At 39.8% G+C, this 57671-nt stretch carries 52 protein-coding genes and 2 pseudogenes (2 of these 54 cut by a window edge); 23 read left to right on the top strand and 31 right to left on the bottom strand.

Annotated elements, in window-relative coordinates; genetic code table 11:
- The 8 genes from CH377_RS15665 to recN form a co-directional block, all read right to left on the bottom strand.
- Positions 1-532: the start of a glycosyltransferase family 4 protein gene (locus CH377_RS15665; protein ID WP_100724700.1), read on the bottom strand. 605 nt of this gene lie to the left of the window's left edge; only the first 532 of its 1137 coding nucleotides appear in the window; it begins with the start codon at positions 530-532; the stop codon falls past the left edge of the window.
- Positions 533-560: 28 nt separating this feature from the next.
- On the bottom strand, positions 561-1412 hold the full coding sequence (locus tag CH377_RS15670; RefSeq protein WP_100724701.1) for a 3'(2'),5'-bisphosphate nucleotidase CysQ: 852 nt from the start codon (positions 1410-1412) through the stop codon (positions 561-563).
- A 9-nt stretch (positions 1413-1421) separates the two neighbouring features.
- The gene (locus CH377_RS15675; RefSeq protein ID WP_100724702.1) at positions 1422-1862 is read right to left on the bottom strand and encodes an LIC11625 family surface-exposed protein; all 441 of its coding nucleotides are present in this window, start codon (positions 1860-1862) and stop codon (positions 1422-1424) included.
- A 60-nt stretch (positions 1863-1922) separates the two neighbouring features.
- Positions 1923-4124 carry an ATP-dependent helicase gene (locus CH377_RS15680; RefSeq protein ID WP_100724703.1) on the bottom strand — a complete coding sequence of 734 codons (2202 nt, stop codon included), beginning with the start codon at positions 4122-4124 and terminating at the stop codon, positions 1923-1925.
- Positions 4125-4136: 12 nt separating this feature from the next.
- Positions 4137-7034, bottom strand: coding sequence for a BamA/OMP85 family outer membrane protein (locus CH377_RS15685; RefSeq protein WP_100724704.1), 2898 nt, complete (start codon positions 7032-7034; stop codon positions 4137-4139).
- An 87-nt stretch (positions 7035-7121) separates the two neighbouring features.
- Positions 7122-7589: an ExbD/TolR family protein gene (locus CH377_RS15690; RefSeq protein ID WP_100724705.1), complete on the bottom strand. Its 468-nt coding sequence runs from the start codon at positions 7587-7589 to the stop codon at positions 7122-7124.
- Between the two features lies 1 nt (position 7590).
- A complete protein-coding gene (locus tag CH377_RS15695; protein WP_008592180.1) occupies positions 7591-8196 on the bottom strand; it encodes a MotA/TolQ/ExbB proton channel family protein in 606 nt (201 codons plus the stop codon).
- A gap of 131 nt (positions 8197-8327) precedes the next feature.
- Positions 8328-10034, bottom strand: coding sequence for a DNA repair protein RecN (gene recN / locus CH377_RS15700; protein WP_100724706.1), 1707 nt, complete (start codon positions 10032-10034; stop codon positions 8328-8330).
- 811 nt (positions 10035-10845) lie between these two features.
- On the opposite strand from recN, the gene CH377_RS15705 reads away from it, so the two are divergent.
- The 3 genes from CH377_RS15705 (at position 10846) to CH377_RS15715 (ending at position 13061) form a co-directional block, all read left to right on the top strand.
- Entirely contained in the window at positions 10846-11550 is a 705-nt protein-coding gene (locus CH377_RS15705; RefSeq protein ID WP_100724707.1) for a histidine kinase, read from the top strand.
- Complete coding sequence (locus tag CH377_RS15710) at positions 11534-12304, top strand: SDR family NAD(P)-dependent oxidoreductase (RefSeq protein WP_100724708.1); 771 nt, start codon at positions 11534-11536, stop codon at positions 12302-12304. Before CH377_RS15705 ends, CH377_RS15710 begins: the two co-directional genes overlap by 17 nt.
- Before the next feature lie 454 nt (positions 12305-12758).
- Positions 12759-13061 carry an ArsR/SmtB family transcription factor gene (locus CH377_RS15715; protein ID WP_008592190.1) on the top strand — a complete coding sequence of 101 codons (303 nt, stop codon included), beginning with the start codon at positions 12759-12761 and terminating at the stop codon, positions 13059-13061.
- A gap of 35 nt (positions 13062-13096) precedes the next feature.
- On the opposite strand, the gene rfaD is transcribed toward CH377_RS15715, so the two are convergent.
- The 4 genes and pseudogenes from rfaD to CH377_RS15735 all read right to left on the bottom strand — a co-directional run bounded on the left by rfaD (position 13097) and on the right by CH377_RS15735 (position 17986).
- Positions 13097-14065, bottom strand: a complete 969-nt coding sequence (gene rfaD, locus CH377_RS15720) for an ADP-glyceromanno-heptose 6-epimerase (protein ID WP_165780496.1) — start codon at positions 14063-14065, stop codon at positions 13097-13099.
- A gap of 12 nt (positions 14066-14077) precedes the next feature.
- Positions 14078-15835 carry a UbiD family decarboxylase gene (locus tag CH377_RS15725; RefSeq protein ID WP_100724709.1) on the bottom strand — a complete coding sequence of 586 codons (1758 nt, stop codon included), beginning with the start codon at positions 15833-15835 and terminating at the stop codon, positions 14078-14080.
- 22 nt (positions 15836-15857) lie between these two features.
- Positions 15858-16989: pseudogene (locus CH377_RS15730) on the bottom strand (A/G-specific adenine glycosylase).
- A 244-nt stretch (positions 16990-17233) separates the two neighbouring features.
- Positions 17234-17986, bottom strand: coding sequence for an SDR family NAD(P)-dependent oxidoreductase (locus CH377_RS15735; RefSeq protein ID WP_100724710.1), 753 nt, complete (start codon positions 17984-17986; stop codon positions 17234-17236).
- 156 nt (positions 17987-18142) lie between these two features.
- Between CH377_RS15735 and CH377_RS15740 the strand changes: the two genes are divergently transcribed.
- The 4 genes from CH377_RS15740 to CH377_RS15755 all read left to right on the top strand — a co-directional run bounded on the left by CH377_RS15740 (position 18143) and on the right by CH377_RS15755 (position 23040).
- On the top strand, positions 18143-19033 hold the full coding sequence (locus CH377_RS15740; RefSeq protein WP_100724754.1) for an AraC family transcriptional regulator: 891 nt from the start codon (positions 18143-18145) through the stop codon (positions 19031-19033).
- A gap of 49 nt (positions 19034-19082) precedes the next feature.
- On the top strand, positions 19083-19778 hold the full coding sequence (locus CH377_RS15745; RefSeq protein WP_100724711.1) for a Pr6Pr family membrane protein: 696 nt from the start codon (positions 19083-19085) through the stop codon (positions 19776-19778).
- Between the two features lie 138 nt (positions 19779-19916).
- The gene (locus CH377_RS15750) at positions 19917-21989 is read left to right on the top strand and encodes a carboxy terminal-processing peptidase (RefSeq protein WP_100724712.1); all 2073 of its coding nucleotides are present in this window, start codon (positions 19917-19919) and stop codon (positions 21987-21989) included.
- A 1-nt stretch (position 21990) separates the two neighbouring features.
- Complete coding sequence (locus CH377_RS15755; protein ID WP_100724713.1) at positions 21991-23040, top strand: LIC11966 family surface protein; 1050 nt, start codon at positions 21991-21993, stop codon at positions 23038-23040.
- Between the two features lie 43 nt (positions 23041-23083).
- On the opposite strand, the gene queG is transcribed toward CH377_RS15755, so the two are convergent.
- Entirely contained in the window at positions 23084-24013 is a 930-nt protein-coding gene (queG, locus tag CH377_RS15760) for a tRNA epoxyqueuosine(34) reductase QueG (protein WP_100724714.1), read from the bottom strand.
- Positions 24014-24029: 16 nt separating this feature from the next.
- On the opposite strand from queG, the gene CH377_RS15765 reads away from it, so the two are divergent.
- Positions 24030-24392 carry an LIC_11502 family protein gene (locus tag CH377_RS15765; protein WP_100724715.1) on the top strand — a complete coding sequence of 121 codons (363 nt, stop codon included), beginning with the start codon at positions 24030-24032 and terminating at the stop codon, positions 24390-24392.
- A 2-nt stretch (positions 24393-24394) separates the two neighbouring features.
- On the opposite strand, the gene CH377_RS15770 is transcribed toward CH377_RS15765, so the two are convergent.
- From CH377_RS15770 to CH377_RS19985, 5 genes and pseudogenes are all read right to left on the bottom strand, one after another.
- Positions 24395-25318 carry a DUF350 domain-containing protein gene (locus CH377_RS15770; RefSeq protein WP_100724716.1) on the bottom strand — a complete coding sequence of 308 codons (924 nt, stop codon included), beginning with the start codon at positions 25316-25318 and terminating at the stop codon, positions 24395-24397.
- Positions 25319-25331: 13 nt separating this feature from the next.
- The gene (gene map / locus CH377_RS15775) at positions 25332-26087 is read right to left on the bottom strand and encodes a type I methionyl aminopeptidase (protein WP_100709689.1); all 756 of its coding nucleotides are present in this window, start codon (positions 26085-26087) and stop codon (positions 25332-25334) included.
- Positions 26088-26094: 7 nt separating this feature from the next.
- On the bottom strand, positions 26095-26328 hold the full coding sequence (locus tag CH377_RS15780; protein ID WP_010515511.1) for a hypothetical protein: 234 nt from the start codon (positions 26326-26328) through the stop codon (positions 26095-26097).
- A gap of 237 nt (positions 26329-26565) precedes the next feature.
- On the bottom strand, positions 26566-28734 hold the full coding sequence (locus CH377_RS19980; RefSeq protein ID WP_425268733.1) for a SpiroCoCo family coiled-coil protein: 2169 nt from the start codon (positions 28732-28734) through the stop codon (positions 26566-26568).
- Positions 28735-28773: 39 nt separating this feature from the next.
- Positions 28774-30147 (bottom strand): annotated as a pseudogene (locus CH377_RS19985) (SpiroCoCo family coiled-coil protein); the annotation flags it as partial.
- A gap of 59 nt (positions 30148-30206) precedes the next feature.
- Here CH377_RS19985 and CH377_RS15790 point away from each other — a divergent pair.
- From CH377_RS15790 to lmtA, 7 genes are all read left to right on the top strand, one after another.
- Positions 30207-30992 carry a class I SAM-dependent DNA methyltransferase gene (locus CH377_RS15790; protein WP_100724755.1) on the top strand — a complete coding sequence of 262 codons (786 nt, stop codon included), beginning with the start codon at positions 30207-30209 and terminating at the stop codon, positions 30990-30992.
- A gap of 98 nt (positions 30993-31090) precedes the next feature.
- Entirely contained in the window at positions 31091-31393 is a 303-nt protein-coding gene (locus tag CH377_RS15795) for an STAS domain-containing protein (RefSeq protein WP_100707228.1), read from the top strand.
- Between the two features lie 51 nt (positions 31394-31444).
- Complete coding sequence (locus tag CH377_RS15800; RefSeq protein ID WP_100724718.1) at positions 31445-32356, top strand: ABC transporter ATP-binding protein; 912 nt, start codon at positions 31445-31447, stop codon at positions 32354-32356.
- Between the two features lie 3 nt (positions 32357-32359).
- Positions 32360-33106, top strand: coding sequence for an ABC transporter permease subunit (locus CH377_RS15805; protein ID WP_100724719.1), 747 nt, complete (start codon positions 32360-32362; stop codon positions 33104-33106).
- Positions 33103-34773 carry a GldG family protein gene (locus tag CH377_RS15810; protein WP_100724720.1) on the top strand — a complete coding sequence of 557 codons (1671 nt, stop codon included), beginning with the start codon at positions 33103-33105 and terminating at the stop codon, positions 34771-34773. The genes CH377_RS15805 and CH377_RS15810 overlap by 4 nt, the downstream gene beginning before the upstream one ends.
- On the top strand, positions 34773-35774 hold the full coding sequence (locus CH377_RS15815) for a DUF4340 domain-containing protein (protein ID WP_100724721.1): 1002 nt from the start codon (positions 34773-34775) through the stop codon (positions 35772-35774). Before CH377_RS15810 ends, CH377_RS15815 begins: the two co-directional genes overlap by 1 nt.
- A 78-nt stretch (positions 35775-35852) precedes the next feature.
- A complete protein-coding gene (gene lmtA / locus CH377_RS15820) occupies positions 35853-36611 on the top strand; it encodes a lipid A Kdo2 1-phosphate O-methyltransferase (RefSeq protein WP_100724722.1) in 759 nt (252 codons plus the stop codon).
- A gap of 23 nt (positions 36612-36634) precedes the next feature.
- On the opposite strand, the gene CH377_RS15825 is transcribed toward lmtA, so the two are convergent.
- A complete protein-coding gene (locus tag CH377_RS15825) occupies positions 36635-37345 on the bottom strand; it encodes an LIC_11490 family protein (RefSeq protein WP_100724723.1) in 711 nt (236 codons plus the stop codon).
- A 104-nt stretch (positions 37346-37449) separates the two neighbouring features.
- Between CH377_RS15825 and CH377_RS15830 the strand changes: the two genes are divergently transcribed.
- Positions 37450-38667 (top strand): hypothetical protein, encoded by a 1218-nt coding sequence (locus CH377_RS15830; RefSeq protein WP_100724724.1) that lies wholly within the window; start codon positions 37450-37452, stop codon positions 38665-38667.
- Complete coding sequence (locus tag CH377_RS15835) at positions 38667-39131, top strand: chemotaxis protein CheX (protein WP_086446434.1); 465 nt, start codon at positions 38667-38669, stop codon at positions 39129-39131. The genes CH377_RS15830 and CH377_RS15835 overlap by 1 nt, the downstream gene beginning before the upstream one ends.
- Here the strand turns inward: CH377_RS15835 and CH377_RS15840 are convergent.
- Positions 39128-40105 carry a tetratricopeptide repeat protein gene (locus CH377_RS15840; RefSeq protein WP_100724725.1) on the bottom strand — a complete coding sequence of 326 codons (978 nt, stop codon included), beginning with the start codon at positions 40103-40105 and terminating at the stop codon, positions 39128-39130. The genes CH377_RS15835 and CH377_RS15840 overlap by 4 nt on opposite strands.
- 1 nt (position 40106) lies before the next feature.
- A complete protein-coding gene (locus CH377_RS15845; protein WP_100724726.1) occupies positions 40107-40712 on the bottom strand; it encodes an LIC_11485 family protein in 606 nt (201 codons plus the stop codon).
- A 211-nt stretch (positions 40713-40923) separates the two neighbouring features.
- Between CH377_RS15845 and CH377_RS15855 the strand changes: the two genes are divergently transcribed.
- Complete coding sequence (locus CH377_RS15855) at positions 40924-42642, top strand: DUF342 domain-containing protein (protein ID WP_100724728.1); 1719 nt, start codon at positions 40924-40926, stop codon at positions 42640-42642.
- A gap of 52 nt (positions 42643-42694) precedes the next feature.
- Here CH377_RS15855 and CH377_RS15860 read toward each other — a convergent pair whose 3' ends face one another.
- The 3 genes from CH377_RS15860 to xerD are packed head-to-tail and all read right to left on the bottom strand — an operon-like array spanning position 42695 to position 44500.
- Entirely contained in the window at positions 42695-43099 is a 405-nt protein-coding gene (locus tag CH377_RS15860; protein ID WP_100724729.1) for an LA_2478/LA_2722/LA_4182 family protein, read from the bottom strand.
- Positions 43100-43159: 60 nt separating this feature from the next.
- Positions 43160-43585: an ATP-binding protein gene (locus CH377_RS15865; RefSeq protein ID WP_100724730.1), complete on the bottom strand. Its 426-nt coding sequence runs from the start codon at positions 43583-43585 to the stop codon at positions 43160-43162.
- Positions 43586-43603: 18 nt separating this feature from the next.
- Positions 43604-44500, bottom strand: coding sequence for a site-specific tyrosine recombinase XerD (gene xerD / locus CH377_RS15870; RefSeq protein WP_100724756.1), 897 nt, complete (start codon positions 44498-44500; stop codon positions 43604-43606).
- A 173-nt stretch (positions 44501-44673) separates the two neighbouring features.
- Between xerD and CH377_RS15875 the strand changes: the two genes are divergently transcribed.
- On the top strand, positions 44674-45222 hold the full coding sequence (locus CH377_RS15875; protein ID WP_100724731.1) for a tetratricopeptide repeat protein: 549 nt from the start codon (positions 44674-44676) through the stop codon (positions 45220-45222).
- Complete coding sequence (locus tag CH377_RS15880) at positions 45219-46274, top strand: LA_2486 family SGNH/GDSL-type esterase (protein ID WP_100724732.1); 1056 nt, start codon at positions 45219-45221, stop codon at positions 46272-46274. Before CH377_RS15875 ends, CH377_RS15880 begins: the two co-directional genes overlap by 4 nt.
- A 105-nt stretch (positions 46275-46379) precedes the next feature.
- Here CH377_RS15880 and CH377_RS15885 read toward each other — a convergent pair whose 3' ends face one another.
- Both CH377_RS15885 and CH377_RS15890 read right to left on the bottom strand, forming a co-directional pair.
- Positions 46380-47810 carry an MBOAT family O-acyltransferase gene (locus CH377_RS15885; protein ID WP_100724733.1) on the bottom strand — a complete coding sequence of 477 codons (1431 nt, stop codon included), beginning with the start codon at positions 47808-47810 and terminating at the stop codon, positions 46380-46382.
- The gene (locus tag CH377_RS15890; RefSeq protein WP_100724734.1) at positions 47800-49110 is read right to left on the bottom strand and encodes an LA_2490 family SGNH/GDSL-type esterase; all 1311 of its coding nucleotides are present in this window, start codon (positions 49108-49110) and stop codon (positions 47800-47802) included. Before CH377_RS15890 ends, CH377_RS15885 begins: the two co-directional genes overlap by 11 nt.
- Before the next feature lie 170 nt (positions 49111-49280).
- Here CH377_RS15890 and trxB point away from each other — a divergent pair, with 170 nt between their 5' ends.
- Positions 49281-50228, top strand: a complete 948-nt coding sequence (trxB, locus tag CH377_RS15895) for a thioredoxin-disulfide reductase (protein WP_100724735.1) — start codon at positions 49281-49283, stop codon at positions 50226-50228.
- A 42-nt stretch (positions 50229-50270) separates the two neighbouring features.
- Here trxB and CH377_RS15900 read toward each other — a convergent pair whose 3' ends face one another.
- The gene (locus CH377_RS15900; RefSeq protein WP_100724736.1) at positions 50271-50993 is read right to left on the bottom strand and encodes a hypothetical protein; all 723 of its coding nucleotides are present in this window, start codon (positions 50991-50993) and stop codon (positions 50271-50273) included.
- Positions 50994-51024: 31 nt separating this feature from the next.
- Complete coding sequence (locus CH377_RS15905; RefSeq protein ID WP_100724737.1) at positions 51025-51903, bottom strand: early set domain-containing protein; 879 nt, start codon at positions 51901-51903, stop codon at positions 51025-51027.
- Between the two features lie 122 nt (positions 51904-52025).
- Between CH377_RS15905 and CH377_RS15910 the strand changes: the two genes are divergently transcribed.
- A complete protein-coding gene (locus tag CH377_RS15910; protein ID WP_100724738.1) occupies positions 52026-55754 on the top strand; it encodes a tetratricopeptide repeat protein in 3729 nt (1242 codons plus the stop codon).
- A 1-nt stretch (position 55755) separates the two neighbouring features.
- On the opposite strand, the gene CH377_RS15915 is transcribed toward CH377_RS15910, so the two are convergent.
- The 3 genes from CH377_RS15915 to thiS all read right to left on the bottom strand — a co-directional run bounded on the left by CH377_RS15915 (position 55756) and on the right by thiS (position 57560).
- Positions 55756-56586, bottom strand: a complete 831-nt coding sequence (locus CH377_RS15915; RefSeq protein ID WP_020771613.1) for a WecB/TagA/CpsF family glycosyltransferase — start codon at positions 56584-56586, stop codon at positions 55756-55758.
- Between the two features lie 97 nt (positions 56587-56683).
- The gene (locus tag CH377_RS15920; RefSeq protein WP_100724739.1) at positions 56684-57352 is read right to left on the bottom strand and encodes a thiamine phosphate synthase; all 669 of its coding nucleotides are present in this window, start codon (positions 57350-57352) and stop codon (positions 56684-56686) included.
- A 7-nt stretch (positions 57353-57359) separates the two neighbouring features.
- Positions 57360-57560: a sulfur carrier protein ThiS gene (thiS, locus tag CH377_RS15925; RefSeq protein ID WP_100724740.1), complete on the bottom strand. Its 201-nt coding sequence runs from the start codon at positions 57558-57560 to the stop codon at positions 57360-57362.
- 102 nt (positions 57561-57662) lie between these two features.
- On the opposite strand from thiS, the gene CH377_RS15930 reads away from it, so the two are divergent.
- Positions 57663-57671, top strand: partial view of a hypothetical protein gene (locus CH377_RS15930; RefSeq protein ID WP_100724741.1) — the 5' end (the start) only. The gene runs 330 nt beyond the window's last position; only the first 9 of its 339 coding nucleotides appear in the window; the start codon lies at positions 57663-57665; its stop codon lies beyond the right edge, outside the window.

Genomic DNA, 57671 nt, shown 5'->3' on the forward strand with positions numbered 1-57671 from the left:
TGATATCTATTTTTTCCTTCGAAAAAGAAGAGTATTTTAAGATTTCAGAAGAAGTGAATTCAGAGTTTGCCAGAATAAAATCAGCTCTTTGGATACTTCTTCTTAAATAAAAAAGCTGCTGGAATCTTGCAATAGGCCTCATTGTTTCCGGAAAACGATAAGCCACAAAATCGTGATAAGTCAAAACTCCCGGAATACTTTTGGATAAAAAAAGAGGAAATACCTGCTGTGTTCCCCAAAATAGATCGATCTCATATTTTCTCAATTGTAAAGGGAGATAAAATGCAAAGTATATTCCTCCTTTTTTAGAGAATAGCCCTTGACCGATCACAGGTTTTATATTCTGATTTTTGAATAGATCCTGATAACCTTCATGAATTGGCCTATGAGAAAAAAGATAAAATTCGAAATCGGGATCTTTTTCAAAACCTTTCAAGACTGATTCGATCAATCTTCCAACTCCCGAAACGGGTGTGGATAGAGGCCTTGCATCCAAGGCGATCTTGTATTTTTTTTTGTTTGGTTTGGACAAAAGTAAAATAACCTTTTCTAAGATTGACTTACCAACGATCTCGAACTGAACCTTGTAGGGAAGTTTTAAACTTTTCCCAGAATAGAGTCACAAGATCCGATTCTCCTGCTAGTAATCCTATTCCCAATTTGGAAGTTAAAAACGGATAATCTTTACCGGAACGGATTTCCAAATCCTTTCCTAAAGAAGCTCGTAGTATCGCAATCCCACCTGCCACATCCCAATCGTTTTTAGGTCGGAGAGAAAGTGTTAACGGATATTTTCCGACTGCAACCAAGGCAAGTTTATATGCAATGGAGCCTTTTGGCTCTAATATAAAATCACTCCCATAATCTAATTTTTTGAAAAGCCCGGCCTTCGTTTCAGAAATGGAAACTAAAATTTTAGGAAGTTCGGAAGATTCAAGTTTAGGAAGATAGAAAGTATTCTCCCAATCGATCTGATTTTTATAATACGGAGACTTTAAGATTGTATAATATGCACCCTTACCTTCCGCTCCCCAAAAAAATTCTCCTGTGGCAGGATTCATTACTATCCCAAAAATAGGTCTACCTTCTTCCAAAAGACCGAGACTAATCGCAAATTCTGGATTTTTAGCAACAAATTCCCTGGTCCCATCGATCGGATCCAAGATCCAAACTCTTTCTCCTTGGAGAGAAGAATGAGAAAAATCTGAATCTTCTTCGGAGTATACTTTGTCTTTTAGGATTTTGCGAATGCCGCCCGCAATGATCTCGTTTGCTTGCAAGTCGGCTTCGGTGAGAGGATCACCTTTGGATTTTTCCATCACATGGAAATTTGTTCCATAGATGGAAAAGATCCGATCTGCGGCTTCCAGAACAAGTTTAGAAACTAATTCCGCTTCTTCCGGAAATCGCATGAAATGAGATTATTTTCCGGTAGTTGGCTGAGCCGGTTGTTTATCTTCCTTATGAGGTTCTTCTTCCAAATTGTCTGGACGAACATAGAACACTTCATTGATAGGAGTTTGAAGATAAATTTCCGGATCCATTAGATAACTGTAAAATACAATATAAGTTTTGTATTTTACATACACTCCAAAAGTTCCCTTTTGAGGCTCATAAGAAATGGAATCTGCTTTTAGATCCTTGGTGTATTCCTTATAATCCAGGTATTTACGATGAAGACTGTATTTTAAAGCGGAGAGAAGATTTTTTTCCAACATCGCTTTTTTAGCGGCTTCGGAAACTTTTCGATTCTTATTAAATTCTTCTACTTTATTAAATTCTTCTACTAAACCGCTGACTTTTCCAGCAAACAATGGGGTCCCGAGGCAGATAGCCAAGGCTAGTATTACGATCCGTTTCATTGTTTCTCCTATGTTCCTGTGAATAATATCGGTATTTTAGGGGGTGAACTTTCCCCCTTGTTATAATTTCTCTAAGGGAGTATAGGCAAGGAAAAAGTTCTTCTCCAGCCCCCCGAATTTGATTTTTACCTTCCGGTTTTTGCCAGTTCCTTGGACAGAAATCACCTGTCCCAGGCCAAATTGGGCATGTTTGACCCTATCTCCTTCTCGGATATCCGCCTCTTCGCCTAAAGGTTTGGAAGAATCTTCCCTTTCCCTGTGAGCTTCCGGGATTTTGTAAGCTCCAGAAGAAGCAGTCGGAGGTCCGGATGGTCTGCGGACTCCTTTTTGGGTGAGAATACCTTCTTCCCCAAAACATTCAGTCGGAATTTCAGGAAGGAATCTAGAAGGGATCCGGTCCTCTACTTTTCCGAATTTACGGGAAGTTCTAGAATAACTGAGATATAATTTCACCCGAGCTCGGGTCAAAGCTACGTAAAAAAGTCTTCTTTCTTCTTCCTCACCATTTGGTTCTTCTAAACTCATAGAATGAGGGAAAGTCCCCTCTTCCAGACCGGTCAGGAATACTGTAGGAAATTCCAATCCTTTGGCATTATGGACCGTCATAAGATGAACATAGTCAGTAAGCTGAGCCGAATCCTCTTCAGAAGTAAGAAGGCTGATCTGATTCAGATATTCTTCAAGGTTAGGAGATTCTTCCCTAGACTCATATTCTTCGATCGAGTTCACAAACTCCCGGACGTTCTCCACTTTAGATATCGCTTCCTCATCATGGATATCTCTTTCCATATAATCGATCCAACCGGATCTTCCTACTATCTCCAAAGCGATCTTAGAAGGAAGTTCTCCTTTTTCCTTCCGATCGATCAGATCATCGAATAAATGATATAGTTCTTTCGCTTTTCCTAAACTTGCTTTTTTTAAAGGAAGATCAGGATGCCCGATTGCTTCTAAAAAAGAAATCCCTTGGTCTAAGGAAAATTTACGGATCTTCTCTATACTCGCCTCACCGATACCGCGAGGAGGTGTATTCACAATTCTTAATAAAGAATTGGAATCCATAGGATTTGCGACCACGTTTAGATACGCGATCATATCCTTGATCTCTGCTCTATCAAAAAATCTGAAACCGCCGAAAATTTTATAGGGGATACCGGAGGCTCTAAGACCTTCCTCAAAATATCTGGACTGTGCGTTTGTTCTATAGAAGATCGCAAAATCTTTGTATTCAGATCCTCTCGCGGAACCTGCCCTGATCTTTTTGACTATATCGTAAGCTTCTTCTGTTTCATTCTCGAATTGAGAAACCCCGATTGGTTCTCCCAATTCATTATTCGTGAATAATTCTTTCTCTTTTCTTCCGCTATTATTTGAAATTACTTTAGACGCAGCGCGGATGATCCTGGAAGTAGAACGATAATTTTCCTCCAGCTTTACAACGTATGCATTCGGAAAATCACTTTCGAAGTTTAGAATATTCGAAATATCCGCCCCTCTCCAGGAATAGATGGATTGATCGTCGTCACCTACAACGCAGAGGTTTCCTCGGTCACCGGAAAGCAAACGTACCAATGTATATTGTGCCTTGTTTGTATCCTGATACTCATCCACCATGATATAATTCCATCTATCTTGGTAGGACTTAAGTACTCCTGGATTCTCTCTGAATAATTCTACGGTTTTTTGGATTAGATCCCCAAAATCCAATGCCTGGTTTTTTTTCTTACGTTTTTCATATTCTTCATAGATGTTTGAGATCATCTGAGATCTATGTGAAAAATTCTCTTTTCGAACATAAAGATCGGAATTGGAAAGTCCATCTTTCCAAGAAGAAAAGATCCCAGTCAAAGAAGAAGGTTTATACTGTTTAGGATCCTCATGTAGATCCTTAATCACTTGTTTGATTAAGGATTCTTGTAATACCGAATCATAAACCGTAAATCCGGACGGCATTCCAAGATAAGAAGTTTCCTTTCTCAAAATATATAAGCAAAGAGAGTGAAATGTTTTGATCTGCACATTCCATGGAATGGAAGGAACAAGTTTGCCTACCCTTTCCAACATTTCTGCTGCCGCCTTATTGGTAAAAGTAAGCGCACAAATCGAATCTGTTCTTTTGTTTAGGATCAAATTTGCGATCCTATGGGTGATTACCCTGGTTTTCCCGGAGCCTGCACCTGCTAAAATTAAAACAGGCCCTTCCAATCTTTCAACTGCGGCTTTCTGCGGATCGTTTAAGCCTTGTACTAGATCAACTGACAAAGCAAAAACTCCTTAAAATCTATAATCACCGATACCGAATACGAACTGAAATGCGTTGTCAGATTCATATCTTTCGAAAGGTGCCCAGAAATTTCCGGTAGGTTTTAACTTTTGGGCAAAGTAAATACGTAAAGGAAGAACAGGAATCTGAACCCTCAGACCCACACCCCAGGAATATCTCATTCTATCCATAGCAACGTTATCCGCTGATAGGATCAATCTTCCCGGGTTATTCAATTCGTCGTAGGTTACGTCAGCCTTACGTCCATTCTGCAAATTGAAATTGTTTTGGATGTACCAACCGAGCGGATTTGCAGCAATCTGATCCGCCTTATTTTTATCATAAGATTCGAAATAATCCTTTTTAGTTCCTACGGCACGGTTCGTCTGTTCGTAAAGTGCTCCTCCATCCAAGAAGACCACGAGCCAGAGTAAACTTGGCTCAATAGGTATACGAATCTCAGTATCGAAAAGTAGACGATGTTGGGCACCATCTCTCCATTCAACAGGGTATTTTTGGTCGTTATAATACCAACCTCTCAAGGATTCATAACCACCTATGATGAGTAAATCCTGAGGACGGATATAAGGATCCTGGACAGGATCCTGGCTATGAGATCCTCCTGCAGGAGTTCTTTGGAAAATAAAAGTATCGGAAGTCCTGAACTCTTGGACCACTCTCCATCTACGAAGGGCGTTATTCCGGATCAAGCCGCCGAAAGTAAAATCAAACCAAGTATGATAGTATTCCGCTAAGATCCTATATTGGTCGAAGTGAGAAGATCCACCCAAATACTGTCCTACGTTATCTACCTGGAAGAGTAGATCATATCCGCGAGTAGGAGCAAATACGTTATCTCGGATATCATAGGCCAGACCATTTGTAACCTGAGAACGGAATTGCCATCCCCTTCTTACGTTAGCCAAAACCGCATCCGATACAAGTGCTGTCGGATTTGAATAAGAGTAAAATGCAGGAGTATATCTATGGAAGTGAGTCCAGTTGGTTCCAAGTCTGTGAGCCACTCCCATGGTGACCCCTAAACCGTTGTTATCGTAAGTAGCGTTCTCGACAGTTGGAGAAGTTGTACTATCTGAAATAGAGATCGTAGAAGTAGAACCTAAGAAGATGGTTCTCGAAAAATAGAACATGGAAAGTGAAAGAGACCAAGGAGTATCATACATCCAAGGTTCAGTCCATGAGATTTGAAAGGATCTACGATAAGGTCCGAACTCTAGACGTCCCGAAACTTTTTGACCAGTTCCGTTTAAGTTGTTCTCACCAATTTCAGTAAAGATCGTAAATCCAGTGATCGTTCCATAACCACCACCCATGGAAACTGTTCCAGTAGGCTGTTCTAACACTTCAATCACCAGGTTCATCTTTGTATCATCTGAACCTGGCCTCATGTTAAAGTTTACTTCTTTGAAATAACCTAGGTTAAAAATCCTCTCCCTGGAACGGTTTACCAAAGTAGAATCGAATAAGTCTCCCGATTTAAAGAGTAACTCTCGTCGGATTACTTTGTCCTGGGTTTTCTTATTTCCTTTGATGATTACGTTTTCGATCTGAGCCAGGTTGTTCTCACGAATGGTAAAATCGACGTGAACGAATTTACGCCCCCTCAGTTCAGGAGTATCTCTATAAATTTCTCTTAATTTACGGATATTTAATTGTTTATATTCTTCTTCGCAGGACTTTTTTTCCACCTCGGTCTTTCTGGAGGCGCAATTTTCATAATACTCCAGACTTTCAGAATCCAAAGAAACGATCTTTCTTCTTGGAATTACCTGAGCAAAAATATGTCCTTTAGAACCGTAGAGTTCGTTAACAGTGGCTCTGTCTCTGGAGAACACCGTCTCGTCGAAAATTTCTCCTGCATCTTTAGAACTGTAATCTAAAGATTTTTCAATCTCCGGGATAGTAAACAGAGGTTTTAATTTGTCCTTAGGAGTTTCAGGAGGGTTATTCTCTTTGTTCAAGAAGATGGGTCTTCCATCCCCGTCCGTAGTCATATCATGAGCGACTGTATATCCGTTAAAATAATACACCTGTCCTTCGTAGAGTTTGATATTGACTATGATTACCCTTCTGTTTTTCTTTTCAGGATTTTCCCAATGGATCTCCCAGTTGGTACCTTCTCGGATCAGCTCCGAGTCCAAATACCCTTTACTTCTTAAATAAGCTTGAATGACTTCTTTATCTTTTTCGAAGGAACTTTCTTTAAAGTTACCACCCTCGAATAGACCTTCTTCTTTTAACTCCATGAGTCCTAAGATCTCTGAAGTTTCGATGGTCTCATTTCCATAGATATTGATTTTTGCGACAGGGATCTCTTCTCCCTCGTCAATGATGAAGCGAACCTTTACTAAGTTTGTCTTTGGATCAGGTTTTCCAAGTTCAACTTTTACATAAGCAAGGAAGAATCCTTCATCTTTATATTTTTGTAATATAACGTCCCTGGATTTCGTGACTTTCTGAGGAGTAATTACTTCGTTATCTTTAAGAGGCATTTTATCTCGGAGGTCTGCAGGAAAAACTTCGTCGGCTCCGATAAATTCAACTTCCTTAACTCGCGGCCTTTCTCTCAGTTCGAAAATTACGCGAACGCCCCCTTCCATTTCTTCTGCTTTAATATCTATAAAGTAGAAGAATCCGGATGCGAATAATGCTTTTAAATCCCGATCTATGATCCCTCTGGTGAGAAGTTTGCCTGTTCTCAATTCCAAAAGACCACTGATGTCCGAATCAGATGTGTTTTTATTTCCGTTAAATTTTATTTCTTTTACGATCTTTCCGAAATAATCACTCTTTTTCGAGAAAAGTTGAGAGATCTCGCCGGAGTAAAAAAAGAATCCGCTTACAAAAATAACGGCAAAAGATTTATATATAGATAATTTTCGTTTCAAGAGTCTTTTGAAATCGCCATAAGGCTTTATTTAAATTCGAGGCAGTTTTCCTTTCTCGAAATAAGTCTTTAGATCCACCTGGGCGGATCACTGACCTCCCGGTTGACGAACCATCGCAAGATTGAATCTTGTAACTCCGGCTTCGTTCACTTTATCGATCACTTTGACGATGGTTTGGTAATTCGCTCCACCATCGCCTCTGATAATCACCCGATTTTTACTCTGTTCTTTTTTATCTTTGTCGTCGCCCTGGTTTTGGCCATTGAACAATTTTATCTTTTCAGTCAGTTTTTCCAAAGGAACAGGTTCAGTGTCTTTATCTAGGAAAATTTTCCCGTCCTTATTGACAGTGATCACCAATTCGTCCTTTTTCTTTTCCTGAGCAGTGCTGGAAGATCTAGGAAGTTCTATTTTTACGACTGTGGATTTTTCCAAGGTCGCGTTCATCAAAAAATAAATTACGATGAAACAGATAACGTCGATCATAGGTGCAAGCTCTATTTGGCCTGCCCTAAAACTTCCGCCTTCTCCCCGATTCCACTTTCTGAATTTCATTTTATTTTAAAAACCTAAGTGCCTGCTCGGAAAGACTTTCCATTTCGGAAATTGCGTCTTCTTTTTTCTTTTGGAAGAAGTTATGGAAAATATAAGCCGGGATCGCAACCGCAAGTCCCATAGCTGTAGTGATCAATGCCTCACTGATCCCTACTTCCGCTCCTCTTGTTCCAGAACCCTCTGCAAAGGAACGAATAATCCCAAGAACTGTTCCCAATACTCCTAAAAGTGGAGAGATAGTTGCAATTGTAGCTAACGGAGAAAGGAATTTTTCCATTCTTTGGATCTGATTTAATCCTTGTGTAAGGATCTCATCATCCACAGAAGATGCGTTTTTCTTAAACTGAGTAATACCTGCTTGTAAAACTTGAGAGACTGGGCCTTGGCTCAGACTTCTCATCAGATCGGAAGCGGAATCGTAGTTTTTTTCTCTGAGTAGATCTTTTACCCTTCTCCAATCATCAGGAGTAATTGACTTCCAACGAGAGAAGAAGATCAGCCTTTCTATGATTATCGTAAATCCTACTATAGAAACTAGAAGGATCAGAATAGGTACTGTTTCCGGCGGAATAATGGAAACCAAAGAATCTGTTTTGGCAAGAATCATATCGGCTTGAGGTTCTCCATGGAGTAGGGTTTCCAACTCGGCTGTCCCTGCCAAACGATTTTTAAAAGGAAGTTTTCCTTTTTACCGGAAGCAAATTCTGCCCCAGTAAAAAGCGAATATTAGAAGACGTATTATACCGCCTTCTTTTTGAGCAATTCCTTAGCGTGATGGAGAGCGCCTTTGGAGATATTTTGACCCGCGATCATTCTCGCAAGTTCCATGGTTCTCTCCTCCATTCCTAAGAATTCAGTTTCGGAGACTGTTCTTCCCTCTTTGAGTCGTTTACTTACGAGAAGATGATGATCTGCAGCCGCAGCTATCTGCTGTAAATGTGTGACCAATATGATTTGATGAGTTTTAGAAAGGGTTCTGAGTTTTTTTGCTACGTCGGAAGCAATCTCTCCACCCAGACCGGAGTCAATCTCATCAAAAACTAAAACTTTTCCGTCAAAATTGGAACCAAGCACACTTTTGATGGCCAACATTACTCTCGAAATTTCTCCTCCAGATGCAATTTTACGAAGAGGTCTTGGCTTTTCTCCAGGGTTCGGACTAAAATAGAATTCTGCCTGATCCAATCCGAATTCGTTAACCAAATAGGATTTTCCCTGGGCCTCAACTTCTCCTTCTGGGCTTGTTTCCCAACGAAGCACCACTTGTAAACCCGCACCCTTCATTCCCAAAACTTCTAGCTCTGATTTGAGTTTGGATTCGAACTTGTTTAATACTTCTCGCCTAGATTTGGAAAGTTGCAAACAAGCCTGGGTAAGCTTATCTGCTGCCTTTTTCTTTTCTTTTTCCAGAGAAGTTTTAGAATCTAAATTCTGTTCCAAGGCGGAAAGTTCATCCTCTGCCTTTTTTTTAGTTTCTAAAATTTCAGAAATTGAGTTTCCATATTTTTTCTTCAATTTTTGGATTAGATCGAGTCTGGATTGTACATGAGATAACCTTTCCGGAGAGAAAAATACCTCTTCCTTTTGGTCCTGAGCAGTAGTATTTATCTCACGAATCGTAACGTATGCTTCCTTAAGGGCGGAATCCATTTCGTTTAATGATTCATTCAGAACTTTAATCTTATCGGAGGCAGCTAAGACCTTGGGAAAAATCCCCAAAACAGAAGATTCACTTTCATGTAAGTAACCGGTGATTATATCTAGGTTCTCCGCGAGTTTTTCCCCGTGAACTAGTAGGTTTTCTTCCTTGCTTAGTTCCTCCTCTTCTCCCAATTTTAAATTGGCAGTATGAACCTCTTCTATCTGGTATTGAAGTATCTCTTTTTTACGATTTCTATCTGCATGAGATAATTCTAATTCTTCCAATCTTTTTTTGAGGCTTTTATAAGTTAAGAATCCTTCCTTTACTTCTCCTCTTAAAGTATGTAAACCTGCAAAACTATCCAGTATATCCAACTGTTGGGCCTTGTCCAAAAGTAGAATCTGGTCATTTTGGTTATGTACTTCGGATAAAATCTCTCCTAAACCTCGAAGTACCTGAGCAGAAGAAAGTGAATGATTGATCTGTATTTTTGTTTTTCCGTCTCGAGTGAATTCTTTTCGAATCACAATTACGGAACCGTTTAAGGGAAATCCATGTTCCTGCATCCAAACTTTGGCACTTGCATTTTGGGAAATATCAAATCCAGCTTCTAAACAATATTTATCCGAGCCTGTTCGGATATCCATTGTACTGCTCTTTCCCCCGAGCAAGGAAGAAAGAGCATCCAGTAAGAGGGATTTTCCAGAACCAGTCTCTCCCGTAATCGCAGTTAAGCCACCTCTTAAGTCGATCTGGGCTGATTCAATTAATGCAAAGTCTCGAATTGTAATTGTTTGAAGCATGATTTGCCCCCTTGATAATAACATACTATTCGTATATTTATATACTTTTGTAAACTATTTTTTTGTATAGTATTCTAAAAAAAGCGGAAAAGCTATTATAATGGGATCCTTGGCATAGCATATTCTACAATAAACAATTGATAGCGAATAGGTCCGGAATTGATTATTCAGATACGGTTAATTTAATAAAATCGTGATATTCTAAAATGAAAAGGATTTGAAATCAATTGAAGTCGGGTTAATTTCACTATGGTCGGCCTGATAAGCATGTGTAAACCAGAGAATACATCATTCGGAATTGGATTCTTTTGCTGCCTTTTCCTTCTTTTTAGCTGCCATCAAATTACCAGCACCTATATTTTCGATGATACAGTTAGAACAATTTATGAATATAAACAAGTTTCCTCATGTAGCACTGTCAATTTGGATTACCTCTACTTTAAATGGCATTTAGACTTAGATTCCGGAGAATTTTGTGAAGGTAATATCTACACTTCTCCTATAGCCATAAATTGTTATTCATATTCGATCAACTCTACAGACTTAACAATTGATTCCAAAGTATACATAAAACAATAATCTCTTCCTCCACCCCGCGAAAGATCGAGCCGTGGTCACAAAATCGTGAATACGATTTTTTGACCGGAGGCGAGAGCTTGGTCCGAGCCGGATCCGAGTCCGGATCGGACGCGGCCCGAACTTTAAGTTTGTATCCTTTTTGAGATCTGAGATTGGCTGATTTTTGATTGCATGAATCATCCTAGAGGAAAGACTGGGATTGATTTTTACCCCTGCAGAGGACTGAACGAGCATGGCAAAAAGTTTCAAAGATTTAGACGCCCAGCTCTCAGATTACATCCTCAACCGCTCCCGCATCTCCGTTCAATCTTCCAGAATGAATTCCAAATTGGAAAAATACGTTTTACGTATTCTAACGGAAGTTCTGGAAAAATTAGGCCAGACTAGATACATAGAGATGTTATATACGATCACCAAAGAAATGGCGATCAACGGTGTGAAGGCCAACCAAAAGAGGGTTTTCTTCGAAGATCTTGGTCTGGATATCCGAAATCATGAACATTATGACCAGGGTCTGGCCCAGTTCAAACAGAACTTCTCCGAAAAAATGGCCGATGAATACGGGAAGCGTTGTCTTGCCAGAGGCGTTTTTGTCAAAATTTCAGTTACCTATGCCCCAGAAGGTTTGGTGGTCGAAGTAGTTAATAATACTCCCGTGATCGAGATCGAAGAATCTCGTATGAGGGAGAAAATGAGAAAGGCGATGGAATATAATGATATCGCCGAGTTCTATATGGATAATATGGACAATACAGAAGGAGCCGGTCTTGGGATCGCTCTCATCATGATACTTCTCAAAAGTGAGAATATTGATCCAAACCTTTTTAGGATCCAAACGAGCGCCGCAGAAACTGTCGCCAGGGTAGAAATCCCTTTCACCGACAATTACGTAACCATTAGAAGTAAGGAAATCAACCAAGTTGGAAATCACAAATAAGACTGCCGTAGTTACCGGTTCTGCCGGAGGCTTAGGCAAAGAGATGGCCCTTCATTTTGCGAAATTGAGAGCCAATATCGTTCTATCGGATATCTCCGAGGAGAAACTTGCAGGTGCCAAAAAAGAGATCGAAGCGCTAGGTGCTAAGGTAATCGCGGTTCCGACAGACGTTTCTAAGGAAAAAGACGCTGTTGAACTCATGGAAAAAGCAGTTTCCGCTTTTGGTTCCGTGGATATTGCAGTTTTAAATGCCGGGATTTTAAGAGATGGTCTCTTAATAAAAGCGGATAAACAAACTGGTAAAGTTGCGTCCAAGATGTCTTTGGCAGAATGGCAGGCTGTAATCGATGTAAACCTGACCGGAGTATTCCTAACAGGTAGAGAAGCAGCGGTTCAAATGGTAAATAACGGTACTAAAGGGGTGATAATCCCTATCGCCTCCGTTTCAATGCACGGTAACCCCGGACAAACTAATTATTCCGCGGCAAAAGCGGGTGTGGCTGCCATGACCAAATTATGGGCAAAGGAACTCAGCCGTTACGGTATCAGAGTCGCAGGGATTGCACCTGGATTCATCGCTACTGAAATGGTAATGAAAGACATGAATCCGGAAGCTCTCAAAAAATGGGAATCTTTGATCCCGATCGGTAGATTGGGTAGACCGGATGAAATTGCAAACACAGCGGTATTCATCGCTCAAAACGATCTGGTAGACGGAGTCGTTTTGGAAATTTCCGGAGGGGTCAAAATTTGACCCCTTTGTTTCGATTACTCATTTATTCAGTCCATTAGTTTTCCCTAATTCTTCCACACTTTTGCCTTCAATAATTTCATTTCGCCTATCTTGATTAGGCTGAAAGCTTACCTACTCTTCTAAACGTTTTCTTGAATTAGAATTCTGGCAAATTCAAACTTTATAATAGTACATATTTAGTTTATTGTTAAATTAGAATATTGAGTTTTTGGGATCTTCTAAACGTAAGAGGGTTCTAATATTCGAAGGATTGAAAGTTATAATATTCAATATATCTAAGCTTTGAGGTTATTATATCTACAATTGGTAATAAATTATTTTCCATTTTATTTACATAATTATATCATAATTTACACGAATTATAATTTTACAAAAAATAGAGATACTTTTCGGAAATCCTTGTAAATTTCAAAGGTTATGTTAGAGTGGATTCAAATACAACAGAAGGCAGATTATGGCAGCCCAAAAGTTAGAAATTAAAAAAACTCATCTGGATTCTACCATCCGCGGACTTAAAGCAGTAGCTCATCCTGACAGATTAAAAATCCTTCTCCATCTTTCTAGAAAAGAACACAGCGTGGGAGAACTTGTAGACGCACTTGGTATCAGCCAATCAGCTGCATCTCAACACTTAAGCAAAATGAAAGAAGCAGGATACTTAGGAAGCAAAAAAGTTTCTAATCAAGTATTCTACTCTATCAAAGACGCAAAATTCAAAGCATTCGCAAAATCTTTACTTCAGATCTTTTCTAAGTAATTAATAGCTGTGGGGGGTCTTATAAAGGGCCCCTTTTATTCTTCTTCTTTTTTTAATAGATCCACGTAATCCGCAATCGCAGTTTCCAAATCAGTAAATCCTTCTTTGTAACCACTCGAGATCAGTTTCTGGGTCTCTGCCTTCGTGTAATATTGGTATTTTGCCTTTAAACTTTCAGGCATTTCCATATATTCTATATTTTCCGGTTTGCCTAAAGCCTTGAATAATGCGGAAGCGAGCGAATTCCAAGTCTCTGCTTGGCCTCTTCCCACATTATATAAACCGAATTTGCTATTTTCTAAAAGGAATAGGCTAATCTTGGCTGCGTCTTTGACATATAAGAAGTCCCTTTTTTGTTCCCCGTCCTTATAGTCTGGGCGGTAGGACTTAAATAATTTCAATTTTCCCTCGGAAGAGATCTGTTCGTATCCTTTTAATACTACGGATCTCATGTCTCCCTTATGAGCCTCTCCGAATCCGAATATATTGAAGTATTTCACTCCTGTGATCTTATCTAAGAATCCTTTTCTTAAGGCATACAGATCGAACATATGTTTGGAGTATCCGTACATATTCAGTGGTTTAAGTGGATGGATAGGTGCCTTATCGTCATACCCGAATTGCCCTTCTCCATACGTTGCTGCAGAAGAAGCATATAAGAATTGGATCTTTCTACGCAGAGACTCCTCAGCTAAGATCTTGGTATATTCATAATTATTCCGGATCAGATAAGAAGCATCTGTTTCCGTAGTGGAAGAACAAGCTCCCAAATGAAAGATATGAGAATAATCTTTTAAGATATCAGTGGTTTGGACTTTTTGCAGGAATTCTTCTTTTTCCAAATAATCCGAATATTCCAAACCTCTTAGATTTTTCCATTTGGAAGAAGTACCCAAATGGTCTACGACTAGGATATCTGAAATCCCCTGCTCGTTTAGAAGTCTAACTATATTACTTCCGATCAGTCCGGCTCCGCCGGTAACGATTACTCGTTTCATTCCCATTTTTCCATTTACCTAAATTGTATCCAAAAGTCTACCAAATCTATTCTCTACTTGTTTGGAGATTTTAGGATCTTCTTCTAGAACAGGAGGATACCAAGTTTTTAATCTTGCATCCACGAGTATTGGACCTTGGAAAGAAATGTGATTACGGATTACTTTTGAATCTCCATAAATGTCCGCTGCAGGTTCGAATCTAGTGAAAACATTCCAGATAAAATCATGATCTGATTTTGTTGCTTCTTCCGAATTATCCACTAAGAATACGAATAAAAATCCTTTGGTTATCGTTTCTTTGCGAAGTGTTTCCAATAATCCATCTCCTTTTTTGTATTTTGGTCCTGAAACCACTAAGACTCCCGGACAATATACTTTCGGATTTTTGAATTTAGAATTTTTAATATTAGAAGTGATCTTAGGTTTTAGTTTTTGGGTTTTAGGTCCAACTCCAAGTAGGACTGCCTTACTTCCCTCATTCACTTTTGGTCCAGTATAGTCCAAAGTATCTTGAGAAATATTGGAGAAAATATGTAAGTCAGTCTCCGGTTGAAATCTTTCGAGTGCCGCAAGGAAAGTGGTTTTAAAATCCATTAAAGGAACATCCTGGTCAGTCACGATCAGGAATTTAGTGAGAGATAGCTGTCCTTCTCCCAAAATTCTAAGAGCACCCATGAATGCTTCTTTTTTATATCTTTCTTTTACGATAGCTGCTGCTAAAGAATGAACACCGGATTCTTCGTAGGCCCAAATCCCTTTTACCTGAGGCATTACGATCGGGAACATAGGAGATAATAGATGTTGTAGATATTCTGCAATCCAATGATCTTCTTGAGGAGGACGTCCTACAACTGTTGCCGGCCAGATTGCATCTTTTCTAGCGTAAATTTTATCCACTTCGAATACTGGATAATCATGTTTTAATGCATAATATCCATAATGATCTCCGAAAGGTCCTTCCGGTCTTCTGATCTTAGGAGGGATTTTTCCGATTAATGCAAAGTCTGCGTCTGCAACGATTGGCAGCGGGCTAATCTTTTTGTTTTTTAACACTCTTAGTCTTTCGCCTAATAATAATGAGGCGAGAAGGAATTCGCTTATCTCTTCAGGTAAAGGTGCAACTGCAGAGATTGTAAGCGCAGGTGGTCCTCCTACATAGATATGCGCAGGAAGTGAATTACCTTCTGATTCTGCTTCCGAATAATGAAATCCACCACCTCTATGGATCTGTATATGCATCCCAGTAAGTTTAGGCTCATAGAATTGGATACGATACATTCCCAAATTTCCTTTTCCGGTTTTGGGGCTTTCTGTATAAACTAAAGGTAATGTAATAAATCTTCCTGCGTCCTTGGGCCAGGATTTTAAAGCAGGTAATTCTTCAATACTTTGTAACTCTGAGTCCAAAATCGGAGCCTTGTTTACTTTTCTAAGACCTACCTTTAGTGCTGTCCAGGCCAGAGATCTAGCTTCCCATACTTTTTTAGGAGTGGGAGGCATTAGATGTTTTGCAGTATATGCAATTTTCTGAATAAACTTTTCAGGATCTTCTCCGAATGCTATTTTTATCCTGTTTTCTGAGCCGTATAAATTGGTAGCTACGGAAAATTTGGATCCTTTTACATTTGAGAAAAGAAGTGCGGGACCTCTTTTAGCAACTACCCTTCTCTGGATCTCAGCGATCTCCAAGATAGGGTCCACTTCTTCTTTGATCTCCAAAAGTTCTCCTTTTTTAGAAAGTTCTTTTACAAATTCGGAAGTGGATCGAATGTTCATGGTTTTCCTTTTTATTACAAGTTTAGTTTTCTAACCCTGGCAGAACTGCTCCGTCTTTTGCCAGTGTTTGTTTGATTTTTTTTGAAATGGAAGAAGGGAATTCAGTCTCCAAATTTTTCCAATTGCAGTATTTAATCTCTATAGAAGGGCGAATTTTGTAAAAATTCTCCAGCAGCTTCTTTTCTGATTTTGTGTCTAACTCTGTCTCCGAAACAAAACCTTGGATCTTATGATGAGTGATTGTATGTTTAAATTTGATTCCTAAATCGGAAGGTTTCAGGTCCCAATCCAAAACGGGATCAGAATCATAAGGATTTTTTCCTTCGAAGGAAAAAGGTAAAGAATAGATTGTTTTAAAAAATCTTCTCTCAGGATAACGAATTAAAAGTATTCCGTGTTTCGTTTTTAGTATATAAAAACGAATATTCAAAAGGATTTCCTTTTTTTTTCTTTTCCATCTCCGGAATACTTTCTTGGACACCATTCTGATATGCCAAACAATCGTTTTGAAGAGGACATTCATTACATAATGGTTTTGGAATACAAACACGAGCACCCAATTCCATTACCGCTTCATTATGGTCTCCGGGAAAGTCTAGATTCAAAAATGAATCCGCGATCTTTTGTAAGGCTGGATCGGCCTTTGGTCCCGACTCTTTGAATAAGACCAAACGAGAGAGAACCCTTTTTGCGTTTCCATCTAAAACTGCAAAGGGTAGATTATAAGAAATGGAAAGAATGGCCCGCGCCGTATAAGGTCCAACTCCAGGAAGGGACAGAGCTTCTTCCAAGGTTTTAGGGAATTTTCCACCGAACTCATTCACCAATTTCTGAACTCCAGCCAAAAGATTTTTTGCTCTGGAATAATAACCGAGTCCTTGCCAATAACGAAATACTTCCTCTTCTTCCGCGATCGCAAGATCTTCTGGTTTTGGAAATCTATGTATAAACTTTTCGTAAAGAGGAAGCATTGCTGCAACTCTTGTCTGTTGCAGCATGATCTCGCTTACCCAAGTAGAATAAGGAGTTCTGTTTTTTCGAAATGCCAGGTCTCTTTTTTCTTGAACGAACCAATTTCTAAGTTTTAAATTCGTTTTAGGATCGAATTCGTAGGTCGGAAGATTGACTTCTTTTTGTTTCAGACCAGCGGGCATGTATCTGACTATCCAAGCCTTTTACTCCAGGGAGAAAAGGAGTTTTCGAAGCGGATTTGTTGGAATTCCTACAAAATTGTGTGTGTGAGATCTCCCCGCCCTTACTGGGCGGGGGCTGGCTGGTGGTACCCGGTTTCCTTCCAATCGGCAAGCCGTATCACAAAAACCTCTGATAAGCAAGCACATTCGGAGCTTCAAAAACTTGTAGGAGCTCCTACAAAAGTTTCCTGAACGGGTCTTCCCCCTATAACAAATATCCGCCAGAAACCTCCAAGTCCTGAGCAGTCACCCAAGAGAATTCATCTGATAAAAGATTTACGATTACCTTTGCAATATCATCCGGACTTCCAATTCTTCCTAAAGCAGTTTGGTCCGCTATTGGTTGGATATATTCTGGATGTTTGTCGAATGCGCCTCCTCCAAGATTTGTGTGAACTGGACCTGGGGAGATTGAATTCACTCTGATCCTTCTATGAGAAAGTTCTTTTGCCAGATACTTTGTCCAAGAAGTCAATGCAGCTTTAGATGCTCCATAAGCCGAATATCCTACAAAAGATCCATGACTAGCAGAACTGGAAGTATTTACGATCCTTCCATTATCTTCTATAAATCTAACAAGATATTGTGTTAAGAAGAATGGCCCTTTGAAATTTGTGTTTAATATCTGGTCAAAATATTCTTCTGTGATCTCGGTGAATGGTATTCCTCCTCCGATGCCTCCGTTATTTACCAAGTAATCGAAAGTTTTTCTCTTCCAAATTTCTTCCAGGTTCTTTTTTACAAGCTCGGTAAAACTTTCGAAAGAAAACTTTTGACTTAGGTCCAATTTAAGACAAACGGCCTTAGATCCATTCTTCTCAACTTCTTTTACGACATCTTCAGCACCTTTTTTATCCGAATGATAAGTAAGGATCACACCGATCCCTCTTTTCCCTAATTCGATCGCGGTATTTTTTCCTATACCGTTACTTGCTCCTGTGACGATTGCTACTTTCATAACGTCCTCCGATATCCTTGATCGTAGAGGATTTTATAATTTCGTAAAGATCAGATCATGCCGATTGATTGCCTAATCCTACCGAAGTATTAATAAATTTAAATGTTCTTAAGATTTCGCTTTAGAAAATATGGTTCTATTTTAATATATTGTAGAATGAAGGAAATCCTAAAAGAGCTTGCGGAACTCACTATTCAAGCAAGCACAAAACCGACCAGGACGGAACTTCCCAAAGTATTACTCATAAAGGGAGAAGTATCCGAATACCAGTTAGCAGCTATATATGAGCCTATGATCGGACTAGTTGTCCAAGGAGGCAAAACAATCTCCATAGGAGAGCAAACTATTCAGTTAAAGGCACCTTCCTATTTTGTAATTTCCGCAGATATACCTGCCACAGGAAAAGTACAACAAGGCAAAAATGGACCTTATATCTCCTTGGGCCTTGAGTTAGACCAGGACTCCATTCTGGATTTATTAAATGACCTTCCTAAAGATCCTTCGGAAGAAAATACGGATAATGAGTTCGTAGCTTGCGAAGCTTCAACTGAGTTTTTAGAAGCTTGGGTAAGAATGCTTCGTCTTTTGAAAACCCCAGAACATATACCCGCACTTGCACCTATCTACGAAAGAGAAATATTATACAGAACACTTCTCGGTCCTCAAGGATGGCGTTTGAGAAAGTTTTGCCAAACCCAAGGAAAGGGACCAAGTATATATCCTGCAATTCGTTGGATCCGAGAGAATTATATGACCTCAATGGAAATAAAACGTTTAGCCGCAAAATCAAGATTAGGCGTTACTACATTCCATAGACAATTCAAACAAATCACAGGTTTAAGCCCTGTCCAATTCCAAAAACAACTTAGGCTGCTCGAAGCTAGAAAACTTTTAGTCCATAGTGCCTACTCCGCATCGCGCGCTGCCTTTGAAGTTGGATATGAAAGTGTAACCCAATTCAATAGAGAATATTCCAGATTTTTCGGAGACTCTCCAATAAGAGACGCTTCCAACGTTAGAGAAAAAATAGCATTGACGAACTTCTAAAACTCAGAAGAATCCAGCGATCGGTTTTTCTAAACGGAGAAATAATCAGATGGAAAACTCTAAACTCAGTCTAGTTCTGGCCCGCTTAATATTTGTTTCTACAGCTTTAGTATGTTTTGTAGGTGTTCTACTAGAACTTTGGTATGCCTATCATCACCAATCCTCTCTTCCGCCAAACGCAGGCTTTACTCGCACATTCGGTCCGGGAATAGACAGTTTACTTAATCAATTCTCCTTCTTTACCACTCAATCCAATTTAATCTTAGGGATCACTACCCTAATTCTTGCAGTAAACTTGGATCGGACTTCTTCTTCTTTTCATATTTGGCGTTTGATAGGGGTCATAGATATCACGATCACTGGAATTGTTTTTAATTTTGTCCTGCAAACTGTTCCTAAGAATGATATAATCGCAGATACTGCGAGCAGACTAGAGCATGATATCGCTCCTATAATCGCAGTAGTCGGTTGGATTATCTTCGGACCTGCAAAAACGGTCACGTTGCGTAGAATTCTTTTAGCAGCTATTCTTCCTATCGCTTATGCAATATTTACCCTGATCAGAGGCGCCATTATGGAATGGTATCCCTATAATATTATGGATGTCCCTCGTCTTGGTTATTCAGGAGTGGCGATAAATATTGTTGGGATCTTTGTGCTCTTTTTGTTAATCGCAGGCCTTTTGGCTTTGTTCGATAGAATTCTATCTTCAAGATTTGGAAGAATTTCTTTTTCAAAAGAATGAATCAGTTTCAATAGAGATCCGATTCATCATTATACAAGTTCGAAATAGTAAGAAGTTTAAATTTCGCAATCCCCTTCCATAACTTATCCTGTAAAAAGATTTGCAGCCATGTTAAGATATTACAGCATCGGGTAAGTTATGCGTTTTGCCTATAAGAGACTCGCTCTTTATTCTATCCTCGTCCTTTTACCAGTAGCACATTTTTCAGACTCTGAAATTACACCGGCAGACAAAGCTGCCCATCTTGTAAAAATTTTAGAAGAACAGCATTATGGAAAGGCAAAATTACTTAATCGAAAATATTACCTCAACTCTTCAGAACGTTTTCTTTCCGAATTAGATCCTCAAGGATTGATCTATCTAAAAGAGGATATGCAGAAATTTTCTACGATGTTTAGAGAACATCAAAACTTTTCCGAACTCAATCCTGCACTTTGGGAAATAGCAATTAAATTCGCCTCTCATTTTCGCAATAGATTGTCCTTATTTATGGAAATGTTAGATCAAGACTCTGAGGAAATCCATGACGAGTTTAAGATATACACGAAAGGCAAAACCGAATACCAAAAGGATTTACCTTCCTTAAAAAAGAGATGGGCCAGTTATATAGAAAGTAAAACCTTACAACAGTTTTTCGAAATCGGAAAATATAAGTCACCCGAAGAGTTCTCAAAAGCTTTTCAAAAAGAGAGAAAGAAGATCCGAAGGTCTATTCTAAACTTCGAGATCTATAGATTAAGGAACAGTTTGACTTCCTCCGCTGAGCTGATTGATTCATTGGGCTCCGACTATTTGGACGCGATGTTAAAAGAATTGGATCCCCATAGTAGTTTTTATTCTGATTCTTTTCGAAAAAAATTTAGATCTCCAGATCTGGACCAAGGCTTAAGTTTTGGCTTGGAATTTGAACATTCCCAATATGGAGATACACGTATTTCTGAAATCTATCCAGGCGGAGCCGCTTGGAATTCAGGAGAAATCCATAAAGGAGATAAAATAGTAGAGATACGTAGTTCGCTAAATTCTGATATAGGAACGGATGTCGCCGATATTTCTGCGGACGAACTTTACATTTTAATAAACCGAGAAATCTCTCGAAAAGCATTCTTCAAGGTAAGAAAACTTTCCGGAAAAACGGTTTGGATTCAACTCCAAAAGACGAAAAAGGATAAAGAAGAAGATTTCATCTTTACCCAGGTATTGGAAGGAGAGAAAAAGATCGGATATATCTATCTTCCTTCTTTCTATACGGATTCTGAAACCGATCAGCTTGGATGTTCGGAAGATATAGCAAGAGCAATTTTAAAACTTAAACGCGAATCGATCGAAGGTTTGATCTTAGATGTAAGGGACAACTACGGCGGCTCTCTTCAGGAGGCCATGGATCTAGCCGGGCTATTTATCGACGAAGGCCCTCTTTTCTTAGGCGAAAATAGCAATCGGGAATTAAATATTTTGAAAGATCCGAACAGGGGAAGAATTTATTCAGGTCCCTTGCTAATTCTTCAGAATTACCAGAGCGCGTCTGGCCCTGAATTTCTGTCCCATGTCTTAAAGGATTATAATCGAGCTTTGATTGTAGGATCTTCTTCATTCGGAAAGGCGAGTTCACAAAAATTCTTAGCCATCAAAGAAGGAAAATACAAGATCGATAAAATAAAATTAACTACGGGACTATATTACGGTTTAGACAACGTAAGCCACCAGCAAAAAGGTGTTACGCCACATATAGAACTACCTCAATGGAATAATTCTCCACTTCGGGAAACAGATCTAGAAAATAGCCTGCTCCCAAACTCCATCTCCAAAGAGATTCGTTATGAAATTCTACCGGAACTCCCGATTCGTACTTTGAAAAACAAATCATCGGATCGAATTGAAAAAAATCAATTTTTTCAAAAGATTGAATCCGTTCAAAACAAGGCCAAAAAATGGCTGTCTAAGCCTAAGGAAATCCCGTTAGATCCCAAGGAGTTTTTTGAATTCTATCAGGAAAGAGAGAAAGTAATTACTCAAATCAATGAAATTTCAGTTTCCAAAAGTTCAATTTTCAGTTCTCAAGCAACCTCTTTCGATAAAAAATCGATTCATAACGGTAGCTTAGAGAACCAAATATTCAAATCCAAAAAAGATAGACTCGAATCTGATCCATATGTAGAAGAGTCATACAACATAATTAACGACTTCATAAATTATAATGAGGGAAAATAGCATGAAACATAAAGCAATGGTATGGAGAATCCTAGTAACTTTACTGGTTTTTTCCTTTGCGACAAATCTAATAGCAAAAAGTTCAGCAGAGGCTTTAAAATATCTAAACGAACTGACCGACCCGTTAGATAAAATATCGGCAGATCGTTTATCATACATCCAAGCTTTGGCACATAGCAATAGCAAACAAGACAAGGAAGCCAAAAGAGCAGCTATTATTACCTCAGTAGAAAAGGCTCTATTGAATGCGAACCAGGCTACAAAGTATGATGGAAATTCCGACCTAAAAGACGCAGTCATCAAATATCTGAATGTATATTATACCGTTTTGAGAGAAGATTACGGAAAGTTAGTCGACCTAAAAGAAGCGGCAGAACAGTCCTACGATGCGATGGAAGCCTATATGCTCGCAGAGAAAAAAGCTGGTGAAAAATTACACGAAGCAGCCGAGAAATTCGGAAAAGAACAAAAAGTTTTTGCAAAGGATAACGATATTACTCTTTACGAAAGTAAAGATAGAATGAGCCAACTATTGAAAAAATCGGGAGAGGTAATGAGTTATAAAGATGAAATCTATTTAATCGATTTCAAACCTTATAAACAAGAATATTATCTATTACAAGCTCTCAAGGATCAGGACGTAAAGGCTATCGAACAAAGTAGAGAAACACTCTTAAAGTATGCAGAAGAAGGTCTTAAATTATTGGATAAGGTAGTCCCTTATGATGGAGATCCATCCTTGATCCAAGCTTGCAAGAACAATCTAAACTTCTATAAGATGGAAGCAAAAGATCAGATCCCTACTCTAATCGAATTTCATATGAAAGAATCTCGTTTCGAAGCTTACAAAAAGAAATTTAACGAAAAAGAACCGAAAGATCGCACTCAAGAGGATGTGGACACACATAATAAACTTTTGGGTGAAGTAAACTCGTTAGTCCCTACTTATAATAAAATAAACCAAACCTTAAATAAGCAGCGTGGAGTATTGATCGAACAATGGAATAAGTCCAATAAAAACTTCTTATCTAAACACGTTCCTAAAAAGTAATTAGGTCCTATAATTTAAATTGTGGGGGAAGAGAAAAGAATTTCTATTTTTCTCTTCTTACCACTTTCAAGTTTCGTTTAAGTTGAAAATACGATATCCTGTTCACCGCTGAATCCTGAAAATAAGTTTTAAATTCTTTCTCGTCCAGATTCGAAAGATTTTCTTTTCTGAATAGATCTCGGATCTTAAATTCTCCGATCTCCGTTTTCCAACCTTTCTTGCGGGCTTTGACCCCATTCCAAGGACAGATTTCCTGGCAGATATCGCATCCGTACACCCAGCCATGTAATGAGTCTACATTCTCAGATCTATCTTCTATCGTTTTATAGGAGATACATTTTCGAGCATCAATTTTGTAAGGTTCCAATGCTTTGGTTGGACAAGAATCTATACAAGCAGTGCAAGTCCCACATCTGTCCTTTGCTTTTACGGAAACAAAAGTTAAAGGAAGATCCGTAAAAATTAAACTAATAAAAAAGAAGGACCCGTATTCTTCATGGATCAAATTCGTATTTTTACCGATCCAGCCAAGCCCCGCTTCTCTCGCCAAAATTTTTTCAGGAACAGGAAGAGAGTCCACTCCTTGTCTGAATTTTTGATTCGGAAACTTCTTCTTTAAAAATTCTAATAAGCCGGATGCTTTTTTGCGGAGAACGGAATGATAATCTTCTCCCATCGCATATCTAGAAAATCGATATGGTAGATCCAAGTTTTCATATTCAGGATCATTATATAATGCGCCTAGAGCAATTACCGATTCCGGTTTAAACCCAAGACCTTCCAGCTCTAGTCGAAGGTTCATGTTTTTGGGATACCACTCCATATTTCCGTGACGACCTTCGGAAACCCAGTGAAGAATATTTTCTTTGTCCTCGGACGGAACGGACGCAGGACCAACTCCGAATAATTGGAACCCATTCGTCTCTGCGATACCTTTTAGTTCATTCAGAAGTTCTTTACTTTCGAGAAGCATATCTTATTCTTTCTTTATGCAGGAAGGAGAAGAAACATCCTTATATTCCCTATCAGGAGGAATTCCACTCCAGGAACTTCTAACCGCGGCAAAAGAAGCAGGCTTAGATCTTCCTAAAGAAAGAACAAGACCCTTGGGTAGAATTTTACTCGCAGGACTTTTAGGAGCACTCCGAGGTTTTGATGAAAGAGGACTTTCCCCCTTCTTGCCTACTCATAAATATATCTTTGCCGAGATCGTTTCAGATCTTACTGATGCTTATTCAATCCTATCTCAAGAATCAGATGAAAAAATGATTTTACAAGCAGCTTGCGACTTCGGGATCAAAAAAGTATATCATCTGGAATGGAAATTATACTCTTCTAAAGACTTATTCTAATTTCAGACTGCAAAAAATATAATGGCGGAGAAGGACACGAGTACCACCGCTTCTAAAAGCCCAGCCCCGAAATTTTGATCTCTTTCTATTTCTTCCTTTAGCGTGGAGCCAGGTAATACTACCCAGTCCGCAAAAAAATGTAAAATAGGAATGATTATAAATGCAAGCCCCAGATCTAAAAGTAGTAAGATCCCTGTCTGGTATAAGGATTCAAATTCTCTAAACAATGCTCTGGTTAGCAAGATTCCGATCGCGAGTAATGCTCCTGCAAACGCAGTTCCTGCAGCCAGGTTCTGCTTTTCTTCCAACTCTAATCTAAGTTTATAAGGGACCCAAAGTTTATAATAAATTGAGAATAAGATCATTCCGATCTGTCCCACAGAAAAGAAAATCACGGAGATGATAGACCCTATGATCGTTTTTTCGATAAGAGGAGAGACTGCTATTCCTAATCCTTGCGGGAAAACTTTCTCTCCTATATCTCCATTCAATGCAGCTGCGATGAAGAAGGAACTCGCGATCGTTCCTCCGAATAAAACGGCAGCGACAGCTAAGTTTCTTTTTTCATAGATCTCTTCGATTGCATCAATCCCGCCGAGTATCAATCCGTCGTTGATCTTTTGGGAAAGAAGAAGAAGTATCACTCCTAAGATAGAAAATGATGACACCTGGAAAAGATCCCCTAACAAGTCTCCTTTTTCTCCAGGATGGGAAACTATAGTGATAAATAATATAATTACCCCGATATAATAACCGGATAAGCTCAATGCGAGGGCGCTATTATCGGATTTTACTAATTCCTCGTCTAACTTGCGAGGTTCCGTCCAGTCCTTAAGTTTTTTACCGATGTAAAAGACTAAAAAGCCTAAAACGAAAAAGGCGAGATCCTTACCTAGTAAAGAAATATATTTCCAAACGAAATCCATGCACGACAGATTACTATGCTTGGGTTAAAATTTCATAGCCTTTTTCAGTGACTAGAATGGTATGTTCGAACTGAGCGGACCATTTTCCGTCCCTTGTGGTCACAGTCCATCCATCCTTTTTAGAAAAGATCACTTCCCAGGTCCCTAAATTCACCATCGGTTCTATAGTGAATGTCATTCCAGGTTCAAGTTTGGCTAGTTTACGGCCGGAACGGTAATGAGGGATTTGAGGTTCTTCATGGAAACCTCTTCCTATTCCGTGGCCCATTAGATCTTTAACGATCCCATATCCTTTCGGAGTTAGATAATCATCGATCGCATTAGCGATATCGCTTACACGATTTCCAGGTTTGACCTGCTCTATTCCAATCCACATGGCACGTTCTGCGTCTTTAACAAGACGTTCCACTTCAGGAGAAGTTTTGCCGCCTACGATAAAAGTACGAGAACTATCTCCATGATATCCATCTACGATAGGAGTAACGTCTACGTTAACGATATCTCCTTCTTTCAAGACATCAATTGCCTTTGGAATGCCGTGGCAAACGACTTCGTTGATAGAAGTACATACTGATTTCGGAAAACCCTTATAACCGAGAGGAGCCGACTTGCCTCCATTCTTCTTAGTGAACTCTTCGCAGAGATCATTGATCGCAAGGGTACTAATACCGGGCTGAATGAACCCGGATATATAGTCCAGAAGCGCGGCGGCTAATTTGCCCGCCGCCCTCATTTTCTCGATTTCAGTCTTGTTCTTGATGTAGATCAAGAATGGATTAGAAGTCGGTTGGTCTAACCGTAGTGCGTTTGTTCGCCTCGGTACGTTTTAAAGCATCGTCGATCAGTCCGTATAACTTTTCATTCAAGCCATCGACCGCGTCTCCGGAAGTCATAAAGCCTTTAGATTTGATATAAGCTTTTACCTTGCTTGCGACGATGAGGGTATCCTTTTCAGCGCTTTGAGCCATGGAATTCTTCCTCTTAACAGTAGTTTTCTTTTTTTGTACCATACGAACGAGCTTTGGGAGCTTCTCCTTATTTCATCCCGAGACTTTTCCGGAACGTGTCAAATTTACTTTGATACGTTTCCAGATGCCTCCAAAAAAGGAATCATTTTCGGAACGCTACCCTACAATTTCAGTTTTTTATTAAAAACGAAAGGTTCTCCCTATGAAATTTTTTGCATGTCGTATAATACAAGTGGGAACGAGACATATTGGGGAAAAACATTGGGGTCAAGAAAAAAATCATCCCTTTTTCACCGTCTCGTTTTGAATAATAGTTTGGACCAAAGAAGTTTCGAGCCCTAATTTTTCAGCGATTGTCTCTGGTTGCCAATGGAAATTATGAAATAAATTCAACACTGTTGCTTTCTTTCTAGCTACTAAGGGATCTTGGCCTTGAGTCTTACCGGATTTTCCCCCTCCGGTCTTAGACATATTGGTTTGCACCACGTCCATGAATGTAGAAAGTTTTTCGAAAGTGTCTTCTGCTTCCGAGAGCAGACCTTCTAGGTCGTCCTTAACGGATAGAGCACCTTCTTTCATATCATCTAATCTTTGTTGAAGAGTGCTGATCTGTTTATGGCGCTCCCCTAACTCCGACATTAGGTCTTCTATCTTATCAAACTTAGCTTCGACAGAAAGTATCTCTTCTTTTCTACCAGCAAGAGTCTCGAGTCTATCATCGGTTTTCTTAAGAGTTTCTGCGACTTCTCTTTCTCTAGCTTCTATTACGGAGATTTCTTTTTCCATCTCACGTATCTTTTGAGCCAACTTGAATGAATTCTCTTTATGACCTTGGCTATCTTGGTCTAATGATTTGATCTCTTCTCTAACTGATACTACTCGGCCGAGACGATCTTCTAGATCCAGGAAGCGGGACTCCATTTCAAATGCCCTCTCTCCTGCCTCGACCAATTTACGATGAGTGTCGTTCCAATGAGAAGATTCTTCCATGATCCTTTCGAATTCTTCTTTTAAGACTTCCGCTTTTTCTTCTATGGAAAGAATTTCCGAACTTCTCTCTTCCGCCCGAGAAATACGGGTTTCCAGATCTTCTTGTACTTTTTTGATCCGGACTAAGTTTTGGTCCAGATCCTCATATGTTTTTTCCGTCTGGTTTGCATCTTCCAGAGCGTCTTTCATCTCGGAGACAAAGTTTTCGGAACGTTCTATAATTTCTTTTACATCTAAGAAGAGTGCAGAACGTTTTTCTGCATCCAATATTCTTTCCGAGATCTCATCCACAGAAGAACGGAGTTTTTCCGCTTCTTCTTCCAACTCGGAGAATAGAGAACGTTTTGCATCTTGGATCTCTGATAGATCTTTGCGAAGATCGACTTGAAGGATACGATATTCTTTTTGCGCCTTCTGGAATTCTTCTCTTCCGGTTTTTAGGAATTCCTCCGAAGATTCTTCGGTTTCTTTCAGTAAATATTTTACCTGATTTTGGAATTCTTTCATCTGGCCTTCGCTTTCTTTGATACCAGAATCTAAAGCTTCTTCCAAATGTCGTTTTACATCGGCTAAATGTTTTGCGATCCTTTCTTCCAATTGGCCTAGTTGGATCTGGCCTTTGTCCAAGAGCGCAGACAATTGTCTGTTGATCTTGGAATCGATCGTATCGTTCAGACGATCTATTTTTTCTTCCTGTCTTTCGAAGAAATCTTGGCCTGATTCTTTTAATTTGTCTAGAACAACTCTTGCCTGCTCTCCCGCTTTTTCCAATTGGGATTCGGTGGAAGTGCGGATCTTCTCCGCTTGCATTTCGAGAAGTTTTTCATTCTTGCGCAGAAGGTTTTCGAATCTTTCCCCCGCAGCAGAATATTCTACTTTTACGTTCTCTACACTTGTAATTGCGTCGGCTTTTAGATCTTTAAAACGAGAAACAAGTTCGTCTCTGACCTCATCACCCTCTTTTTGGAAGTTCGCCTTGTATTTAGATACGAATTCCTCGATCTTATCTTTTTGTTCCGCATAAGATTTGGAGAATTCTTCCAGATATTCTGCACCTTTAAAATGGATCTGTCCCAGTCTTTCTTCCAATCCACGAATTGCATCCATGGTATGATTTTTCTGGGATTGTACATCTTCTTCCCAGGAACGGGAGAAGTGTTCGAATCTTCTGTCCATTTTACGGAACTCGTCTTCGATAGAGAGTCCAATCTCGCTTACCTTGGATTCGGCCTCGGCTAAAATATCTCCGGCTGTTCCTTCAAGAGCTTCACGGATATCTTTTACATAAGAATCCATTTCTTTCATCCGGGTAGAAACCTGGACGTCGAAAATTTTTACGTTCTCTATAATAGAATCCCATTCGGAACGGAAACGATCCGAGTGAGAAGCATGTAATGCACCAACTTCTTCTTCCAAAGAAACTTTTAGATCTTTTATAGAACCGTCTATCTCTTTCATTCGAGTGGAAATTTGAGAAGAATAATCCTTAACATTTTCTTTAATAGTTTCCCAGTCTGCGCGGAATTTTTCCGCCTGAGAAGATTGAAGAACTTTTAGTTCTTCTTCCAAAGACTCTCTGATTTGGTCTAGTTTAAGTTTGGATTTTCTTTCTTCTTCGGAACGAGAAGATTCTAGAGCAGAATGGAATTCTTTTAGTCCGGAAAGAATTTCTTTTCTCAAATCTTCTGCTTCTATTCTTAAACTGCTGGAAATACGATTGAATTCGTCTTCGAAGGAATCTATCTGACGCATCAGATCCGCTTTGCGGGAATCTGCTTGTTTGAGTAGTTTGTTCTCAGCTTCCAAATATTTTTCTTGGAAGATATTGATGGAATCGTTGATCCCTTCTGCTTGGCGCCTAGTTTCGTTTAAGATCTCGTCGCGTCTAGTCAGAGTTTCTAAACTCATTCCTTCTATTTCTTTACGGATTGCCTCAATCTCTATACGAACTCCGTTTAAGAATGCTTCTTTAGAATGAACTACTTGTTCTAATACTTGATCGTATTTTTGACGAATAACTGATTCATTACGGGAGAAGGTCTCTTCTAACTTACGATCTGCAAGCTCGGCCTTCTCATCCACTCTAGTTTCTAAACGATCAATTTTTTCGGACACGGATAAGAATGCAGTCTGCATACGATCCGTTCTGGCATCTAAATCTTCTTCTTTAACTTTTACGGATTCAAGAAGAGACTGAACTTCTTCTCGAGCGTTATCAACTTTGCCTACGGTCTCATGATATAATGACTTGGTCTGTGCTTCTAATCTTTGGCGGAAAGCTTCTCCCAATTCTTCCAAACCGGATTCGATACGATCCGCTTTAACTTCTAATAAACCTTCGAGCTCTACAATTTTAGAAGCAAGTGACTGTAGAATATCATCAGAACGGAAATTAAGTTTTTCTTGGAATGCTTCGAGTAAAACTTCTGCTTCAGAACGAAGTTCTTGGATACGATTTCCGATCCCATACACTTCTTTTTTGCCAAGCTCCAATCTTTGTAATCCGTCTTGGATGGACTGGGATTCTTGGCGAATATCTGAGGAAAGATGAACTACTTCTTTAAGATCTAATGTAACGGCGTTTAAAAAGTCCCGGTTGGAACGAATCGTATCCAGTAATTGCCTGGACTCTTCGTTAAGGCCTCTTACCTCTTCCGCAAGTTTTCTGGTTTGTTTTAAACTGATCTCCAGTTCTATTCCTGAATCTTTTACGGATTGGATTTTTTCCAGGGCGATTTCTTGTAATTCTTCCTGGAGTTTGCCAGTATATCTTTTGATCTGGCTGAGCTTATAATTCGACTTGTCCATCCTGCGAAGAAGGATAGTAATGCCTACACTGGCTAAAAAGGGTAAAAGAAGTTCTAGGCCCATACTTAGAGTTTCACGAAGATTCGATGAAGAAAACTCTTCAAAGAATTATGTCGCATCAAATGGATAGGAATACTCGCGAGCAGGGGAATAAATCAAGAATTATTTCTCCAATCCCCAAAAAAAGGCCGTATACGGCGTTTGCGGGCATTTACGACGGGGTCATGAAAAGGGCACCTTATCGTGACTGGGCTAAGATGATTTTGGAATCTTACCAGATCGGAACCCAAAAAATCCACCCAAAAATCGCATTAGATCTTGGGTGTGGCACATGCAAAATTTGGAAATTTCTACCTCCTTCCACAGAACTTTGGGGAATCGATAATTCTCCTGAAATGCTTCAAATCGCCGATTCTCAGCAGATTAGAGGGGTCCGTAAATTAGGAGACCTTCTCTCTTTCCCCAAATTAAACAAATCTTTCGATCTGATTTTCTCAGTACATGATACTCTGAACTATTTCCAAAGTGAAAAGGAACTCTCCCAGGTATTTGCCCAAGTTTCGGGAGTTTTAGAGAGGAATGGGGTCTTCTTTTTCGATGTAAGCACCTCCGAAAATTTTCGAAAAAATTTTCAGAATAAGGTCCTGAAAGAGACCCATGGGCAGACAAAACTTGTCTGGAAGAATGAATTTGATCCGGAAACTTCCGTTTTAAAGACCAGCCTGGAATTTTCAGGACCTGGAATTTTCGAGTTAGAGGAACATTTTCACAGAGCCTATCCGCTTGATACTTGGTCGAAGCTACTACAAAATTCAGGTCTTGAAATCCGAGGAATTGGCTCCGATTATGAGGCCTGGGAAATTTTTCCCAAGGCGAATTACTGGAATTTTATGTGCCGAAAAATTTAAGCCGCTTGTTTGGATAATAGGACTTTGAGTTCCTACTCTGTTTTATTGTTGGGATGCTCTAGTTTTAGGAGTCTATCCTATTAAACAAGCTGTTACCTATGGCCAAATTAACGATACAAAATAAACACGGAATCGTTCGTTTCGAAAATCAACTTCTGGACGGATACGAAAAAGTCTTTGATGAGATTTCGGAGCAGGCTTCCAGGGCACATATCCAAAACCTAACCTTGGACATGACCCCAACTAAAAAAATTACTTCCAGCGGTGTTGCAAAACTACTCACTCTTAGAAACCTTTTGGATCATTTCGGAGTAAAATTAGAGGTGGTGAATCTTCAGCCTACTCTAATGGATGTACTTCGTAAGTTCAAAGTGGATACAATGCTGCGCATCAAAGCATAAATCCCGGGAAAAAAAGTTGCATAGGCTTTAAGGCCCGAAAGAATAACTTTCGTGGCCTCTCTCCAGGTATCCGATCTTTCTAAATCCTATTTCGGAAAGGTCGCAATTTCGAATCTAAATTTCTCCATTCCAAAAAATAGGATCACAGGTTTACTTGGGCCTAATGGTGCGGGTAAAACTACTGCACTCAGAATACTTACAGGATTTGTACAGCCTGATAAAGGATCCGTATTGCTAGACGGAATCTCTTTGGAAAAAGATCCACAAATTATAAAACAAAGATTAGGTTATCTCCCTGAATCTTCCGCGATCTATCCGGATATGACTGTGGGGGAATATCTGGACTTTATAGGAAATGTTAGAGGGATGGAAATATCCTTCTTCAAAAAAAGAAAAAAAGAAGTATTAGATATTTGTGATCTAAGATCCCAGACTTTTTCTTTAGCGGGAATTTTGTCCAAAGGTACAAGACAAAGATTGGCATTAGCAGGAGCATTACTTCATGATCCGGATTGGATCGTTTTAGATGAACCTAGCTCAGGTTTAGACCCGATACAAATTTCTCATTTTAGAGATGTACTCCGAAATTTAGGAAAAGATAGAATAGTATTATTATCCACTCATATACTTTCAGAAGTAGAAGAGACCTGCGATCATGCTTTGGTCCTACATAAAGGGAACTTGGTTGCCGATCTTCCTGTTTCAGAATTCAAAAGATCTGATTCAGTTCTTCTAACAGCTAAAATAAGTAAAGACATCTTGGAAAAAATGTTAGAAGGCAAGAATATACAAATCTTCTCTTCCGAAAAAGAAGGTGAATACACTAAGTTCAGATTAGAATCTTCCTCCCTCAAACCTGAGGAAATTTTCGAGATCATCAGAAAAGAATCATTTCCGATTTTAGAATATAAGATTTCCCAAAAATCTTTAGAGTCGGTCTTTCAGGACCTGGTTTCCGGCTAAAATATGAAACTTCTCACCTTACCTCCAGGACTCGTTGCTGTTTTTAAGAAAGAATGGGCCAGTTATTTTAATACTCCAATTGGTTACGTTTTCTCTATCCTTTACTTATTCTTATCTTCCTTCTTATTCTTTTACGGTTTGGGAGAAGGTTCCTTCTGGGACAGAAAAGTTGCAGGTATGGAAGAATACTTCGTATGGACTCCCCTTTTATTCGTTGTATTTGTTCCTGCGATCACAATGAGGCTTTGGTCCGAAGAAAAAAGATCCGGAAGTTTAGAGATCTTATTCACTTTGCCCATCTCCAAATTCGAAATTGTCGCTGCAAAGTTTTTGGCCGCTTGGGCATTCTTGGGATTTACAGTTTGTTTAAGTGTTTCGATCCCATTTTTTATCTGGGCATTTGGTGATCTAGATTTAGGGATCGTATTTGCAGGATATGCAGGCTGCCTGTTACTCGGCGGAGCCTATATAAGCCTCGGGATCTTCCTTTCTTCTTTTGGAAGAGACCAGATCAGTTCCTATATTCTTACGGTTCTTGTTTGCCTTTTCTTTTTTCTATTAGGAACTCAACCGGTCCTGAAATTTTTCGGGGGTGGCCCTTCCGCATTCGCGTATTTATTCGCTCTGTCTTCCCATTTCGAGTCATTTCGTTTGGGGATATTGGATCTTTCCGATACATTTTACTTTTTGAGTTTTATCTCAGCAAATTTAGCCGGGAACGTTTTTTTTCTCAGGAGAAATTATCCATGAGAGAATTATTCCGACCTCTATTAGAAATTTCCAAATCTCCTTGGTTCGGGCTCGCGAATGGGATTCTACTCTTTGTTCTGCTAAACGGAATCTTCTCCACAATTCCATGCAAAGCTGATCTTTCTAGATCTGGAAGATTCCAGATCACTTCCAGCACTATAAAAGTATTAAAAGAACTAGATGATCCATTGTATATAGATGCTTTTTATTCTTCAGAGATCCCGGGAGAATATAAAGCAAGAGCGGAACTTAGCAAAGAACTATTAAAAGAGATCTCTAAGATAGGGAAAGAAAATGTTTCTCTGAGATTCTATGACCCTTCCGCTTCGGAAGAAGATAATAGAAAAGCAATGGAGCTTGGTTTAGAGCCTCAAATCCTACAACAAACTTCTAGGGATTCTGCCTCAGTCAAACAGGCGTTTATGGGAATCGTTCTGACCCTGGGTCATAAAACGGAGGTTTTATCTTTTGCATTCTTCACGGAAGATTTGGAATACCAGATATTAAATTCTATCCGAAAAATGCAGAGACAGGACAAGGACTCAGGAATTGTTCTTTTAAAATCTCCCGGAAATCTTTCCTTCCAAGAACAAGGTTCTCCTAAAGATAGGATAGAAATTTTCGCAAGAAGGGTTCTGAGAGGAGAATATGGTCCGATTTTAGAATTGGATCTGGAAACTGAAGATCTTCCTCCGGAAACCGAAGTAATACTTTGGATTGGTGGGGGAACTCTTTCTAAAAACACAGAACGTAAATTAGACAAGTTCATTATAGAAGGAGGAAGTTTTATCCTCCTAGCGAAAGCAATGGAGTTCAAAACAAACTCTGAAAGAGGTAGTTTCGGACTTCTTTCCGGAGATTTAGGAGCAGGCCTTGCTCAAAAAAATCCTGACTCGGAAGAAATAGTCCGCTTTTTAGAACATTATGGAATTCGAATCAACTATGATATTGTTTTAGAACCGGATCATTCTCTACCAATGGGTTCTGTGATAGAAATTGAACCTGGAGTTTTAGGAAAATATCCTTATCCACCTTGGATTGTTCCGGACCAAAAATCAAAAACTTTAGATCCAAATAGCCCATTTACAAAAAATCAGGAAAGCCTTTTGGTCCCTTGGTCTTCTAGTCTGAATATTCTTCAGGAAAAACAGAAAGAAGTAAAATTTACTATATTAGCAAAAAGTGGAACAGATGCCGAATCCAGAACGGAACCGGTTTCCTTGGGAGAAAAACAAATTTTTTCTACTCCGATCCAAACAAATGGTGGACCTTTTGTATTAGGAGTTTATGCGGAAGGAAAATTTAGTTCTTATTTTTCGGATTCCAAACAAAATCCTAAATCCATAGACACAACTAGAGAGAATAATCTCGTAAAAACAGGAAAAATTTTAGTATTCGGTTCTCCCTATTTAGTTTCCGATCTTCTGGCATTTCCTGAATTTTCAGAAATCCTGAAAAACTCCAATATTCCTTTTTTGTTAAATTCGATTGATATACTTAAAGGAGAAACGGATCTTTTAGAAGTCCGTTCCAAACAGTCGGCAGTTTTAAAATTAAAACCCTTACCATTCTTGCTAGAAACGTCGATCAGCTTATTTCATTTATTTTTGGTTCCTGGTTTATTAGCTCTTTATGCTTTCCGTAGACTGAAAAGAAGGAACGGATAATGGATTTTTTAAAATATTCGGACCTTCTCCGCAGAACATATAAAGAATATCCGCAAATCCTATTATTCTTTGGAAATATAGTTTTAGCCTTTTTACTTTTAATCGCAAAAGATCCCTGGGATTGGTTTAAAAATACTTATCAAAATTCCGAAAGTTTCTATAAAACCAAATCGGAAGAGATCCAAACGATTATCAGCGGTCGTAAGGGACAAGAAAGTATCCTGAACAGGAATCTGGATGGATGGACAGTTCAGTTGCCTTCGGGGTTGGTGCTACCAGGTGATTCTGCCAGAATTGAAGAATTGATCCAAACCTGTTTAAATTTACGTAAATTCACCCTGCTCTCAGAATCTAATTCAGTTTCTAAAGAAGAATTCGGATTAGGAGGAGATGAGCCCGTATTAGAACTAAAAACCGTTTCTGGAAATTCTCTCGGAAAAATCCTAATAGGAGCACCCGTCAGAAAAGGGAAAGGATCTTATATCCTGGATGAAAAAAATCAGATCTGGTTAGTTAAAGAAAATTTAAAATCTGTCACAGGTGGAGGCAAACTGGATTTCTTCCTAAGCAGATCTTTGGTTCCGCCCTTCCCTTCCAGAGAAAAAGTTTCCGAGATAAAAATCTCCGGACTTTCTTCCATAAATTTTAACTTAAGTAAACAAGGTGAAAATTGGATCTTAGAAACTTCCGGCGGCCAGATAATCGCTTCTTCTGAAGAAGTAGAAAACTATTTGGAAGAGATTAAAAAACTAAGTGCAGACGAAGTTCTTTTGGAAAAGTCGGAAGAACTTTCTTCGGTCCCAAAAGATAGAAATTTTAAAATAGAGATCATTACGAGTACGGATCGTTATCTAGTTTCTCCAATCGGAATGACCAAGTTAGGAAGTTATGTTTTCCAGAGAGAGGGCCTAAGTTACAGATTGGTTTTGGATCCCTGGAACCTGGAAAGGATTCTACAAAAGGATCTTGCAGACTTTTCTAACAGCTTTCCTTCCCCCTGAAGGGCTTAGAATCAATGGTTGACACTCCGAGGGGATAAAAGTTTCCTTCCTTAATACCACAACCCATAAGGAATTTGTATGGCATTAATTGAAGAATTGGATCAGCAGGGGAATTTTCTATTTCGCTGGAGATCTTATATACCAGGATTTATTCTTCTTCTTTGTCTATACTCCTTAAGCAAGTTCGAATTTTTAGAAGATTCTTACGAAATCAACTTATACTACGCCGGTGCTTGCTTTCTAGTAAGCTTACTCGGCTTAGCAGTCCGCTGTTTTGTGATAGGCTACGCTCCTGCCCGCACTTCCGGCAGAAATACAAAAGAACAAGTGGCTGATGTAGTCAACCAAGAGGGAATTTATTCCTTAGTTCGCCATCCACTTTATCTCGGAAATTTCCTAATGTATTTAGGGCCTGTTCTGTATTTCAGAGATGTACCTTTACTTCTGGTATTTGCGTTATTTTTTGGATTCTATTACGAAAGAATAATGTTCGCAGAAGAAAAATTCTTAAGAGATAAGTTCGGTCAGGACTATCTAAACTGGGCAGACAAAATCCCTGCATTCATTCCTAAATTTTCAGGTTATGTAAAACCTAAACTCGGTTTTTCTTTCCGAAATATCTTAAAAAGAGAATATCCAAGCCTATTCGGTATCTTAGTGATCTTCGTAGTATTTGATTACGCGGCGAGTTTCAAGATCGGATTCGGGGATTGGAAAGAACCTTGGGCGGTGATTACTGAGCCACAGATCTGGGCATTCGGAATCGGCGCTGCATTCTATACAATCGTTAGAGTTATAGTAAAAACCACCAAGTGGTTAGTGGTAGAAGGCCGTTAATTTTCGGCCTTCTTCTTATCTTCTCAAACGTTCGAAGTATATTCCAGATAAGATTTGAACTTCTCCCCGTCCTTGGTCAAAAAGATCGGGGTCGGGTATTCCCTTTTCAGAGGAAGTAGTGCAAAACCTTGGTCGTAAAAAACGATCTTCTCCACTTCATTCAGTTTATAACTAAATTCCGAATTTCTAGCTTGGAAACTGAATCCACCTGGGATCTCTCTAATACTCCCCTTTCCCATTCTTCTAAAACCTTTTAAAGTTTCAGGACGGATCTTCTCTTGGAGCGCTTCGTAAGGTAATCTTCCGGAAAGATCTAAGAACAGTATTCCTTCCATGGACCATTCTTCTTCCTTAGGGATTCTAGGTTGGGTGCGTTCAGGCTCAGTTACCATTTCTAAAATTTCTCCCCTTTTTGTTTCATCCCAAGTCTCAGTTCCAAATTCTTCCTCTTCCGAAACCTCAGGCTCGGATCTTTGGGATTCCATTCTTTGCCTTTCGGATAGAGGGCGGATCTTTCTTTCTTCTGCGAAAGCCTGATCCATTTGGGAATAAATTTCAGAACGTCCCTGTTTTTTAAGAGAAGCTAAAGTATCCGGGGAAATTTTTTTCTCTCTAGCTGGAGGCAGGTTTCCTGAACGGACACCAAAGTCTTTTTTAGAATTTGGCTGAAAGGAAACATAAATAAAGCAGAGGATTCCTACTAAAATGAGTGCTAAGGCAATATAGAGCATCATTATATGTATCTATCCAATTTCGCCGTTTCTGAAGCATTTTTCGGGCGGTTTTTCTCCTTTACAGATTCCAGGCGCGGGCCAGTCTTCCTTGTGAACGTAGTTTTATGACAAATCCAGACGGAATTTCAATTAAAGATATTTTATTCAAAGTCGGATCGGCAGTTTTTTTAGGGATTCTTGTCCTAATGCTGATCATCATGCTCTTAAAGCCGGATGTGGAACAAGTAGGTATAGATATGCTGGCCGGAAAGGCAAGCATCACCATGGGAAGTATTGACGACCAAAGTGTCCCAATCGATTCATTCAACGCAGCTAAAAGATTTTGTATCCAGATGTACCAAGGACAAGGCTCCGAGGCACTTTGGGCAGACTGCGCCTTCCAATCTTTAAAAGGCCAATATATTTTCCGCAAGATCGGAAATTCGGTGGGTTACACTATCACTGAAGAATCAGAAAGACAGGCTCTATGGGAAGAAGCTAAAAGAGTTTCTAAAAATTCTCTCCAAGGAGCAGGATATTCTGAAGAAGATCTGAAAAAACCGGAAGAAATTTATCGTCAGTTCCTCCAGCAGGCACCTCTACGTTTTAGGATTGATTATAAAGTGTCCCAGGCTCTTTTCCAAAACTTCCTTCCAACCGAGATCCGACGCACGGACGGAGAGCTAAATGTGCTCTCAGAAGCTTCCGGTGCAAGAGTGGATCTGGACGCAGTTTTATATACGGAAGAAGACCTAGTCAAAGCTTCCGAAAGAAATCTGGAGCCTACCGACGCTCAATTAAAAGAACTTTACGATAAAGAATCCCTAGATCCAAATACCTTAAAAGGTAAAGATGGTAAGGCGATCCCATTCGAGGAAAGAAAAACAGTTCTCAGAAGTAAGTATTTAGTAGAAGCACGTAAGAACTCTTTAGAGTCTTTAAAAGCAAAACTAGTCACTCTACAAAACGAGCCGGACGGTTTACAAAAGATCGCTACACTTTTAGGAAGACAAACTGTTTCTCTTAAGAATAAATCTCTTTCCGACCTAAAAAAGATCAACCTAGGTAAAGATATATTCTCTTTAACTTCCGATAAAAAGTTCTTACAGGATTTGAGCCTTCCAGGTTTGACCCAAAAGAAAAATATCGGACCATATAGAGAAGGAGAAAAATACGCGATCGTTTCCTTCTCCGGAGTCAAATTAGGAACCCCTGATCCGACATTCTTGAGAACCAGGGATAACGGCTCCTTACTCACTGCAATACTCATGGAAATTCCACAATCCCTAGAGGAAAGTATCAAAGTCGAACGAGCATCCGTTAGATCCGTTTCGGAGGAATAATGCAAATCCGCGCCGAGTTAGTAAACCCATTCCTGGAAGCAGCTACAATTGTATTCCGGGATATATTACAGACCGACCTGATCCGTGGAAAGATCGGTATCAAAGACACTCCAGAAACCACACTGGAACTTGCGATCATCATCGGAGTTTTGGGAACGTTTAACGGAGAAGTGATCTACGGTTTGAACTACGACGCGGCTTATAAAATTTCCAAGAAGCTGATGCCAGGTATGAGCGACGACGATATCAAAAATGAATATAAAGATATCTTAGGTGAGATCGCAAACATGACTACAGGTAACGCGATGAATATTTTCGCTACTGCAGGTCAGTCGATCGAGATCACTGCTCCGAATATCGTGGATGCAAAAAATGAAACGATTAAGATCCCTAAAAAACAAGCATTAGGGATCAGTCTATTTTCTAAATTCGGAAAATTAGAAGTAAACGTAGCTTTAACTTAAAGATCGCTTTTTGCGAAAGATTCCATTTCCGTTCTCAAGGGGGAATACACTCCTTGGGATTCGGAAACAGACTTATCTAAATATTTTTTTAGAAACCTTTTGGCCCACTCCCCTTCTCCTGCCTTATAGCTGGATTTAAAAAGTAAATAAGCGCCTAATTCTTTTTCTTCTCTTTGTCTTTTGAATTCTCTGGAATTTGAATCTTCCGCATTCGGGAAAGTTTTGCCGAAACGATTCCAAAAATCCATTAGGTAACTACGGGCATCCGAATATCTTCCCATTCTGAAAAGCATATCGCCTAATTGTAATAAAGCCCTGGATCTATATTCTCCTTCTCCCTCAGTTGCGGTTCTAAGAAGAATGGACTCTGCTTCCGAATTTTTGCCCTGAGCTCTAAGAGATCTTGCAGTCTCCAAAGAAGTTTTCCATCTGGAATCGTCTTCCGCTGCTGGAGCTTCCGCATTTGAATCCGGAGCCTTTGTATTTTCTAATTTAGATAATTCTAATTTTGCTTGAGAACTTGCAGTTCCTTCTGTTGATGCAGCCTTACCAAATTCTTCTTTAGCAGCATCTTTTTGTCCGTTTCTAAGACGTAAAAGCCCTCTTTCGTAAGCGGCTCTACTTGGATCAGTAGTCTCCTTCTTCTTGCCGTTTTTTTTATCTTTTTTATCCGCAAGATTTGGAAGTTTTGTTTTTTTCTCTTTTGCAGGTTCTGAAGCAGCTTGTTTTGTTTCCGCAATTTTTGGTTCTTCACCGTCTGCTGATCTAATTTCGGAAACTGATTCTGCTCCAGCTTGCTCCGGTTTTTGTTCCGCAACTACAGAACTCGCATCGATCGGAGGAAGAGGTTCATCCGGAGAAGTTCCCTTAGAAGAAAAATTCCCTTCGTTTGGTTCCGGAATTGGCAGAGGAAAGTCCGCCGAGATCTGATTTGCTAAAAGAAAAATACTAAAATAAAGAATAATATATTTCATTTCATTCTCCCCTAGGCCTTTGTTCTTTTCTAGGAGGGCGACTCAACCTGGACTCTTCCTTTTCCCCAGGAAGTTCTCTACTAGGTTGTTTTGCGCTCGGTTCCAAACGAGGAGAATCTGAGCCCTTATCGCTAGGAGCTAAATCCTCACGAGCAGGCCTTTCGTTTTCTGTCGGAAAGAAAACTCTAGAATCACCATCCTTCATTTTAGAATTACGGATTGTATCAGACTCTTCCAGCTCAGGTTTAGGAGCAGAAGGATCCATCTTCGGTTTTTCCAAACTATATCTTTCTATATCCAAAGAAGAACTTCCGGAATCCGAGTAGGAAGGGTCGCTCCATCTTACGTCCTTTCTTTTCCGATTATATTCTCTTTCTATATCTTCTAAAAATAGGGCCTTACGATCCAATTCTTTGGCCTGGTCCTCTTCTCCAGCTAAAGCCAAACCTTTTTGGAAACTGAACCACCCTAGGACCATCGCGACCAGGACCGCCAAGCTGAGAGCAGCGGTTCCAATCGTTTTTACCACTTTTGGAGGGAGATTCCCCAGAACCTGGTCTATCGATACCCTGATATTGGTCAGAATGGAGAATGGGTTGAATGCCATAGTATTACCCTAGGATCATCGGCCGATTTGCCGATTTTTCAAGGACATAATTTTTCAAAAAAGGAAGGGTTGTAGTAACTTCGACATACAAGATCCAGTCTGAAAATAAACAAATTTCGGAGTTTTTCAGTCCCCGGCCATTAAGTCTTTTTACAGGTTTTCGATTGTAAAAAATAGGATGGGACTTACTCTCCAACAACGGCCCCCCAGGATGAGCGACTCGATCCGCAATTTTACAGAATCACTATTAAAAGATCTAGAAGAGAACGAAAACGGATTTTTCAAGGTGGAAAATCTGGACGGACTCGCCTATCTCACGATCTTCCCCGCCGGAAAAAAAGGAAAGGAAGTAGAATATCGTGAAATTCTAAAACGATTGGATGTATTTAAAATTTCAGGTATTGGCGAAGAAGAAGTCAAACGTATCTTAAAGGCCAAAGACTCGGAACCACATCTGGTCGGGAAATGGCCAGGCAAACCGGAAGCATCCAGCCTCGACTTAAAAATTTCAGAAGATAAAATGACCGTCCATGGAATTCTCCACCCACCAAAATTCGGCGGAAAATTATTAACTAGAGACGAGGTCCTTGCCCAATTACAATCCAACGGGATCGTTTTTGGGATTATAGAAGAATCAATACTCAAACTTTCTCAAGCAGAAGATTATGGAAAAAGAACTCTAGTCGCCCAAGGTGAATCCCCTATTCCTGGAAAAGATGGGGATATACGTATTTTATTCCAACACCCAGGCACACCAACTTTGGAAGAAGACGAATTCGGAAGAGTGGATTTCAAAAATATACAGATCATCCAAAGTGTGAAAAAGAACCAAAAACTTGCGGAAAAAGTTTCTCCTTCTCCTGGCAAACCGGGTAAAAACGTAAGAGGAGAAGTTCTCCCATTCGAAGAAGGTAAATTAGCTGAATGGAAACTAGGTCCTAATGTTAAAATTTCCGAAGATGGAAATATAGTACAATCTCTTATAGACGGCCGGCCTCTCATTGATCGTTTCGGTGTCATTCGTGTGGATGAGGTTTGTTTACTGGAGAATGTGGACTTCTCCACAGGAAATATTAATTTTCCAGGTACAATCATTGTAGAAGAATCTATCGCGGACGGTTTTACGCTTGAGACTGACGGATCCATCATAGTTAAAAAATCAGTGGGTAAAGTTTTCTTAAAAGCAAAAGGAGATATCGTTCTTTCCGGAGGATTTATGGGAAGAAACGGAGGAATGATAGAATCGGGTGCAGATATCTATGCAAAATTTATAGAACAAGGAAAGATGATCGCTAAGAATTCCATCTTCATAGAAGAAGCTGCGATGCACTCCGAACTAATCGCCGGAGAATCCGTGGTAGTCAGAGGTGGAAGAGGAGAAATCATCGGTGGTCAATGTGTCGCAGGAAAAATGATTACCTGTACAAAACTAGGCGCTATCGTAGAAACGAAAACTGTACTTAGTTGCGGAATGCCTCCTGAACTTCTTTCCGAATTAGAAGATCTAAAATCAGAAATTCGTAAAAACCAAGATATATTAAAAAAAGTAGATACTAGTATCCAAAAACTAAGCGATGATTCTCAAAGAAGAAACCTTAGCCCTGAAGAAAAAGACAGCCTACCAAAACTGCAAGCAATCCGTCAAAAATACAGTTCTATCTTAGAAAATCTGTTTGCTCAGGAACAATCGGCCATACTATCCTTCGATCCTGATAAAAATTCATTTATAGAAGTAGAAAGGGAAATTTTCCCAGGGGTAGAAGCAAACCTGGGTAGAAACAAAAAGTTCAGCGTGAAACTAAAAGAAATCCCGGGTCCTTCTTTCTTATATTTAGGAGGAGATGGACAAATCGCCCATTCTAAGGTAAAACCAAAACGACTCGGACTTTTACAGGAAGAATCCTCTGAATCCGAATCTTCTACAGATTAAAAGAATTACTTGGCTTTTGCCAAACACTACTAGCAGTTTTTTTCGGTCTATTTCAGTTTCCGTCCGGAAATAACTCTCTACAAGACGGGATGCCGCCAGCCTGCTCCATTTCGGAACAAGGAGTTTTGAGAAGGTCATCCATACAACGTTTCACTTTTCCGATCTGCTGGTCGGTTACTTTCTCGTAATCGTCTGGAAGAATGGACTGGTTACTTTGTTCCGCCATACATTGGTCCAAAGAAGAAAATCCGGACTTAGCGGCATTCTGCTCTCCAGAAGGAAGTGACTCCAGATATTGAGCGGAACATTCTAAATTCTTTTTACATAACTCTTTAATATAATTTTGGCTAAGTTCCTTCACTTCTTCTTTGGATAAGGAAGGTCCCTTTCGGCATGAAAGAATAAAGATCGAAAATACGAGTATAGAGATAAATTTCATTTGGGTCATCGAAAGCATACGCTTGGATTATACAGAATAGACGGACAATTCTATTATTCTGCAAGCCGTTCTTTTTAATTATTTCATTTTTGTGAGAATCAGGCGATTCCCTTTTCCGGACTGGTCTATATAAAAATGGTCCGTTAGTTTTCGGACCAGGTATAATCCGATCCCTTCTTCCCTATAATCTCCTGGATCGTATCCCCTGATCTCGGAAATATTTTTTTGAACTCCGAAATCCCTGATACGAACTTCCATACGATTCTCAAGAACAGTAACTTCTAAAAAAATCGGATAATTCGTTTTTCCAAGATAAGCGTGTTTAATCACGTTCAAAAGACATTCCCCGACTGCCAATTTCAGATCGGCAGCATCATAAAGGGAAAATCCTGATTCTCTTGCTAGGTTATAAACGAAATTCCGCGCTACAGTCACGTAACGCGGATGGGAAGGAACTTGTATCCTAAATTGATTCGAATAGTCGTTTTTTTTGATCTCGGCCAAAATTAGGTCCGGGGAAATTTATCCTCTAGGATGGAATTTCTTATGAACTTCCTTTAGAGTTTTATTCGCCATATGAGTATAGATCTGGGTAGTCGAAATATCGATATGCCCCAAAAGTTCCTGAACCGATTTTAGATCTGCGTGATTTTCCAACAAGTGGGTCGCGAAAGAGTGTCTCAGAGTATGTGGAGTCACTTTTTTCTTGATGTTTGTTCTTTTGATATAATGGTTCAGAAGTCTCCAAACGGACTTTCTATTGATGAAAGATCCTTTTTTAGAAACGAAAAGATAGTCACAATTTCTGTTTTTCAGAATATAAGGTCTGCTTTGTTTTAAGTAACGATTCAGAATGTCCAAAGATTTTTCACCGAATGGTACTAGTCTTTGGCGTCCACCTTTACCTTCTACGGTTAAAGTCATTCCGGACATATCCATGTCGGTCAGTCTTAGGTTACATGCTTCCGAGATCCTAAGTCCGGAAGAATATAGAAGTTCGAAAATACATTTGTCTCTGAGTTCATAGAGATTATCCTCTTTGATCACATTGAACAATTCCTCGATCTCTTCTTGGGTCAGATAATCTGGAATAGATCTCATCACTTCCGGAGTTTCGATCTTCTCCGTTGGATTTGAATCCAGCTTCTTTTCGTCTTTTAGAAATTTATAAAATTGGCGAATGGCAACCACTTCACGAGCGATCGTCTTTGCGGAGATCTTGCGGTTTCGTTCTTCGTTTAAGAAACGAACTATGTCGTTCGCTTGGACTTCCAGGAAGTCGATATGTTCCTTTTCGAGGAAGTTCTTAAACTTGTTCAGATCGTATCCGTACGAGTAAATGGAATTGTCGCTCAGACCCTTCTCAACCGAGAGGTATTCTTGAAAATTTTGGAGTAGATTCTTATGAGAAGATGTCACTTTCTTAGTCCCGCTTCCGATTATTACAGTACTAAATCCTTCGGACAAATTCTCCCTCGAGATTGAAACTTTTTTAAGATTGCGGCACGAGGAGGCCCGTAAATTGTACAAATTCGACGGGCCGACATAACAAAAAACCGCCCTTTTTCTTATCCCCTAAGGGAAAAAAAACTATGGAAATGAGACAGAAGTTCCGATACGCCATAATTTTGCTTATGTCCCAAATTGCTTTGAATTGCGATTCCTCAGGTGAGTTAGCAAGTAAGGCGAGAGAAAAAGAAGCACAAGGCAACACTGCAGAGGCTTTATATTATTACGATTTAGCACTTCGAGAAAATCCGGAAAATTTTACTGCGAATAAAAATTTAGGAATTCTTTTAGCGGAAAGTGGAGAAGCACCAGGATCCGCTGCACTCTATCTAGAAAAAGCTCTCAAAAAAGATCCCAAAAATCCGGAGATACTTCTTTATCTTTTAGAAATTTATCTATTAGCAGGATCCAGAGACGAGACTGAAACCGTTTTGCGGGGATTTTCGGAAAGTTGGGACAAGGATAGAGAGAGTTTAGCCAGGTTTTTAAGTTCTTGTATCTTAGATTCCAAGAAAAATGTTTCGGAAAGGAAACGTTTTGTAGAGAACCGGATCCCAGAATCAAATCCAGCGTCTAAAAGATTGTTTGAATTCTGTGGGAAAAAACTCTACGAGGAAACTTCAGGTAAATGAGAGAGGTTACCTATTCCAGGAAAATTCGTTTTCAGTTTTTATTATATTCTGTTTTTCTTTTTTTACTTTTAGAAGTTTTACTCAGACTTCCCTACTTCCCTTCCGTTCAATTCAGATTGGAAGATAAAAAACTGCATTGCCTAGAAACTTCCGGGGGCCTTTTCTCCATCCCTTGGATGAGACTTTGCCCGAATCAAAGTTTAGAATTGTATCATCCGGAAAAAAATATTAGGTATCGTGTTTCTACTGATTTTAGAGGAGAAAGGATCACTTATAGAGTTGGCGCGGATGTAAATGACATTTCAGGTGGGAATTCATCCAAGCAAGATGTGCCGGAAGTTTGGGTTTTAGGAGATTCTGTTGCTTTAGGCTATTTAGTATCCGACCAGGAAAGTCTTCCTTGGGCTTTAAATTCAATTTTAGAGCAAAAGAATACCCGGATCAGGGTCAGAAATTTAGGAGTGGATGCGCTAGGGAGTTTCGGAATCCAAGAAAGACTAACCGAAGTTTTGAAGGATTCTTCTCCGCCCATTGTTGCCTATTGGATCTATCATATATCTGATTTTACTGATTCTTATAGAGAATTACAGTTACAGAATTCTGTTAAAAAAAGAATATTTGTACGAGTTTCCTATATTCTTTCTAAATACAGCGCAGTATTTAACACATTCAAAATTGTTTATGAAAGATACAAGCCAGAGTCTGCGGAAAACCTAGTGATCCCTTCCAGCGGTTCCGTTTTGGGTCCAGATCATCCTCATAGAAAAGCGGCCATTTCTTTATTTGAATTTGTAAAAGAAAAGAAGATCCCTCTTGTTCTCGTATTTCTTCCCGAGCCGAACGAAAAGTACGAGCCCGTGGTAGATTCCGCCCTGGTGAAGGAAGTCAGACAGATCGCGATCGATTCCGGAATTCCCGTGTTGGACCTCCAACAAACGATTTACGATTATTGGAAGAAAGACTCTCAAGAGATTTTTCTTCCGAAAGACGGTCATCCGAATCCTAGTCTGTATCGTTTCATTGCTTCCGAGATAGAGAAGGACATTCATTAGAATATTTTCACACGAAGCTCACAAAGAACACAAAGGATGAGTTTGTGTAGGAACTCCTGCAAATGAATCTCTCTGTGGTCTTCGTGCTTCTGTGCGAAAGAAGTCCTAGAATTGGAAATACAAGAAAGGCGCGCTTACAGTTACACTATATAAGATAAAACAGATAGAGATTAGAATTCCAGAGATGCCATAGACCCAAACTCGATTTTCGAAAAGTTTTTTGGCCCAAGGAGTTTCTTTCTCCATCAGATAATCGCCGAGCATTAGAATAAACACCGTAGAAAGAACGGATAACGGTACCGGTAAGAAGTCACCTTCTACTCCGGAGAACATTCTGCTTACCATTGCCCAACCTACTTGGACACTATTTCCAATTCCTTCGACAGGTCTTGCTCGGAAGAAATACATGGAAATTCCAAAGATGGTGAATGGATAAGCTACTTTGATGGTACTTGGGATCTTATCCCAATAATTTTTGATACGTTCGAAGGAAAATGCGAATCTTTCGATGACCATTAAACTTGCATGAACAAATCCCCAGACTACAAAATTCCAATCCGCTCCATGCCAGATCCCGCTTACAAATGTAGTAAGGAATAAGTTGATATAAGTTCTGGAGACCCCTTTTTTATTCCCGCCTAAGAAGATATATACGTATTCCTTCAACCAAGAGCTGAATGATATATGCCAACGTCTCCAGAATTCCGATACTGTTTGGGAAAGGAAAGGTTGTCTAAAGTTGATCGGGATGTGGAAGCCCATGATCCTTCCCGTTCCGATAGCTACATCCGAATATCCGGAGAAGTCGCAATACATTTGTATGATGTATAAGGAACCTGTAACCGCTAAAGAGAACCAACCATAATGAAGTGGATCCGCAAATACCGGATCAATTACTGCTGCAATTGGATCTGCTACGAATGTTTTTTTGAAAAGTCCCCAGGCAAGTTGTCTGATCCCCGGTAATAAATTTTCTTTTTTGAATGTATACGTGTCCAGAAATTGGTGGAGCATGTCTTGGGCACGAATGATCGGTCCTGCTACCAACTGCGGGAAAAAACTTAAAAATAATCCGAACTGAAATAAACTTTCCGCTCTTTTTACTTTTTTATGATATACGTCCACCGCATAAGCAATCGCCTGAAGGGTAAAAAATGAAATCCCCATCGGCAGAAGGATCCCGGAAGGATACGCATAATATGGTTCGCATGGGACCAGTCCAAGGATCGTATTCCAAACAGTGAAAGAGAAGTCCAGATACTTGAAGAAGTAAAGCAAAGACAGGTTTCCCCAGATAGCTATATTCAGGAAAAATAATTTTCCAAACCTGGACTCAGACTTATCCATCCAAAGTGTACAAAAATACGTGATCCCAATGGAATAGATCAGCAATAGGATGAATGGAACCCTGAAAACTGCGTAAAAATATAAGCTAGTAACTAATAACCAAAGTTTTTGGAATCTGGAAGGAACCAGAAAATAAACTAAGATGACTATGGGTGCAAAAAATAAATAATGAAGGGAATTAAAGAGCAAGGTCTGTCTCCTTCAATTTGGCTTTAAGAGATTCCGCTGCCCAAATATTTCCTCTTTTCGTAAAATGCCCATCTTCCGGGATATAATGATCTAAAATCCCGAATTTTTTGCCGTTCTGATCAAAACCGCACATCGATCCAGTTTCCTTTTTGAAACGTAAAACTTTTACTCCACGTTTTTCGAAAAATGCGGAGGCACGGGTTGCGTAATTTTCTAATGGATGGTATTTTCCATTATTATAACAATAGATCTCTTCTATTTGGATAGGCAGAATCACCGGAACCAACTTAAATCCCCTTTCCTTTGCAAGATCTATCATCTTTTGATAATATTCTTGAGTGAGTTCAGGTAAAACCGGAAGAGTTTCTGGAGAAGGAGGAGAATCCACACAAGAAACATGAGAAGGAACCGGTTCAGGACACATCGCTCCAAATACTGCTGAAGTTGGAGTTATATCTGAATCACAATTTGGCTTTTTAACGGTTCTGAAAAAAGAAGACTCAAAATAAGAAACTAGATTTCCTGAAACTTGCTTTGGCTCGGCAGGAATTTCATCTCCGTCCAGTAAGCGGCATCTATAAAATCCAACCGAATCCAATTCTTTACAAACGGAAAGTTTAGTGACTGCAAATGTAACTTGGATCTGCTCATAAGCCAGTTTTAGAGCCTGGAGTGTATAAGAAATCCTTGTTAAAATAAATTGTAATTTAAAGTTCCGAGCGTAGTTCGGATCTTTTTCTCGGATCGCATCCGTTTGGTCGTCTGGCAAAATTCCTTTTTTTGCAAGAACTTCCGGCATATCGAAATCGTTCGGAGAAATAAAAAATAGTATTTCTTTTACATTGTCCAATTTGGAAGAAATATCTTTGAGTCTGTAATAGGAACCTCTGGATCCGTAGGCATCTACTCCTAGGTTTAAAGCCTGCCTTACTTCTCCCTTTAATTCTATTCCGTCCAAAAGTTGGCAAAATGTATCCGAGTCGCCCACTCCGAATCCCATCACCAAACTATCTCCTAAACATAGAAGTTTCGGTTTTCCCGGGATGGGCTCTTCTTTTCCACGAAGACCTAGAGAGTTGATACTGAATTGGCCTTCCCATTTTCCGGCAAAATGGCTGATATATTTGGATTGGCCAGGCTCAAGAGCCACGTAATAATCCGGATGAAAACTGTGGATGAGTTTAAGATCCCTATAGTATTGAAGAGAAGGACTGCGTAATAGAACCAAACCGGCTTCGGTTCCGAGGAAGATTAGGATCAAAAAAACTAGGCCGAAAAACGATTTTTTGGCGAAATCCATGAATACTGGATAGCATTTGGATTCCTACCCGGATGACAAGACAATTCATCTAGGAAAGGGACTGTTGGAATTCCGACTCTTTCTTCTCGAAAAAAAAGATCTACTTTACAATTCCCCAGTCTAAAAATAAAATCAATTTAGAATCATTCTAAATCATTAGAGGAAATGAGATGCCCCATAAAGTAGTCATCATTGGATCCGGTCCTGCGGGTCATACTGCTGCAATTTACGCAGCAAGAGCGAATTTAAACCCTGTTATGTACGAAGGATTTATGGCGGGCGGAATCGCTGCAGGCGGACAGCTCACCACAACCACTGAGGTGGAAAATTTCCCAGGTTTTCCGGAAGGGATCGATGGGACCCAACTTACTAATTTGTTCCGTGCTCAGTCCGAAAAATATGGCACTAAAATTATCACACAAACAATTACCAAAGTGGACTTTTCTAAAAGACCATTTCGTATTTGGTCCGATGACGAACTGATCGAAGCAGAGACTGTAATCATCGCAACAGGTGCAACCGCGAAAAGAATGTTTATCCCTGGTGAAGATTCTTATTGGCAAAAAGGAATTTCTGCCTGTGCAGTTTGTGATGGGGCGCTTCCAATTTACAGAAACAAAGAACTAGCTGTTGTAGGTGGTGGAGATTCCGCAGTAGAAGAAGCGGCTCACTTAACCAAATTTGCATCCAAAGTTTATTTGATCCACAGAAGAGATTCTTTAAGAGCTTCTAAGATCATGCAGAAGAGAGCAACCACTCATCCTAAGATAGAAATTATTTGGAATACTGCTGTAGAAGGCGCACAAGGAAATGGAAGCCAACTCACTTCCCTTTCAGTAAAAGAACTTACTACAGGAAAAACGAAAGAACTTGCTGTGGGTGGTTTATTCTACGCGATCGGCCATAAACCAAATACCGAAATTTTTGAAGGCCAATTAGATCTGGACGAAACAGGTTATATCAAAACTGTTCCAGGCACAACTCGCACGAGTGTAGATGGTGTGTTTGCTGCTGGAGATGTTCAAGATAAAACATATCGCCAAGCGATTACCGCCGCGGGTTCTGGATGTATGGCTGCTCTCGAAGCAGAAAGATGGTTAGAAGCTCAGGAAGAGTAATACGAAAGGGATACGTTTCGAGTAAAACGAAGAGTCGTCCAGTTATGGGCGCTCTATCATCTGACCTCTTTTTTGAAGAGTATCATAAATATATAATGTAGGAAGATTCGGCTTCTTTTTACCGGGGCCGGACTCTTCTTCTCTTTTTACGATCATCACTAATTTGTTTTCCGGAGTATCCGGCAGGATTTTTTCCAGATAGAATTTTTTGGGAAGAATAGGAAGTAATTCGTCATAGTTCGGATCGTATACAAAAACCTTTTTGGAATCCTTTTGATTTAGATACCCGTCTTTGTTGGTATCTTCCGGCATTCCAACGATCACAAATTTTTTTCCAGTTTTTAAACCTAAGAACACATCCTCTGAAACTTCTTGTGTTTCAGGATCGGAGCTCGACTTTTCAGGTTCCGCTCCATAAAAATAATCCCAGATATATACACTTTTATTAAATACTTTACGGTTTCTTCCTGTTTGAAGGTCTACGAATACAAGGTTTTGAGCATGATTTAGTGTTTTGCGGGGACCGAAGTTTTCTCTGTCCCTATTTAAGCCCAATGGGTAATATAAAAATTTTCCCCAAACTACGGCCGAATGTTCCACTAGATCATCATCCGGTTCCACATATACAGTCTGGATGCTGTTAGACGGATGTTTTGCGAGCTCGATCCCTCGGTCGTATACGAACCAACTTTTTAAAAGGGTAAATACGATCAGGATGATTATGATCCCGATCACAAAATATACGGAGAGACGCAGCTTTTCCATAGAACGGATCTAAACAATCCGTTCTTATGCCTTAGGGGTCAATCTTCTTTCTTTCCAAAACTCCGGTTCTGATAGGAACTACTAATGCGGAAGAGATCTCACCTGTGTCTTCTCTTAACACTGTAAGAGGATTATAAGTATCCACTACGATCTTTCCATCTACTAAGAAATTGTATTGGTATTCACCAGGCTTTAACTTCTTTACTACCCTAAAGGTTCCATTCCTTTCTTTGATCAAAAAATCGGATTCCGGATCCCAATGATTAAAATCTCCGATCAGACTTACTGATTCTGCTTGGGGTTGATAAATTCTGAATTCAACGGTTCTAAATTCTTTTTCTTCGTAAGGAGAATCTTCTAAAACCCTGGTGCTTGTTTGTTTATTGGGTCCACCTTCTCTAAAAGCAATCCTAGATACTAAAGAACCTTCTCCATCTTCTACAGTATCCGGATTTTCAGGATCATGTGTGAATATGCCGTCTACTTTGAACTTGTATTCATAGGCAGGTTTTGCTTCATAGAGTTGGTCTCCGTGGATATCCACTACTCCATAAAAAATTCCCTTATCATTCTTCTGCAAGGAAACACATTGCCAATGACTGAATTCTCCACAAACGCTTACCTCATCGTTTGCAAGCCCTTCGTAACTGAACAAAACTCCACGATTTAATAGTTTTCCGGTTTTTAAAGCGGAGAACGTATCCACAAATCGGATGAATCTAGGCGGGACAGCCTTTCTCAAATTTTCCAATTGCCAGAAATAATAAATTTTTTCTTCGGGAAGGGCTTCTTCTCCTTCCTCATAATCCACCGACCGGAAGGCTCCGATCCAATCTTCCGCCTCTTCCGCAGCAAGGGCGAAGGTCAATATCAAGGTAAGTAAGGCAATCGCCTTGGCTTTATGCACCATAAACCGATTGTCGTAGGTTTTCCCGGAAACCCTAAGCGTATTTCCGGGGCCTGTGCTAGATCCGACATAAGGAAAAAATCTTTGCTCTTTCCGAGACCAGCCGATACTATTGGAAGGACTTTATGGCTGATTATTCAGAACAGGAACTGGAGCAGATCCGCTCCATCTTGGATCCGTTAAACAAGAATCCGGAATCCTCCGAAGATTTGAATCCTATGCTTTCCTCCTTCCGCGAGAAGATGGGATACGGCGTTCCTATATCTATCGGGGACGATGATGAGGACCAACCGGAAGAAGGATCCGAAGAAAGTTTCGATCTAGGCGATGAGGACGAAGCTCCTACACCTATCCAAAAGCCAAAGCCATTATCTTTCTCTGAAGACGATGATATCGATCTTGATGAATTATTAACTGAGCCTTCCCAAGGGGGCGAACCTAGTGCAGATGCGGGAGAAGATCCTTTTGGTGGATTTGACGAAGCTCCTACAGCATCCGACGATTTTGGTGATTTCGGAAGCCCAGAGCCAGAATCAGACCCATTTGCGGGCTCAGGCCTAGATGATTTTGGAACTCCAGAAGAACCTGCAGCAGAACTTGAAGATTTCGGGGCTCCTACAAGTGAAGAAGATCCATTTGGCGGATTCGATTCTGCTCCTGATCTAGATACTCCTTTTGAAACTTCACCTACCGAAGACTTCGGTTCTACTCCTAGTGCCGATCCATTTGCGGATTCTGATCTTGGAATGGACGATTTCGGTACAACACCTAGCTCAGATTCGGATGATCCGTTCGCAGGTATGGGCGGAGATGAACCTGGAGGTTCCGGTCTAGAAGACTTCGATTCTCCTGCTTCTTCCGGAGGAGACGATCCATTTGCAGCATTTGATGCTTCCGGAATGGAAGATACTCCAGGAGATGAATTTGGTCTGGAAGAAGGTGACCCATTCGGCGCCTCCCCTACATCCAGTGATTCTGATTTTGGAGACTTAGGTGGTTTCGATTCGGAACCATCCGACTCTGGAGATTTTGGCGGAAATGATTTTGCCGAAGCTCCTACAGATTCAGACCCATTTGCAGACTTCGCCCCTGTTTCAGGTGGAGACCACGATCCATTCTCAGATCTTTCCAGCGCAACTTCTGTTCCAGAATCGGATCCATTCGCTGATTTTGCTGCAGAACCTGCTTCCCAAATGGAAATGGAATCCGTTCCGGAATCTTCCGATTTTACAAGTTTCTCCCCTGACTTGGATTCAGATTCAGGAGACGAGGATCTAGGAGCAGCCGCTTTTGAAGAAGACTTACGTTCTTTAGGCGGAGAAGATAAGGACGAGATAGATAAGTCCCTCACAGACGAAGAACTCGCAATCATTCAAAGGGAAATACTTCGTTACCCTCCTCTTTTACGCAGAACTGTTATAGAGTCGATAGTCCAAGACCGCCTTTCTAAAAAGGCCCAAAGAGATCTATTAGAACTTATTAAAATAGAAAGTAGCCCGGAGGATATTGCTGCATTCTTATCATCCGCATTAGGAGTTACAGTTGCTCTTACGGATAGAAGTGGAGCTTACTCCGCAGATGGTGTGCCTATCATTTCTTCTGACCCTATCTATACAAGAGAAGGTGTATTAGAAAGAAGGAAGAAGATCCGCAGGACTTTCTTCGCCGCTGCCGCAGCGCTTTTAATCGGATTTGGAAGTTATTTCACTTACAAACATATCATTCTTCCTAGACAGGCCGCTCAAAACTATGAAGCAGGTTTGGAACAGATACGTGAGCTGGGAGCCAAAAGATTCGCGGGAACTTTGGGCGAGGAAGATAGAAAAAAATATCTGATCAGTATAGAAGATTCATATGATAAAGGATTCGATATTGATCCTTATAATCTGAAATACATGAACCTATACGGAGTGGAATACAGCCGCGCGGGAGAATACGAACTTTCCTTCCAAAAATTATTCGGTAAGATAGAGCCGGATCTAGGAATGGGAACATTAGATTCTTGGAATAAAAGAGAACAATCTCCAATGGTTCGATTGGCCCAAGGAGAATCTTGGAATGATAAAAAACTAAAAACCAGCGCGGTTATAAACAAAGGAATAGAAGGGATCAAATTCCTTTTAGACCAAGAAAAAACGTCTAGAAAGGTTTTGATCGCAGGAGCGTTCCTGGCAATGAGACTGAAAGAAAAGACTCATGATAATCAAACTTACAGAAACCTAGGTTGGTTCCATTCTCAGATTATGCCTGATTTTGCAGAGCCGGCAGAAGGCAAAAAAGGAAGATATAAAAACGACGCGTTAGCAGTTGATTATTATTCCAAGGTATTCACTGACGGAGAAAGTCCTTATGATGAGGATTCCACCGCAGGTATTGCTAAAATATATTATAATAGAAGAGAATTCGGAAAAGCAGCGTCATTTTACAATCGAATTGTAGAGGCAAATCCTAAAAGTATCCCTGGCCAAGCCGGACTAGTTTCTACTTATTTGGAAATGTGGAAAGAAAGTGGGGATCCTCAATTCGTCTTAAATCACCATCGTCTGCTTAGGAATAATCTAGACATGGAGTCAGAACTCCCCTTCTATACTCTTGCAAAGTTAGCTTCCTTTTATGCTGCAATCGATCCGGAAGAACTTAGGATTAAATATAATATCAATCCTGTAGACCAAGTTTCCGGAATAGAGATAGAAGAAAGTGCGATCCGTCTTTTGGATACTATATACAGAAAGTCCATGGAAGATGAAAGGACTGGAGTTGAGATAGAAGGAAAAGATTACGCAGAAGGATATTACCAACGCGGGCAATATTATCTTTCTCAAAAAGAAAATAGTAATGCGAGAAGGTTCTTCGAAAAAGCAGCTACTTTAGATCCAAAACATTGGCTAGCAGTTCTGGAACTTGCAGAACATTCAATCCGTGTAGGAAATTTTGAAGAGGCAAAAGATCTTTTAAAAGAAGCAGAATCTCGTTATGAAAATAGCGAGCGTTGGTTCGGCTCTAAAGACGAAGACGAAACCTTATTCGAAGGAAATCCTGCTCGTATCCACTTTGATTTAGGAAAGATCAGATATCTATTGTCTGCAGGACTTTCCGACAAAGATTCCCTAAAAGAATTTCCCGGAAGAAAAATTTATCCATTCCGCTCCCGCTCCGAATCAGACGGGAAAAGCCTTTCTGTCTTAAAAGAAGAGGAAGAAAAAAGAAACCGCAGGAATGAACTTAGAAACTCACTACAAGAATTCGCAAAAGTGGATTCGGAAGAACCTAAATTTGATCTTATCCGTAAATGGAGAAGAGAACTTCCTCAGTCTATGCTAAGAGAAATGAAATTTTTCAAAGGCTGGGTGGAGTATATGGATTCAGACTTTGACAAGTCTTTAGCGGATTGGACAGGTTTCGAAGACAAGGACGAATATTATAATCCTACTCTTCTAATGGCAAAAGGAAACGCATTCTTCTATACCGGTCAGACTAAAACTGCTCTTGGGTATTTCCTAAGAGTAAAAGATGATATGGAAGAAAAACTTCCTCAAATGAGTTCTCCTAAAACGGAAGATCCATATCACCAAGAAGTTTATCAAACTCTGACTGCTGCTTATAATAATATTGGCGCTTGTTACGAGACTCTTTCTAAAAAAGTAAATGTACAAGAATCTGAGAACTATACGGCTCAGGCTCTACAGAATTATTGGAAGGCGATCGAAACTGCACGTAAGATTAATGAAGCCAGTGAAATTTCACTTTCTAATAAAGATCTATTATTCAAAAAAGAAGCTCTTAAACGAGAGCCTCTATTAGAAGATTGGGTCTCGCCGACTTTAGATTCAATCAAAGACTTGGTACGTAAGTAAATTACTTCTTCTTTTTTACAAAAAGAGATTTAATAGCAACTACGATAAAAAATCCGAACATTCTACTTAGGCGAATTAATCTCCAAGGGCGAACCATAATTCTCCAAAGCCAAGTTAATCCCTTGAGTTTGAAAACATTCGGAGCCTTTTTTACTTTTCCGGAAAGAATGTCCATTGCCGGGCCGACTCCGATCACTACTGCGTGACCGAAAAATGCGGTATTATTCTCTACCCAGATCTCTTGGTCCGGAAAATCCATTGCAAGAAATATAATATTCGGGCTGGTCTTACGAATAGATTCTTTAACAAGCAACTCACGTTGAGTGTTTAAGTATCCCGCATGACGTCCTACAATACGGACTCCAGGAAAATGTCTGGAAAGATTAAAATAAACTTTTTCGACGATCTCTTCCTTTCCACCTAAAAGAAAAATGGAATAATTTCTGAGCTCGCATAAACGGACTAAGTCCATCATTAGTGCGATTGTTGGGATTCTTTCTTTTAATTCCCCGCCTAATTTTTTAGCGGCCCATTGTAGACCTGCGCCTTCCGCTAAAATTAAGCTAGCTTTTTGCGCGATCCTATGCAACTTCTTCCCTTTGCGAAGAGCCATAGTCTTGATCGGATCTAAAAGAAGAACATGATGGAATTTATCCTTCTCTTCCATGAGATGATAAATTTTTGCCACTGCCTCGTCTAGGCTGGCGTTGTCAAAAGGCACACCTAGAATGGGAGCCTTTTCTAAATCGTCCACATTCAGGGTCTGATAATCTAGTAAGTAGTCGCGATCATCCTTTGCAGATAGATGGCGTATTTCCCCTGGCTGTTTCATAGGGATCATCTTATTGGACATAATTTGGGAGTCAATTGAAACTTAAGGTTCCAAACCTCCAAAATTAGGAAGAAGTGAATTACCAGTCCTAAGTCCTTTACGGATTCTTCATCTCCTTAAGGATACGAATACATTCATAAAAGGAATCCTTTTCAGATGCGGAAGCAATCATTGCGTAAGATAATGGGCCTAGCTCAGATAACTGGATGATCTGTTTAGGACCAATCCCTCCGATCGGAGTGACAGGTATTTTAGCAATTTGTAAGGCTTTTTGTAGGCCAGAAAGACCTACAGGAATATCTTCCGTGTCTTTGGAACTTGTAGCGTAAACCGGCCCAAGCCCGGTATAATCCCAGACTCCTGGCTCCAGCCCAACAATATCTTCCGAATTATGACAGGAAGTGCCCAGGTATAATCCGCTAGAGCGGACCTTCTTCTTATCTTCTAAGGAAAGAGAAGCATAATCTTCTTTTCCAATATGGAGTCCAAAACATCTCCATTCCAAGGCTTCTTTCCAATAATCATTCAGTATGATCGGAAAATCGGGAAAGGCATCTATCAGACTTTTATAAACCTTTCTTAATGTTTCGGGAGTCTCTTTTTTTGCACGTATTTGATAGAATGGGATCCATTCTCTTTGATAATTCCAAAGTTCCACAATACGGACCGGGTCCTTGGAAAATTTGGAACAATATTCTAGATCTAGGATTGGATAAATACCAGGGGTTTTCCAGATACTATGTCTGGGTCTAAGTGGGAATTCCAAAAACGATTCAACCCCCTCCTACAAATTTCAGGATCTCTATTTTATCCCCTTCTTCTAAGGAAGAATTCTTCCAATGGTCCCTTTTTAGGATCTCTCCATTTCTCTGGATCGCTACCGTTTCCGGTTTCAATTTTAAGGATTCTAATAGGGAAAATAAATCCGGAGAAGAAAGTTCCCGGAGAGAGAATTCCTTACCGTTTACGATCATTCCATGCACCTCGGTCTAGATACTTCATTCCTTCTGATTCTCCGCTAACGTCGAATGTTTTTTAGTTTACCGTTCTGTCCCGGCCGAAAACGATTTACTTATATGACCCGA

It is taken from the genome of Leptospira haakeii (genome assembly GCF_002812045.1).
Taxonomy (GTDB): domain Bacteria; phylum Spirochaetota; class Leptospiria; order Leptospirales; family Leptospiraceae; genus Leptospira_B; species Leptospira_B haakeii.

What these genes read in the sequence shown, in the direction of transcription:
- CH377_RS15825 (WP_100724723.1), bottom strand. Translation starts at nt 37,345, where the DNA reads ATGATGCTCTATATTGCCTTAGCACTCATTTTAGTAGGAATCCTCTGC.
- thiS (WP_100724740.1), bottom strand. Translation starts at nt 57,560, where the DNA reads ATGATCGTAAACGGTAAGGAATTCTCTCTCCGGGAACTTTCTTCTCCG.
- queG (WP_100724714.1), bottom strand. Translation starts at nt 24,013, where the DNA reads ATGCTTCTCGAAAGTAAAGAACTTCTGAATGAACTAAAAGGTATCGCA.
- CH377_RS15835 (WP_086446434.1), top strand. Translation starts at nt 38,667, where the DNA reads ATGCAAATCCGCGCCGAGTTAGTAAACCCATTCCTGGAAGCAGCTACA.
- CH377_RS19980 (WP_425268733.1), bottom strand. Translation starts at nt 28,734, where the DNA reads ATGAAAGAGATAGACGGTTCTATAAAAGATCTAAAAGTTTCTTTGGAA.
- CH377_RS15875 (WP_100724731.1), top strand. Translation starts at nt 44,674, where the DNA reads ATGGAAATGAGACAGAAGTTCCGATACGCCATAATTTTGCTTATGTCC.
- CH377_RS15855 (WP_100724728.1), top strand. Translation starts at nt 40,924, where the DNA reads ATGAGCGACTCGATCCGCAATTTTACAGAATCACTATTAAAAGATCTA.
- CH377_RS15735 (WP_100724710.1), bottom strand. Translation starts at nt 17,986, where the DNA reads ATGAAAGTAGCAATCGTCACAGGAGCAAGTAACGGTATAGGAAAAAAT.
- CH377_RS15750 (WP_100724712.1), top strand. Translation starts at nt 19,917, where the DNA reads ATGCGTTTTGCCTATAAGAGACTCGCTCTTTATTCTATCCTCGTCCTT.
- CH377_RS15675 (WP_100724702.1), bottom strand. Translation starts at nt 1,862, where the DNA reads ATGAAACGGATCGTAATACTAGCCTTGGCTATCTGCCTCGGGACCCCA.
- CH377_RS15845 (WP_100724726.1), bottom strand. Translation starts at nt 40,712, where the DNA reads ATGGCATTCAACCCATTCTCCATTCTGACCAATATCAGGGTATCGATA.
- CH377_RS15810 (WP_100724720.1), top strand. Translation starts at nt 33,103, where the DNA reads ATGAGAGAATTATTCCGACCTCTATTAGAAATTTCCAAATCTCCTTGG.
- CH377_RS15755 (WP_100724713.1), top strand. Translation starts at nt 21,991, where the DNA reads ATGAAACATAAAGCAATGGTATGGAGAATCCTAGTAACTTTACTGGTT.
- recN (WP_100724706.1), bottom strand. Translation starts at nt 10,034, where the DNA reads ATGCTTCAAACAATTACAATTCGAGACTTTGCATTAATTGAATCAGCC.
- CH377_RS15880 (WP_100724732.1), top strand. Translation starts at nt 45,219, where the DNA reads ATGAGAGAGGTTACCTATTCCAGGAAAATTCGTTTTCAGTTTTTATTA.
- CH377_RS15740 (WP_100724754.1), top strand. Translation starts at nt 18,143, where the DNA reads ATGAAGGAAATCCTAAAAGAGCTTGCGGAACTCACTATTCAAGCAAGC.
- CH377_RS15705 (WP_100724707.1), top strand. Translation starts at nt 10,846, where the DNA reads ATGGCAAAAAGTTTCAAAGATTTAGACGCCCAGCTCTCAGATTACATC.
- CH377_RS15790 (WP_100724755.1), top strand. Translation starts at nt 30,207, where the DNA reads ATGGATAGGAATACTCGCGAGCAGGGGAATAAATCAAGAATTATTTCT.
- CH377_RS15690 (WP_100724705.1), bottom strand. Translation starts at nt 7,589, where the DNA reads ATGAAATTCAGAAAGTGGAATCGGGGAGAAGGCGGAAGTTTTAGGGCA.
- CH377_RS15860 (WP_100724729.1), bottom strand. Translation starts at nt 43,099, where the DNA reads ATGCTTTCGATGACCCAAATGAAATTTATCTCTATACTCGTATTTTCG.
- CH377_RS15900 (WP_100724736.1), bottom strand. Translation starts at nt 50,993, where the DNA reads ATGGAAAAGCTGCGTCTCTCCGTATATTTTGTGATCGGGATCATAATC.
- trxB (WP_100724735.1), top strand. Translation starts at nt 49,281, where the DNA reads ATGCCCCATAAAGTAGTCATCATTGGATCCGGTCCTGCGGGTCATACT.
- CH377_RS15795 (WP_100707228.1), top strand. Translation starts at nt 31,091, where the DNA reads ATGGCCAAATTAACGATACAAAATAAACACGGAATCGTTCGTTTCGAA.
- CH377_RS15745 (WP_100724711.1), top strand. Translation starts at nt 19,083, where the DNA reads ATGGAAAACTCTAAACTCAGTCTAGTTCTGGCCCGCTTAATATTTGTT.
- CH377_RS15840 (WP_100724725.1), bottom strand. Translation starts at nt 40,105, where the DNA reads ATGAAATATATTATTCTTTATTTTAGTATTTTTCTTTTAGCAAATCAG.
- CH377_RS15905 (WP_100724737.1), bottom strand. Translation starts at nt 51,903, where the DNA reads ATGGTGCATAAAGCCAAGGCGATTGCCTTACTTACCTTGATATTGACC.
- CH377_RS15770 (WP_100724716.1), bottom strand. Translation starts at nt 25,318, where the DNA reads ATGGATTTCGTTTGGAAATATATTTCTTTACTAGGTAAGGATCTCGCC.
- CH377_RS15670 (WP_100724701.1), bottom strand. Translation starts at nt 1,412, where the DNA reads ATGCGATTTCCGGAAGAAGCGGAATTAGTTTCTAAACTTGTTCTGGAA.
- CH377_RS15780 (WP_010515511.1), bottom strand. Translation starts at nt 26,328, where the DNA reads ATGGTACAAAAAAAGAAAACTACTGTTAAGAGGAAGAATTCCATGGCT.
- CH377_RS15915 (WP_020771613.1), bottom strand. Translation starts at nt 56,586, where the DNA reads ATGAAACAGCCAGGGGAAATACGCCATCTATCTGCAAAGGATGATCGC.
- lmtA (WP_100724722.1), top strand. Translation starts at nt 35,853, where the DNA reads ATGGCATTAATTGAAGAATTGGATCAGCAGGGGAATTTTCTATTTCGC.
- CH377_RS15890 (WP_100724734.1), bottom strand. Translation starts at nt 49,110, where the DNA reads ATGGATTTCGCCAAAAAATCGTTTTTCGGCCTAGTTTTTTTGATCCTA.
- CH377_RS15830 (WP_100724724.1), top strand. Translation starts at nt 37,450, where the DNA reads ATGACAAATCCAGACGGAATTTCAATTAAAGATATTTTATTCAAAGTC.
- CH377_RS15910 (WP_100724738.1), top strand. Translation starts at nt 52,026, where the DNA reads ATGGCTGATTATTCAGAACAGGAACTGGAGCAGATCCGCTCCATCTTG.
- CH377_RS15695 (WP_008592180.1), bottom strand. Translation starts at nt 8,196, where the DNA reads ATGATTCTTGCCAAAACAGATTCTTTGGTTTCCATTATTCCGCCGGAA.
- rfaD (WP_165780496.1), bottom strand. Translation starts at nt 14,065, where the DNA reads ATGGGAATGAAACGAGTAATCGTTACCGGCGGAGCCGGACTGATCGGA.
- CH377_RS15815 (WP_100724721.1), top strand. Translation starts at nt 34,773, where the DNA reads ATGGATTTTTTAAAATATTCGGACCTTCTCCGCAGAACATATAAAGAA.
- CH377_RS15765 (WP_100724715.1), top strand. Translation starts at nt 24,030, where the DNA reads ATGCAGGAAGGAGAAGAAACATCCTTATATTCCCTATCAGGAGGAATT.
- CH377_RS15725 (WP_100724709.1), bottom strand. Translation starts at nt 15,835, where the DNA reads ATGAACATTCGATCCACTTCCGAATTTGTAAAAGAACTTTCTAAAAAA.
- CH377_RS15805 (WP_100724719.1), top strand. Translation starts at nt 32,360, where the DNA reads ATGAAACTTCTCACCTTACCTCCAGGACTCGTTGCTGTTTTTAAGAAA.
- CH377_RS15715 (WP_008592190.1), top strand. Translation starts at nt 12,759, where the DNA reads ATGGCAGCCCAAAAGTTAGAAATTAAAAAAACTCATCTGGATTCTACC.